Annotated in this window: 53 protein-coding genes and 1 pseudogene; 36 read left to right on the forward strand and 18 right to left on the reverse strand. The window is 70.0% G+C overall.

The features are described 5' to 3' along the window. Positions 1-177: 177 nt before the first annotated feature. Positions 178-1,272 carry a helix-turn-helix transcriptional regulator gene (locus BM109_RS20215; protein ID WP_093346215.1) on the reverse strand — a complete coding sequence of 365 codons (1,095 nt, stop codon included), beginning with the start codon at positions 1,270-1,272 and terminating at the stop codon, positions 178-180. Between the two features lie 60 nt (positions 1,273-1,332). On the opposite strand from BM109_RS20215, the gene BM109_RS40800 reads away from it, so the two are divergent. Genes BM109_RS40800 through BM109_RS20235 form a run of 5 tightly spaced genes read left to right on the forward strand, consistent with a single transcriptional unit; the run spans position 1,333 to position 6,350 of the window. After that, positions 1,333-2,322, forward strand: a complete 990-nt coding sequence (locus tag BM109_RS40800; protein WP_143129209.1) for a Bug family tripartite tricarboxylate transporter substrate binding protein — start codon at positions 1,333-1,335, stop codon at positions 2,320-2,322. 13 nt (positions 2,323-2,335) lie between these two features. Beyond that, a complete protein-coding gene (locus tag BM109_RS20225) occupies positions 2,336-3,037 on the forward strand; it encodes an aspartate/glutamate racemase family protein (protein ID WP_093346217.1) in 702 nt (233 codons plus the stop codon). Positions 3,038-3,084: 47 nt separating this feature from the next. After that, the gene (locus BM109_RS41260; RefSeq protein WP_177239407.1) at positions 3,085-3,483 is read left to right on the forward strand and encodes a Rid family hydrolase; all 399 of its coding nucleotides are present in this window, start codon (positions 3,085-3,087) and stop codon (positions 3,481-3,483) included. Then, entirely contained in the window at positions 3,480-5,816 is a 2,337-nt protein-coding gene (locus BM109_RS20230) for a penicillin acylase family protein (RefSeq protein ID WP_177239408.1), read from the forward strand. The genes BM109_RS41260 and BM109_RS20230 overlap by 4 nt, the downstream gene beginning before the upstream one ends. A gap of 51 nt (positions 5,817-5,867) precedes the next feature. After that, a complete protein-coding gene (locus tag BM109_RS20235) occupies positions 5,868-6,350 on the forward strand; it encodes a MarR family winged helix-turn-helix transcriptional regulator (protein ID WP_093346223.1) in 483 nt (160 codons plus the stop codon). On the opposite strand, the gene BM109_RS20240 is transcribed toward BM109_RS20235, so the two are convergent. Next, the gene (locus tag BM109_RS20240; RefSeq protein WP_093346226.1) at positions 6,347-7,327 is read right to left on the reverse strand and encodes a LysR family transcriptional regulator; all 981 of its coding nucleotides are present in this window, start codon (positions 7,325-7,327) and stop codon (positions 6,347-6,349) included. The two genes, BM109_RS20235 and BM109_RS20240, sit on opposite strands and share 4 nt — an antisense overlap. 91 nt (positions 7,328-7,418) lie before the next feature. Between BM109_RS20240 and BM109_RS20245 the strand changes: the two genes are divergently transcribed. Then, positions 7,419-8,915: a M81 family metallopeptidase gene (locus BM109_RS20245; RefSeq protein ID WP_093346228.1), complete on the forward strand. Its 1,497-nt coding sequence runs from the start codon at positions 7,419-7,421 to the stop codon at positions 8,913-8,915. 12 nt (positions 8,916-8,927) lie between these two features. After that, a complete protein-coding gene (locus tag BM109_RS20250) occupies positions 8,928-9,875 on the forward strand; it encodes a LysR family transcriptional regulator (RefSeq protein ID WP_093346231.1) in 948 nt (315 codons plus the stop codon). Here BM109_RS20250 and BM109_RS20255 read toward each other — a convergent pair. Further along, positions 9,862-10,836, reverse strand: a complete 975-nt coding sequence (locus BM109_RS20255) for a tripartite tricarboxylate transporter substrate-binding protein (protein WP_093346233.1) — start codon at positions 10,834-10,836, stop codon at positions 9,862-9,864. The genes BM109_RS20250 and BM109_RS20255 overlap by 14 nt on opposite strands. Positions 10,837-11,005: 169 nt before the next feature. Beyond that, on the reverse strand, positions 11,006-11,458 hold the full coding sequence (locus tag BM109_RS20260; RefSeq protein WP_093346236.1) for a PaaI family thioesterase: 453 nt from the start codon (positions 11,456-11,458) through the stop codon (positions 11,006-11,008). A 55-nt stretch (positions 11,459-11,513) separates the two neighbouring features. Here BM109_RS20260 and BM109_RS20265 point away from each other — a divergent pair, with 55 nt between their 5' ends. From BM109_RS20265 to BM109_RS20295, 7 genes are all read left to right on the forward strand, one after another. After that, entirely contained in the window at positions 11,514-11,984 is a 471-nt protein-coding gene (locus BM109_RS20265) for a hypothetical protein (RefSeq protein ID WP_093346238.1), read from the forward strand. A 429-nt stretch (positions 11,985-12,413) separates the two neighbouring features. Next, the gene (locus tag BM109_RS20270; RefSeq protein WP_093346241.1) at positions 12,414-13,637 is read left to right on the forward strand and encodes a CaiB/BaiF CoA transferase family protein; all 1,224 of its coding nucleotides are present in this window, start codon (positions 12,414-12,416) and stop codon (positions 13,635-13,637) included. Positions 13,638-13,640: 3 nt separating this feature from the next. Next, entirely contained in the window at positions 13,641-14,807 is a 1,167-nt protein-coding gene (locus tag BM109_RS20275) for an acyl-CoA dehydrogenase family protein (RefSeq protein WP_093346243.1), read from the forward strand. Between the two features lie 30 nt (positions 14,808-14,837). Continuing rightward, complete coding sequence (locus BM109_RS20280) at positions 14,838-15,299, forward strand: MaoC family dehydratase (protein WP_093346246.1); 462 nt, start codon at positions 14,838-14,840, stop codon at positions 15,297-15,299. A 1-nt stretch (position 15,300) separates the two neighbouring features. After that, positions 15,301-16,134 carry a crotonase/enoyl-CoA hydratase family protein gene (locus BM109_RS20285; RefSeq protein WP_093346249.1) on the forward strand — a complete coding sequence of 278 codons (834 nt, stop codon included), beginning with the start codon at positions 15,301-15,303 and terminating at the stop codon, positions 16,132-16,134. Between the two features lie 2 nt (positions 16,135-16,136). Beyond that, entirely contained in the window at positions 16,137-17,126 is a 990-nt protein-coding gene (locus tag BM109_RS20290) for a Bug family tripartite tricarboxylate transporter substrate binding protein (protein WP_093346251.1), read from the forward strand. Between the two features lie 54 nt (positions 17,127-17,180). Continuing rightward, positions 17,181-18,152: a Bug family tripartite tricarboxylate transporter substrate binding protein gene (locus tag BM109_RS20295; RefSeq protein WP_093346254.1), complete on the forward strand. Its 972-nt coding sequence runs from the start codon at positions 17,181-17,183 to the stop codon at positions 18,150-18,152. On the opposite strand, the gene BM109_RS20300 is transcribed toward BM109_RS20295, so the two are convergent. Beyond that, positions 18,140-19,048, reverse strand: a complete 909-nt coding sequence (locus tag BM109_RS20300) for a LysR family transcriptional regulator (protein ID WP_093346256.1) — start codon at positions 19,046-19,048, stop codon at positions 18,140-18,142. The genes BM109_RS20295 and BM109_RS20300 overlap by 13 nt on opposite strands. Before the next feature lie 104 nt (positions 19,049-19,152). On the opposite strand from BM109_RS20300, the gene BM109_RS20305 reads away from it, so the two are divergent. From BM109_RS20305 to BM109_RS20315, 3 genes are read left to right on the forward strand one after another with little or no spacing between them, the layout of a single operon-like run. Next, positions 19,153-20,313 (forward strand): acyl-CoA dehydrogenase family protein, encoded by a 1,161-nt coding sequence (locus BM109_RS20305; RefSeq protein ID WP_093346259.1) that lies wholly within the window; start codon positions 19,153-19,155, stop codon positions 20,311-20,313. A gap of 12 nt (positions 20,314-20,325) precedes the next feature. Beyond that, positions 20,326-21,345, forward strand: a complete 1,020-nt coding sequence (locus tag BM109_RS20310) for an acyl-CoA dehydrogenase family protein (protein ID WP_093346261.1) — start codon at positions 20,326-20,328, stop codon at positions 21,343-21,345. Between the two features lie 25 nt (positions 21,346-21,370). Further along, the gene (locus BM109_RS20315) at positions 21,371-22,564 is read left to right on the forward strand and encodes a CaiB/BaiF CoA transferase family protein (RefSeq protein WP_093346264.1); all 1,194 of its coding nucleotides are present in this window, start codon (positions 21,371-21,373) and stop codon (positions 22,562-22,564) included. Here the strand turns inward: BM109_RS20315 and BM109_RS20320 are convergent. The 3 genes from BM109_RS20320 to BM109_RS20330 form a co-directional block, all read right to left on the reverse strand. Then, entirely contained in the window at positions 22,549-23,388 is an 840-nt protein-coding gene (locus tag BM109_RS20320) for an enoyl-CoA hydratase/isomerase family protein (protein WP_093346267.1), read from the reverse strand. The two genes, BM109_RS20315 and BM109_RS20320, sit on opposite strands and share 16 nt — an antisense overlap. Continuing rightward, on the reverse strand, positions 23,375-24,358 hold the full coding sequence (locus tag BM109_RS20325; protein WP_093346269.1) for a tripartite tricarboxylate transporter substrate binding protein: 984 nt from the start codon (positions 24,356-24,358) through the stop codon (positions 23,375-23,377). The genes BM109_RS20320 and BM109_RS20325 overlap by 14 nt, the downstream gene beginning before the upstream one ends. A gap of 118 nt (positions 24,359-24,476) precedes the next feature. Next, on the reverse strand, positions 24,477-25,451 hold the full coding sequence (locus tag BM109_RS20330) for a LysR family transcriptional regulator (protein WP_177239409.1): 975 nt from the start codon (positions 25,449-25,451) through the stop codon (positions 24,477-24,479). A gap of 141 nt (positions 25,452-25,592) precedes the next feature. Here BM109_RS20330 and BM109_RS20335 point away from each other — a divergent pair, with 141 nt between their 5' ends. From BM109_RS20335 to BM109_RS20370, 8 genes are all read left to right on the forward strand, one after another. Then, positions 25,593-26,177 (forward strand): DUF2889 domain-containing protein, encoded by a 585-nt coding sequence (locus tag BM109_RS20335; RefSeq protein ID WP_093346274.1) that lies wholly within the window; start codon positions 25,593-25,595, stop codon positions 26,175-26,177. Between the two features lie 100 nt (positions 26,178-26,277). Next, complete coding sequence (locus BM109_RS20340; protein WP_093346277.1) at positions 26,278-27,195, forward strand: SDR family NAD(P)-dependent oxidoreductase; 918 nt, start codon at positions 26,278-26,280, stop codon at positions 27,193-27,195. 8 nt (positions 27,196-27,203) lie between these two features. Beyond that, positions 27,204-28,079: a MaoC/PaaZ C-terminal domain-containing protein gene (locus BM109_RS20345; RefSeq protein WP_093346279.1), complete on the forward strand. Its 876-nt coding sequence runs from the start codon at positions 27,204-27,206 to the stop codon at positions 28,077-28,079. After that, positions 28,076-29,548, forward strand: a complete 1,473-nt coding sequence (locus tag BM109_RS20350) for a 3-oxoacyl-[acyl-carrier-protein] synthase III C-terminal domain-containing protein (protein WP_093346282.1) — start codon at positions 28,076-28,078, stop codon at positions 29,546-29,548. The genes BM109_RS20345 and BM109_RS20350 overlap by 4 nt, the downstream gene beginning before the upstream one ends. After that, positions 29,529-30,734: an acetyl-CoA acetyltransferase gene (locus BM109_RS20355; protein WP_093346284.1), complete on the forward strand. Its 1,206-nt coding sequence runs from the start codon at positions 29,529-29,531 to the stop codon at positions 30,732-30,734. The genes BM109_RS20350 and BM109_RS20355 overlap by 20 nt, the downstream gene beginning before the upstream one ends. Positions 30,735-30,776: 42 nt before the next feature. Next, the gene (locus BM109_RS20360; protein WP_093346287.1) at positions 30,777-31,928 is read left to right on the forward strand and encodes an acyl-CoA dehydrogenase family protein; all 1,152 of its coding nucleotides are present in this window, start codon (positions 30,777-30,779) and stop codon (positions 31,926-31,928) included. Continuing rightward, positions 31,925-33,142 (forward strand): CaiB/BaiF CoA transferase family protein, encoded by a 1,218-nt coding sequence (locus tag BM109_RS20365; protein ID WP_093346289.1) that lies wholly within the window; start codon positions 31,925-31,927, stop codon positions 33,140-33,142. Before BM109_RS20360 ends, BM109_RS20365 begins: the two co-directional genes overlap by 4 nt. Positions 33,143-33,172: 30 nt before the next feature. Further along, a complete protein-coding gene (locus BM109_RS20370; protein ID WP_093346292.1) occupies positions 33,173-34,150 on the forward strand; it encodes a Bug family tripartite tricarboxylate transporter substrate binding protein in 978 nt (325 codons plus the stop codon). A gap of 18 nt (positions 34,151-34,168) precedes the next feature. Here BM109_RS20370 and BM109_RS20375 read toward each other — a convergent pair whose 3' ends face one another. The 4 genes from BM109_RS20375 to BM109_RS20390 all read right to left on the reverse strand — a co-directional run bounded on the left by BM109_RS20375 (position 34,169) and on the right by BM109_RS20390 (position 39,291). Beyond that, on the reverse strand, positions 34,169-36,610 hold the full coding sequence (locus BM109_RS20375; protein WP_093346295.1) for a TonB-dependent siderophore receptor: 2,442 nt from the start codon (positions 36,608-36,610) through the stop codon (positions 34,169-34,171). Positions 36,611-36,690: 80 nt separating this feature from the next. Then, positions 36,691-37,725 carry a FecR family protein gene (locus BM109_RS20380; RefSeq protein WP_093346297.1) on the reverse strand — a complete coding sequence of 345 codons (1,035 nt, stop codon included), beginning with the start codon at positions 37,723-37,725 and terminating at the stop codon, positions 36,691-36,693. Between the two features lie 2 nt (positions 37,726-37,727). Continuing rightward, entirely contained in the window at positions 37,728-38,204 is a 477-nt protein-coding gene (locus BM109_RS20385) for an RNA polymerase sigma factor (RefSeq protein ID WP_057590003.1), read from the reverse strand. 109 nt (positions 38,205-38,313) lie between these two features. Beyond that, positions 38,314-39,291 (reverse strand): LysR family transcriptional regulator, encoded by a 978-nt coding sequence (locus tag BM109_RS20390; RefSeq protein ID WP_093346300.1) that lies wholly within the window; start codon positions 39,289-39,291, stop codon positions 38,314-38,316. 69 nt (positions 39,292-39,360) lie between these two features. Here BM109_RS20390 and BM109_RS20395 point away from each other — a divergent pair, with 69 nt between their 5' ends. The 7 genes from BM109_RS20395 to BM109_RS20425 all read left to right on the forward strand — a co-directional run bounded on the left by BM109_RS20395 (position 39,361) and on the right by BM109_RS20425 (position 45,621). After that, positions 39,361-39,945, forward strand: a complete 585-nt coding sequence (locus tag BM109_RS20395) for a hypothetical protein (protein ID WP_093346302.1) — start codon at positions 39,361-39,363, stop codon at positions 39,943-39,945. Between the two features lie 2 nt (positions 39,946-39,947). Next, positions 39,948-41,549: an FAD-dependent monooxygenase gene (locus BM109_RS20400; protein WP_093346305.1), complete on the forward strand. Its 1,602-nt coding sequence runs from the start codon at positions 39,948-39,950 to the stop codon at positions 41,547-41,549. A gap of 4 nt (positions 41,550-41,553) precedes the next feature. Next, positions 41,554-41,970 (forward strand): VOC family protein, encoded by a 417-nt coding sequence (locus BM109_RS20405; RefSeq protein ID WP_093346307.1) that lies wholly within the window; start codon positions 41,554-41,556, stop codon positions 41,968-41,970. Next, a complete protein-coding gene (locus tag BM109_RS20410) occupies positions 41,967-42,758 on the forward strand; it encodes an alpha/beta fold hydrolase (protein ID WP_143129210.1) in 792 nt (263 codons plus the stop codon). The genes BM109_RS20405 and BM109_RS20410 overlap by 4 nt, the downstream gene beginning before the upstream one ends. Next, positions 42,755-43,573, forward strand: coding sequence for an ABC transporter ATP-binding protein (locus BM109_RS20415; protein WP_093346312.1), 819 nt, complete (start codon positions 42,755-42,757; stop codon positions 43,571-43,573). Before BM109_RS20410 ends, BM109_RS20415 begins: the two co-directional genes overlap by 4 nt. A 16-nt stretch (positions 43,574-43,589) precedes the next feature. Then, on the forward strand, positions 43,590-44,456 hold the full coding sequence (locus tag BM109_RS20420; protein WP_177239410.1) for an ABC transporter permease: 867 nt from the start codon (positions 43,590-43,592) through the stop codon (positions 44,454-44,456). Positions 44,457-44,523: 67 nt separating this feature from the next. Beyond that, positions 44,524-45,621 carry an ABC transporter substrate-binding protein gene (locus tag BM109_RS20425; protein WP_177239411.1) on the forward strand — a complete coding sequence of 366 codons (1,098 nt, stop codon included), beginning with the start codon at positions 44,524-44,526 and terminating at the stop codon, positions 45,619-45,621. Between the two features lie 10 nt (positions 45,622-45,631). On the opposite strand, the gene BM109_RS20430 is transcribed toward BM109_RS20425, so the two are convergent. The 3 genes from BM109_RS20430 to BM109_RS20440 are packed head-to-tail and all read right to left on the reverse strand — an operon-like array spanning position 45,632 to position 47,979. Next, positions 45,632-46,216, reverse strand: coding sequence for an arsenate-mycothiol transferase ArsC (locus tag BM109_RS20430; RefSeq protein WP_256222676.1), 585 nt, complete (start codon positions 46,214-46,216; stop codon positions 45,632-45,634). A 38-nt stretch (positions 46,217-46,254) separates the two neighbouring features. Next, positions 46,255-46,980, reverse strand: coding sequence for an HAD-IA family hydrolase (locus BM109_RS20435; protein ID WP_093346323.1), 726 nt, complete (start codon positions 46,978-46,980; stop codon positions 46,255-46,257). A gap of 57 nt (positions 46,981-47,037) precedes the next feature. Next, positions 47,038-47,979 (reverse strand): LysR family transcriptional regulator, encoded by a 942-nt coding sequence (locus BM109_RS20440; RefSeq protein ID WP_093346325.1) that lies wholly within the window; start codon positions 47,977-47,979, stop codon positions 47,038-47,040. A 307-nt stretch (positions 47,980-48,286) separates the two neighbouring features. Here BM109_RS20440 and BM109_RS41630 point away from each other — a divergent pair, with 307 nt between their 5' ends. Beyond that, a complete protein-coding gene (locus BM109_RS41630; protein WP_256222678.1) occupies positions 48,287-49,204 on the forward strand; it encodes a class I SAM-dependent methyltransferase in 918 nt (305 codons plus the stop codon). A gap of 75 nt (positions 49,205-49,279) precedes the next feature. On the opposite strand, the pseudogene BM109_RS41810 reads toward BM109_RS41630, so the two are convergent. Next, a pseudogene (locus BM109_RS41810) lies at positions 49,280-49,516 on the reverse strand (hypothetical protein); the annotation flags it as partial. Between the two features lie 35 nt (positions 49,517-49,551). After that, positions 49,552-50,748 (reverse strand): FAD-dependent monooxygenase, encoded by a 1,197-nt coding sequence (locus BM109_RS20455; protein ID WP_093346332.1) that lies wholly within the window; start codon positions 50,746-50,748, stop codon positions 49,552-49,554. Between the two features lie 129 nt (positions 50,749-50,877). Between BM109_RS20455 and BM109_RS20460 the strand changes: the two genes are divergently transcribed. Continuing rightward, positions 50,878-51,714 carry an AraC family transcriptional regulator gene (locus BM109_RS20460; RefSeq protein WP_093346334.1) on the forward strand — a complete coding sequence of 279 codons (837 nt, stop codon included), beginning with the start codon at positions 50,878-50,880 and terminating at the stop codon, positions 51,712-51,714. A gap of 40 nt (positions 51,715-51,754) precedes the next feature. Here BM109_RS20460 and BM109_RS20465 read toward each other — a convergent pair whose 3' ends face one another. Then, positions 51,755-52,696, reverse strand: a complete 942-nt coding sequence (locus tag BM109_RS20465) for a LysR substrate-binding domain-containing protein (protein WP_093346336.1) — start codon at positions 52,694-52,696, stop codon at positions 51,755-51,757. 95 nt (positions 52,697-52,791) lie between these two features. Here BM109_RS20465 and BM109_RS20470 point away from each other — a divergent pair, with 95 nt between their 5' ends. Both BM109_RS20470 and BM109_RS20475 read left to right on the forward strand, forming a co-directional pair. Continuing rightward, positions 52,792-53,784 (forward strand): Bug family tripartite tricarboxylate transporter substrate binding protein, encoded by a 993-nt coding sequence (locus tag BM109_RS20470; protein ID WP_093346338.1) that lies wholly within the window; start codon positions 52,792-52,794, stop codon positions 53,782-53,784. Continuing rightward, complete coding sequence (locus tag BM109_RS20475) at positions 53,784-55,226, forward strand: N-acyl-D-amino-acid deacylase family protein (protein WP_093346341.1); 1,443 nt, start codon at positions 53,784-53,786, stop codon at positions 55,224-55,226. The genes BM109_RS20470 and BM109_RS20475 overlap by 1 nt, the downstream gene beginning before the upstream one ends. Positions 55,227-55,230 lie beyond the last annotated feature (4 nt).

Raw genomic sequence — 55,230 nt, forward strand, 5'->3', positions numbered from 1 at the left:
GCTCCAATTGGGCACCTGTCGCTTGGGTCTGGCTCGCTGAAGCACGTATCCTCGCTACTAGGCTGGCCGCGTAGATCATTTCAAATACACCCTCTGAGAGCGAACAGGCGCGAGTCGCGTTCGATCGCGTGAGGCCATCACCCGATGTGGGTCTCCCGTCGGCGCGCTTGAAAGCGTTCAGTGCCTGCGCGGCGCCGCGTCGGCCGTTGGCGCATGCCGCAGCCGGTAGTCGCGCGGCGCCATGCCATGCTGGCGCCGGAACGCCGCGCTGAAGCGGCCGTGGCACTCCCACCCAGCTTCGGCCGCCACCGCCTGCACGCCGAGTTGCGTGTCGCGCAGTAGCCGTGCCGCGAGCGCGAGCCGCTCGTCGACCAGCAGGCCATGCACTGACAGCCCCGAAGCCGCGCGCACCTGTGCCTGGAGCCGCGCCGTGCGCAGGCCGACGCGCTGCGCGAGCTCGTCGACCGACCAGGCGCGTGCCGGCGCCTCGCCGACCAGCGCGCGCAGTCGGCGCACCGTGGCCTCGGCGTCGTCGGCGCCTTCCTCGGCGCCCGAGCGCGCGGGGCGCAGCAACTGGTGAAGGTCGAGCAGCACGCAGGTCAGCAGTTCGGTCGCGCGCGCATGGAACAGCGGCACGAAGGCCGGCTGATCGGCGGGCTCGTCGCGGATGCGCGCGAGGCAGTCGCGCACGCGCGGCGTGAGCGCCGCGTTGCACAGCACGCGGCCGTCGTCGCGGTCCACGAGTTCGGCCATTTGCCGCGCCGGCAGTTGCACGCCCAGCGCCTGCAGCCAGCGCGGCAGCAGCGCGCGGCGCAGCCGGAACTGCACGAAGTTGTTGCGGCAGGCGCCCGGGATGTGGATCAGGTAGCCGCCGTCGCGGTTGGGCGTGCGCAGCAGCGCGCGGTCGACGCGGAAATCGAGCGCGCGGCCCTGCGCGCTGCCGATCTGGCCCGTGACGTGGCCGGCCAGGAAGAAGGTGACCAGCAGCTCGTCGCCGGGCGGCAGTTGCACGTGCAGGTCGTCGTTGAGGCGGAAGTCGAAGTACAGCGCGCTCGCGCCTTCCCAGGGCGTGGTGCGCAGCCGCAGGATGCGGCCGCCGTCGCGCGGCCAGCGCACCTCGCGGCTCGCGCCGTCGTGCAGGCCCGCGAGCGCGAGCGGTCTTTCGACCGGCAGCCGGACCAGGGCCGCGTTGAAGTCGTCCTCGGGCAGCGCGCCCGGGGGCATGGCCGGGAGCAGCGACGGGATCGGCACAGTCTGCGAGCGGATCGGCATAGAAAACCCTGCCCTGCGGCGTTAGCGTTGCAACACTTTGATGGAGCGCGGAGTTTAGGTATGAATGTGCGACGTGTCTGCCGGTTTCTGGGGCTTGCGGCGGCCTCCCTGGCACTGGTGCTGCCGGCGTTGTCGGCGGCCCAGGCCGCCTGGCCCGCGCGGCCGATCCGGCTGGTGGTGCCCTTCGTGGCGGGTGGCGGCGCCGATGTGACGGCGCGGCTCATCGCAGCGAAGTTGCAGGAGCGGCTCGGCCAGCAGATCGTGGTCGACAACAAGCCCGGCGGCAACACGCTGATCGGCGCGCAGGAGCTGATGAAGGCCCAGCCCGACGGCTACACGCTGCTGTGGTCGATCGACCAGACCTTCGTGCTCAACCCCTCGCTCTACAACCGCCTGCCCTACGACCCGCGCAAGGACTTCGCGCCGGTGGCACTCGCGATCACCTCGCCCAACGCGGTGATCGTGCGCGCCGGCGTGCCGGGCGCGGTGGCCGACGTGCACGAGCTCGTGAAGCGCGCCCGGGCCGAGCCCGGCAAGGTCAACATCGGCGCGGCGGCGATCCTGTCACAGATGGCGCTCGAGGAGTTCAACCGCAGCGCCGGCATCCAGAGCACGCGCGTGCCCTACAAGGGCAGCGCCGAAGTCGCGCAGGCCACGGTCGCGGGCGACATCGACGCGGCCTTCGACGGCATCGCGCCCTATGTGCAGTTCGCGAAGGCGGGCCGCGCGAAGATCCTGGCCTTCGCGTCGTCGCGGCGCTTCTCGGGCCAGCCCGAGGTGCCCACGCTCGAGGAGCTGGGCTACAAGGGCGTGGACTTCTCGGTCTGGTTCGGCATCGTCGGGCCCAGGGGCCTGCCGCCCGAGATCGTGGCGCGCGTGAGCGAAGGCGTGGACTGGGCGCTGCACCAGCCCGATGTGGTCGAGAAGCTGCTGGTGTTCGGCTTCGAGCCCGCGGCCCAGACCGGGCCGCAGGCGCTCGCGACGCGCATCGACGCCGACCTGGCGCGCTATGCGCCGGTGATCCGCCGGCTCGGCTTCAAGCTCGACTGAGGGCCTTCCCATCATGAAAGTCGCGGGCCTGATCGGAGGCGTCGCGTGGCCCTCCACGCTCGGCTACTACAAGCTGCTCAATGAAGGCGTGCAGCGCGAACTCGGCGGCCTGCACTCGGCGCGCTGCGTGATCGTGAGCCTGGACTTCGCCTGCATCCATGCGGCCATGGCGGCGGGTCGGCCGGCCGATGCGCGCGCGCAGATGGAGACGGCCGCGCGGCAGGCGCGCGCCGCGGGCGCCGAGCTGATCGCGATCCTCGCGAACACCGGCCACTTCGCGGCCGACGAGGTGAAGGCCGCGGCCGGCGTGCCGCTGGTGCACGTGGCACGCGAGACCGGCGATGCCGTCGCCGCCGAGCGACCGGGCCTGCGCCGCCTGGGCGTGCTGGCCACCAGCTTCGCGCTCGACGCGCCCTTCTTCGGCCGCCTGCTCGGCGAGGGCGCGGGCTTCGAACTGGTGCTGCCCGACGCGGCCCAGCGCCGCACCCTCGATGCCGCGATCTTCGGGCCGCTGGCGCGCGGCGAGGCCGGTCGCGACGAGGGCCTGATGGTCTCGACCTTGTGCAACGCGCTGGTGGCGCGCGGCGCCGAGGGCGTGGTGCTGGGCTGCTCCGAACTGAGCTACGCCAGGCCCTGGCTGCGCTGCCGCGCGCCGATCTTCGATGCGACCGAGATCCATGCGCGCGCCATCGTGCGCGAGATGCTGCGCACCTGATTTTTTCCTTCCCTCCGTTCATTCATCGCCAGAAAGAGAGACACCGCATGCAGACCGCCGAGTTCCCGCTGCCCTTCGTCAATGCACCGTACAGCCGCGCGCTGTTCGACGACGACTGGATCTTCGTCTCGGGCACCATCGGCATGGACTACGACACGCAGCAGCTCGCCGAGAGCGCCGAGGACCAGACCCGGCTGATGATGCGCAACATCGAGCGCTACCTCGCGGCCTGCGGCGGACGGCTCGACCAGATCGTCAACTACACCTTGATCATCGCGGGCGCCGAGCATCTGGGCGCGGTGGTGCGCACGTTGTCCGAAGTGCTGCCGACCAAGCCCACCGGCACCGCGATGCTGGCCGGCATCGCGGTGCCCAAGGCCTGGGTCGAGATGCAGGTGATCGCGCGCAAGAGCCACGGCGCCGGCGCCGGTGGAGGCGCGCGGTGAAGGCGACGCTGCTGCGCGCGCTGGCGTGCGGTGCGGTGGTGGCAGGCGCGATCGCGGCCTGCGGCGGCGACGGGGGCGGCGGTGGCTTTCTGCCCGGCCCCGTTGGCGGCAATCCTCCCGCAACGCCGGACAAGTACAGCGCGGAGGTTCGCTGGACGCAGTACGGCCTGCCGCACGTGAAGGCCGCCGACTACGCGGGGCTCGGCTATGGCTACGGTTATGCGGTGGCGCGCGACCATCTGTGCCTGCTGGCCGACCGCGTGGTCACGCTGCGCGGCGAGCGGTCGGAACGCTTCGGGCCCGACGGGGCATCGCTGGTCGCGTTCCTGCAGACCTCGAACTTGAACAGCGACCTGTTCTACCGCGTGCAACTGTCCGACGAGGAGGTCGATGCCGCATGGCGCGATCTCTCGGCCGATGCGCGCGGCCTCGCCGAGGGCTATGCGGCCGGTTTCAACCGCCGGCTGCGCGACCTCGGCGCCGAGGCCGCCACCACCGCCTGCCAGGGCGCGGCGCCGCCGCAGATGCGGGCCAGCGACGTGGTGCGTGCCACCATGCAGGTCAACTCGCTGTGGAAGGCGCTGGCCGTGGCGCCCTATGCCGCGGGCTCGACCTGGGACCAGCTGGGCGCGCCCGCCGTCGCCAGGGCCGCCGAAGACCGTCCGCCCGCGCAGCGCATGGCGAGCAATGCCTGGGCTTTCGGCGCCGAGGCCACGGGCACCGGTGCATCGATCATGGTCGCGAACCCGCACACGCTGTGGCAGGGCCATTGGCTGCTGATGCACCAGATGCACCTGAGCATCCCCGGCGAGATCGACGTGATGGGCGCCGACTTCCTCGGCCTGCCGCTGCCGCTCTCGGGCTTCACGCAGCACCTGGCGTGGAGCATCGAGGCGCCGTCGACCGTGACCTATCCATTGCTGATCGCGCTCGACGTGCGCGCCGGCGACAAGCCCTCGTACACGGTCGACGGCCAGCGCCGCGAACTGAGCACGAAGCGCGTGGCGCTGCGCGTGCGCCAGGCCGATGGCAGCGTGGCCACGCAGCAGCACGAGCTGCCCGTGTCGCACCTCGGGCCGCTGTACCGGCTGCCGGCCGATGGCGACCGCGCCGCGGGCTGGTATGCGATCACCGACCCCAGCATCGCGAATGCGCGCGCGCTCGACCAGATGCTCGCGGTCGCGAAGGCGCGCGACATCGCGGGCTTCGAGCAGGCGGTGGCCAGCAACCGCGGCATCACCGCCCACCTGATCGCGGGCGACAGCCAGGGCCGCGCGATGTACATCGAGTCGGGCCCGCTGCTGGACATCGACGATACGGCGCTGCGCGGCTGTGCCACCGTGGCGCCGCCCGACGACATGACGGTGCCGGTCGCGCTCGATGGCCGTCGCGGCGCCTGCGCCGTGCGCGATGCGCAGGGCCGGCCGAAGCTCGCGCCCGCGAGCCGCATTCCCGCGCTCGCCACGCGCGGCATCGTGCAGAACGCGAACGACAGCTACAGCCTGTCGCTGATGGGGCAGCAGCTCGACGGCTATTCGCTGCTGCTCGGCAGCCCGAAGGCACCGCCCGGCATGCGCACGCTGATGTCGCAGCGCCAGATCCAGGAGGGCCTGCGCGACGGCCGCATTGACAGCGCCGAGGCGCTCGGCATGGTGTTCGACAACCGCAACTACCTGGCGGAAACCACGCTCGACGCGGTGCTCGCGGCCTGCGCGGGCGCGAAGGGCGATGCGCAGGTGCAGGCGGGCTGCGCCATCCTCTCGGCCTGGGACCGGCGTCACGACGTGGACAGCCGCGGCGCGCTGCTGTTCCATGAGCTGGGTCCGCGGCTCGCATCGGTGCCGGGCCTCTACGCCGAGCCCTACGACAGCGCGCGGCCCTACCGCGTGCGGCCGGTCTCCACCGCGCCGGCCGTGAGCGCGGCCATCGTCGCCGCGGTGGGCGACACGGTGCAGGCGCTCGCCGGGCTGGGCCTACGCGGCGACGAGCGCTGGGGCGACATGCTCGCGCGCCCCACGCCGCAAGGCCGCGTGCCGCTGCACGGCGGTTCGGGCGAGCAGGGCGTGCTCAACGCGCTCGACGGCGCGCCGCTCGGTCGCGAGGGCTTCGGCGACATCATTGCGGGCACCTCCTACGTGCACCTCGTGACCTGGGACCACGGCCGGCTGGTGGCCAGGCTGATGATGGCGGCCGGCCAGTCCACCGATCCGGCTTCGCCGCACCACGACGACCAGCTGCCACTGTTCTCGCGCAAGCAGCTCGTGACGCCGCCGTTCACCGAGGCGGAGATCGCGGCCGATCCGAAGCTCGAGCGGCTGGTGTTGCGCGAGTGAGGCGTCGTTAGACTGGCGGGCCGTCGTCTCTTCGTTCCGATCGCCCAGCCCATGGCAGCCCCCCGCCCCGAGAACATCTTCGATCTGCTGCAGGTGGCGCAAGCCGGCCTCAAGGAAGCACGCGCCGACGACGGCGCGCTGCTGCTGATGCATTTCGCGTTCCGCGGCCTGGTCGCGAAAGCCGATCTGTTCCTGGCCGGCCATGGCCTGTCGCGCGTCCATCACCGCATGCTCTATGCGATCGCGCGCACCGACGGCATCGCGGTCGGCCAGCTGATCGCGCTGCTGGGCGTGTCGAAGCAGGCGATGCATCGGCCGCTCAAGCATCTGCAGGAACAGGGACTGGTGCTGGCCGAGCGCAGCCCGCACGAGCATCGCAGCAAGCTGTTGCGGCTCACGCGCGAGGGCGCGCGCATCGAGCGCCAGGCTTCCGCGCACGAGGCGGCGGCGATGGAGCGCGCGCTGAAGTCGGTCGGCGAAAGCGAGCGCCAGGCCTGGCGCACGGTCATGCTCGAGCTGGCGCGGCAGATCTAGGCCGCCGAGATGCCCGCACTCCCGAAGTAGGCATCGCGCTGCTGGCGAAAACGCGCCGCCTCGTCGAGTAGCCATGCCAGCACGGTCGGCGTGGCGGGATGGGAAGGGCTGCCGATGAAGCGGTACGTCGCATTGGAAAGCACCCGCTGGCGGAACGCGAGCACCAGCCGTCCCGACGTGAGGTAGTGCAGCACGAGCGCCAGCCGCCCCATGGCGATGCCTTGGCCTCCCAGTGCCGCCTGCACCGCCAACAGCGACAGGTTGAACTGCGTCCCCTGCCGCAGCGCCGAGGGCGCCAGGTCCACGCCCACGGCGCCGAGCCACTGCGCCCACTCCTCCGTCGGCTCGCCGCCTTCCCCCGGGTCCGCGGCATGCAGCAGCTGAGAGCCCTTGAGCTTGCTCGCCTTGCGCAACTCGGGATGGGCCTGCATGAAGCTCGGCGCGGCGACCGGCACCAGCCATTCGTCGAGCAGGTCGACCGCTTTCGCATCCTCGCTGCCCGCGGCACCCAGCCGCACCGCCGCGGCGATGCCTTCGCGCGACATGCGCGAGGGATCGACGCGGTCGGACTCTCCGACCACCCGGAACGCCATGTCCGGATTGGCGCGGTAGAGGCTGCCCAGCCGCAGCGTGAGCCACAACATGGCGAGCGACGGCGAGCAGCTGATGTTGACCGGCTCGCCCACATGCGCGAGCTGCAACCGGTGCACGGTGCTCGCCAGGTTGCGGAACGACTCGCGCGTTGCCGCGTAGAGCTGCTCCCCCTGCGGCGTCAGCGCCAGTCCCGCGGGCGTGCGCAGCAGCAGCACGTGTCCGAGCCGGTCCTCCAGTCGCTTGACCTGCTGGCTCACTGCGCCCTGCGAGACGTGCAGTTCCGCGGCCGCCTTGGTGAAGCTGCAACAGCGCGCGGCTGCGTCGAAGCAGCGCAGCCACGCCAGCAGCGAGGGGGACAGCGAGGGCGTGGTGCCAGGGCTCATTAGTTTCATTGAGGCAGGAGCACTATAAATCCGTTGCTGGTTGCTGGCTCGACGCAAAGAATTGCCTCAACAAAACTGATGTGGAGTCGATATGCGCGTACTGGTGGCCGGGTTCAAGCACGAGACGAACACCTTTGCCTCGAACCGCGCCGATTGGGCCGCCTTCGAGCGTGGCGAGAGCTTTCCGAAACCCACGCGCGGCGACGCGATGCTGGAGATGATCTCGAAGGTGGACGTCTCCGCCAGCGGCTTTGCCAGCGTCGCGAAGCGCCATGGCTGGACGCTGGTTCCGAGCCTGTGGGCTGGCGCCGTTCCCTCGTCATACATCACCGACGATGCCTTCGAGCGCATCTGCGACACCATCCTGCGCGACGTGAAGACGCTCGCATACGACGCCATCTACCTCGAGCTGCATGGCGCCGCCATGAGCGAGTCGTTCGACGATGCCGAGGGCGAATTGCTCGCGCGCATCCGACAGGCCGTCGGCAAGAACGTGCCGCTCGTGGCGAGCCTGGACCTGCATGCCAATGTCACCCGCGCGATGCTCGCGCATGCCGATGCGCTGGTGGCGTTCCGCACCTATCCGCACATCGACTATGTGAAGACGGGCGAGCGTGCGGCCGATCTGCTCGATCGATTGACGCGCCATGGCGGGCGCGAGCCTTGGCATTGCGAACGCCTTCCCTTCCTCATCTCGGTGAGCATGCAAAGCACTTCGGCCGAACCCGCCCGAGGCTGCTATGAACTGCTCGAGGACATCGACCGGCGGCTGGGCACGGTCTCCAGCTTCTGCATGGCTTTCCCGGCCTCGGACTTCGAGGAATGCGGGCCGACCGTCTGGTCCCATGGCGAGCGCGCGCGCGAGGCCGTGGGCCTGCTCCATGCGCATGTCGGCGAGCCCGGCCAGTGGCGGTTGAAGGCACTGGACGCCAAGGAGGCCGTGGATGCCGCCTTGCAGCGCGCCGACCGGAGCCCGCGCACCGTGGTGGTCGCGGACCTGCAGGACAACCCCGGCGTCGGCGGCACCGCGTCCACCACCGGGATGCTGCATGCGCTGCTCGCGGCCGGCGCGGGGCGCCGCTTTCCGGGCCGGGTGGCGCTGGGCGTGCTCTACGACCCCGCGGCGGCAATGCTGGCGCATCGTGCCGGCATCGGCCAGACGATCGACTGCCCCCTCGGGGAGTCGCTGGCCACGCCCATCGGCCAGAGCGAGCCGCCGCTGCAGGGCAGGTTCGAGGTCCGTTCGCTTTCCGATGGCGCCGTCACCTTCAAGGGCCCGAAGATGACCGGGTTCCAGGCCGTGCTCGGTCCCACCGCCTGCCTGGAGATCGAGGGCGTGCTCATCGTGGTCTCCAGCGGGCGCATCGGCACGCAGGATCGCGAGCTCTTTCGCATGGTCGACATCGCACCGGAGGCGATGAAGATCGTCGTCGTCAAGAGTTCGCACCACTTCCGCGCGGACTTCGAGCCGCTGACCGAGCAGCCCGAAACCGATGTCGTGATCGCGCACGCGAAGGGAATGTTCCCCTCCGATCCCGGGGCGCTGACGTGGAAGAAGCTGTCCCCGGCCACGCGCACGCGGCCCTGAGGGAGCGCGGCCATGTTTCGCCTCGGCCTGCACCACCTCGAGACGCTGTTCTGGATCGACCGGCTCGGCTCGTTCGCGGCCGCGGCGGAACGCCTGAACACTACCCAGTCGGGCATCTCGAGCCGTGTGCGTGAGCTGGAAGCGCGGCTGAAGACACGCGTCTTCCAGAAGGAAGGCCGTCGCATGCTGCTCACGCTGCGAGGCCGGGACCTGGTGCGGCGCTGCGAGCCCTTGCTGCAACAGGTGAACGGCGTGCTGCTGTCGGTGACCGACGAGGCCTACGCGACCGGCACCGTGCGGCTCGGCCTCGACGAGATGGCCGCGGCGCCGCGCGTGTTCGGCTTCGTGCACGACGTCGCCGCGGACATGCCGCATCTGAACTGGGACCTGATCGTCGATGCCGGCGCGGCGCTGCGACAGAAGATCGCCGATGGCGTGCTCGACATGGGCATCGTCAGCGGCCCCCTCGATGCGCAGGAACTGGTCGCTCAGCCGATCGGCCGGACCGGGCTGGCCTGGATGGCGAGCGCCACCTACTTCGCCGCAAGGCAGGACCGGGTGTCGCTGCACGATGGCCCGATCTGGGCCTTGCCGCGTCCCTCGCACCACCATCTGTTGACGGCCGGCATGCTGCGCGAGGCCGGCCTGCCCCCCTCGGGCATCAATGCCTGCAACCACGTGCAGGCGATCATCGACATCGTTCGGGCGGGGGCCGGCATCGGCATGCTGCCCGAGCATCTGGTGGGCGAGGACCTGGCACGTGGCGTCCTGCGGCGCCTGGACATCGAGGCCGCGCCTCACGCGCTGGAGCTCCACGTCGTGCGCCGCCGCGACGAGGCCGACCCGATCGTGCTGCGCGTGTTCGAGCGCGCGTCTCGAAGGCTGCGCTCCGCCTCGCCGGATGCTGTTGCGGTGGCAGCGAACGCGAGTCCGCGCGTGCACGTCCTCAGTCGACCTTGACGCCAACGCGCTGGATCACCTGCTCGTTGCGGACCACCTCGGCCTTCATGAAATCGACCATCTGCGCGGGCGTCATGCGCCGCAGCTGAATCCCCTGCATCTGCAGCGCCTTCTTCATCTCGGGCTGTGCCAGCGCGGCTTCGATCTCCCGGCGCCGCGCCGCCGCGCTGTCCGCCGGAATGCCAGCGGGGCTGACGATCGCGAGCCAGGCATCGACATCGAACTTCGGAAACCCGCTTTCCGCGAGCGTCGGCACCTGCGGTGCGATCTCCGTGCGCGTGGGCGTGTTCACCGCGATGGCCTTGAGCTTGCCCGCGGCGATGTGCGGCGCCGCGCCCTGCGCGGAGACGAACGCGATGTCCAGGATGCCGGCGAGCAGGTCGTTCGTGATCTGTGCCGAGCCCTTGTAGAAGATGCGATTGGTGGCGATGCCCGCCTGTTCCTTGAAGACCTCGCTGGCGATCTGGTACACGCTGCCGGTCACCAGCCCCTCCGCCAGGGTCGTGGAGCGGGATTTCGCGAGCTTCACCAGCTCCGCCGCCGTCGATGCTTCGACGTTCCTCGACGCGACCAGCATCATGGGCAGGCTGCCGATCATCGTGATCGGCTCGAAGTCGGCGATCGCATCGAAAGGAGCGTTCTTGAAGATGCCGGGAATGATCGTGTGGTTGGAGCTGACGACGCCGAGCACCAGTCCGTCCTTCGGCGCGCGCGCGAGCTGCTGCGTGCCGACCAGCGAGCCCGCGCCGGCGATGTTCTCGACGACGACGCCACGGCCGCTCTGGCGCCCCAGTGACACCGACAACGCGCGTGCCAGCGCATCGGCCGCGGAGCCGGGCGGCGTGGGCACGATCAGCTTGAGGGGCGCGGAGGCGTCGGCGGCGAAGCCGTTGCCGGCAGCGCCGGCGAGCAGTGAAGTCAGACCGACCAGGAAGCGGCGGCGGTGGGAGGCGGACGGCATGGCACTGGGTTCCTTGACACGCGATGGCGGTTCGAAGCGATGGGATCTCTCCCATCGGCCAGGTCCAGCTTACAGCGGACCTCGCGCGGCGAACGCGCGAGTCTTCGATGCGATTGCATCGTGAATTCCGATGGATCGCGGGGCGTGTCGTGCCGCCTGGCCGTCGCGTTCAGCCCTTCACCATCAGCGTGGCCGAGGCCATCGCATGCAGCTTGCCGTCCGCACCGCGCAGCTCGGCATTGCAGATGCCCAGCGAGCGCGTGCGCTCGACCAGCGTGGCGCTGGCCAAGTACTCCGTGTTCGGCGCCAGCGGCCGCAGGTACTTCACGCTGAGGTCGACGGTGGAATAGGCCGTGCCTGCGTCGAGCGACGAATACAGCGCGAGCGCCGCGGCGCCGTCGAGGCAGGTGGCCGCGAAACCGCCGTGCACCATGCCCGCGGGATTGAGATGCCGCTCGTCGGGCGTGACGCGCATGCTGACCTTGCCGGCCTCGATCGCCGAGAGCTGCATCGGCATGGTGTGGGCGATGCCCGAGCGCTCGATGCGCCCGTCCATCATGGCTTGCAGGACGTCGAGGCCCTTGGCGGGCGAGGAAGGGGTCGATGCGGGTTGATTTGTCATGTCAACATTATTGACCTAAAGTCGCGGCTTCGCGAACAAGCTCAAAGACGTTGCGGTGCAATCCACGGTCTGGACAGGTCTTCTGCTGCTCAATGCCGCCTGGTTCGCGCTGGGCGCGCGCTTCTTCTGCCTCGACTCGCTGCGCGCGCGCTTCTTCTGCCTCGACTCGCTGCGCGCCGCGCGGCTGCTCGTGGCGAAGACGGACCGTGCATCGTCGCTGCTGCCCGCGATCGCCGGCGCCGTGCGTTTTCTCGGCGCGATGAACCTGGCCTGGCTGGTGTTCTGCCTCGTGCTGCTGGCGGGACACGGCCTGTTCGAGACGCCGGCGCAACGCGCGTCGATGGCCGCCGTGCTCGCGCTGGTGCATGCGGGGCAGTTCGCGGTCAATGCCCACATGGTGGGCCAGCATCGCCGCGGCCGGCCCGGCAGCTGGGTGGTGCTGCGCGGGCCGATGCGGCTGATCTTCTTCGTCGACCTGGCGTTCGCGGTGGCGGATGCGGCGTTCGTGGTCTGGGTGCTCGGCTGAGCGGCCTGCGTGTGCGCCGCCGGCCGCACAGGTAGAGCCTGCTGCCCACACCTATCGCGACGCCGCTCAGCGCGCTTGGCGCCGCGGTCGTCGATGCCCTGGTGCCACGAGGACGTTGTGTTGGGCGCTCGCTTTCTCGCACAAGCTGTGCGAGAAACTCCGGTGTCGTGCAGGCCTCGTGGAACTGGCGCATGCGCCAGAGGCTGGCGACGGAAGAGCCAGCCGTGCCGGGAAACGTGGCTTCGCATCCCGCGCAACCCGATACACCGAACGTATCGCCCGACACAGACACGGTATTTCACGCCCGCCCTCCATCTCCCTAGCATCGTCCCAACGACGAAAAGGGGATTCCATGGAGACCAGCCCGGCGCCTGCGCGCACCCGCGCTTCCTTGCGCACCGATGAACGAACCGCCCCGGAGGCCGGCCGATGAGCGGCCCGCTCGAGGGGGTGCGCATCGTCGACATGACGTCGGTGCTGATGGGGCCGTACGCGACCCAGATCCTCGGCGACCTCGGCGCGGACGTGATCAAGATCGAGCCGCCCGGCGGCGACACGGTGCGCGGCATCGGCCCCGCGCGCCATGCCGGCATGGGCGGCATCTTCCTGCATGCCAACCGCAGCAAGCGCAGCGTGGTGCTCGACCTCAAGCAGCCCGCCGGCCGCGAGGCGCTGCTGCGGCTCGCGGCCGAGGCCGACGTGCTGATCTACAACGTGCGGCCGCAGGCCATGGCGCGGCTCGGGCTCGGCCATGCCGAGGTCGCGGCGGTCAACCCGCGGATCCTGTACGTGGGCGTGTACGGCTACGGGCAGGACGGGCCCTATGCGGCCAAGCCGGCCTACGACGACCTGATCCAGGGCGCGGTGGCGATCCCCACGCTGGGCGTGCGCGCGGGCGCGCCGGTGCCGCGCTACGTGCCGAGCGCAATGGTCGACCGCATCGTCGGCATGAGCGCCGCCAACGCGGTGTCGGCCGGGCTGTTCCACCGCGAGCGCACGGGCCGCGGGCAGGCCATCGACGTGCCGATGTTCGAGACCATGGCGCAGTTCGTGCTCGGCGACCACATGGGCGGTCAGACCTTCGAGCCGCCGCTGGGCCCGGCCGGCTACGCACGCCTGCTCAACGAGCAGCGCCGGCCCTACGCCACGCGCGACGGCCACCTGTGCGTGCTGATCTACAACGACAAGCAGTGGAAGACCTTCTTCGGCCTGATCGGCCGCGCGCAGGCGATGGAGGACGACCCGCGCTTCAGCTCGATCGGTGCGCGCACCGAGCACATCGGCGAGCTCTACCAGCTCGTGGGCGAGGCGATGCGCACGCGCACCTCGGCCGAATGGACGGCGCTGCTCGAGGCCGCCGACATCCCGGTGATGCCGATGCACACGCTGGAATCGCTGATGGACGACCCGCACCTGGCGGCCGTGGGTTTCTTCGAGACGGTGGAACACCCGAGCGAGGGGCGCATGCGCTCGATGGCGATCCCGACGCGCTGGTCGGGCTCGCCGCCTTCGGTGTCGCGTCACGCGCCGCGGCTCGGCGAGCACAGCGCCGAGGTGCTGGCCGAGGCCGGCTACAGCGCGGCGCAGATCGCGGCGATGGCGGCGCAGGGCGCGACCCTGCTGCCGGCCGAAACCTGCACCGAAGCGGGCTGAGCCATGGCGCTGGAACTCTCCCCCGGGCATCGCGAGATCCGCGAGGCGATCCTCAGGACCTGCGCGCGCTTCGATGCCGACTACTGGCTCGAGAAGGACCGCGTGGGTGGCTTCCCCGTCGAGCTGCACCGCGCGCTCGCGCAGGAAGGCTGGCTGGGCATCTGCATTCCGCAGGCCTACGGCGGCTCGGGCCTGGGCATCGCGGAGGCCGCGGTGATGATGCAGGCGATCGCGGAGTCGGGCGCGGGCATGAGCGGCGCCTCGGCCGTGCACATGAACATCTTCGGGCTGAACCCGGTGGTCGCCTTCGGCACCGAGGCGCAGAAGCAGCGCATGCTGCCGCCGCTGATCGCGGGCGAGGAGCGCGCCTGCTTCGCGGTGACCGAGCCCGACACCGGGCTCAACACCACGCAGCTGAAGACGCGCGCGCAGCGCGAGGGCGACCACTACCGCGTGCACGGCACCAAGACCTTCATCTCCACCGCGAGCAGCGTCGAGAAGATGCTGCTGCTGGCGCGCACCACGCCGCTCGAGCAGGTCAAGAGCCGCAGCGAGGGCCTGAGCCTGTTCTACACCACCATCGACCGCGCCTGCGTCGAGACCCGCGAGATCGACAAGATGGGCCGCAAGGCGGTGGACACCAACCAGGTCTTCATCGACGGGCTGCGGGTGCCGGTGGAGGACCGCATCGGCGAGGAGGGCCGCGGCTTCCACTACATCCTGCACGGCATGAATGCCGAACGCATCCTGGTCGGCGCCGAAGCGGTGGGGCTGGGCCGCGCGGCGCTGGCGCGCGCCACGCAGTACGCGCGCGAGCGCATCGTGTTCGACCGGCCCATCGGCCAGAACCAGGCGATCCAGCATCCGCTGGCCCAGTGCTGGATGGCGCTGGAGGCGGCCAACCTCATGGTGTTCCATGCGGCCGAGCGTTTCGACCGCGGCGAGCCCTGCGGCGCCGAGGCCAACGCCGCCAAGTACCTGGCGGCCGAGGCCGGCTACAAGGCCTGCGAGACCGCGGTGATGACGCACGGCGGCTATGGCTACGCGAAGGAATACCACGTCGAACGCTACCTGCGCGAATCGCTGATCCCGCGCATCGCGCCGATCAGCCCGCAGCTGATCCTGTGCTTCATCGCCGAGAAGGTGCTCGGCCTGCCCAAATCGTACTGATCCTCGTACTGATCCGAACGGAGTGCCTCCTTGATCCAGCTGAACACCGGCTTTCATTTCGACGACCTGCCCCTCGGCACGCGCTTCCGCTCGCGCGCGCGCACCGTGACCGAGGCCGACCTCGTGAGCTTCATCAACCTGAGCTGGCTCCACGAGGAACTGTTCACCGACACCAGCGACCGCACGCACATGGCGATCCCGGGCCGGGTGGTGCCGGGCGCGCTGGTCTACGCCTTCGCCGAGGGCCTGATCACGCCGTCGATGCAGGGCACGGGGCTCGCGTTCCTGCATGCCGAACTCGACATCGCGGCGCCGACCTTCGTGGGCGACACCATTCATGTCGAATGCGAGGTGATAGAGCAGCGGGCCACCTCCAAGTCCGGCCGCGGCCTGGTGCGCACGCGCAACGTCGTGCACAACCAGCACGGCAAGGCCGTATTGAGCTACACGCCGCTGCGCATGATGCGCATGCGCGACGGCGGGAAGGACTGAGATGCAGGACTTCCTCCAGGTCGAACGCGAGGGCGCGATCGCCATCGTGACCATGAACCGACCGCAGACGCGCAACGCGCTGTCCGACCCCGATGCCATCGAGGCCCTGCTCGCGCTGTGCGAGGCCGTGAACCGCGACCTGTCGGTGCGCGTGCTGGTGCTGACCGGTGCGGGCCCTGCCTTCTCTTCGGGCGGCAACCTGAAGACCCTGCGCGACAGCGTGGGCAGCGGCCTCGGCGAGCCGGCGCACAGCCGCTATGCCTACCGCGACGGCATCCAGCGCCTGCCGCTGGCGCTGTGCAATCTCGAGGTGCCGACCATCGCCGCCGTCAACGGCCCGGCCCATGGCGCGGGCAACGACCTGGCCTGCATGTGCGACATCCGCATCGCGTCGCGCCATGCCGTGTTCGCCGAGAGCTTCGTCAAGCTCGGCCTGATCCCGGGCGATGGTGGCGCCTGGCTGCTGCCGCGCGCCATCGGCATGTCGCGCGCCTGCGAGATGGCCTTCACCGGCGAGGCCATCGATGCCGCGCAGGCGCTGCAATGGGGGCTGGTGTCCGAGGTGGTCGAGCCCGAGGCGCTGCTGCCCACGGCGCTCGGGCTCGCGCGCCGCATCGCCGCCAACCCGCCGCATGCCTTGCGCATGACCAAACGGCTGCTGCGCGAGGCGCAGCAGTCGCGGCTCGACACCGTGCTCGAGATGTCGGCCGGCTTCCAGGCCCTGGCCCATCACACGGCGGCGCACGAGTCCGCGCTCGACGCCTTCGTCGCGGCGGCCGAGGCCCGTTCCGCCGCGCGCGCATCCGCATCCGCATCCATCGAACCGGGGAAATGACCATGCCCATGCAACGACGCCACCTGCTGCACACCGCTGGCGCGCTCGCCATCTCGCCGCTGATGCAGGCCGCGCGCGCGGCCGGCGAGCCCAACGCCTGGCCGCAGAAGCCGATCCGGCTCGTGCTGCCCTATGCGGCCGGCGGGCCCACCGACGTGGTGGCGCGCGCCATCGGCTTTCGGCTGGCGCAGCTGCTCGGGCAGCCGGTGGTGGTCGACAACCGCACCGGCGCCAGCGGCAACATCGCGACCGAGTTCGTCGCGCGCTCGGCACCCGACGGCTACACCGTGCTCTATCACTCCTCGGGCCTGGCGATCAGCCCCGCGCTGCACCGGCGCCTGCCCTACGACACCTTGCGCGACCTCGTTCCCGTGGCGCTGCCGGCGCTGATCCCGACCGTGCTGATGGCCAGCCCGAAGCTGCCGGTCGGCAACGTCGAGGAGTTCGTGCGCTACATGCGCGCCAACCCGGGGCGGCTCAGCTACGGCTCGGGCGGGCAGGGCAATGTCACGCACCTGGGCGTGGCGCTGTTCCTGCAGGCGCTGCAGCTCGACGCGGTGCACGTGCCCTACAAGGGCACGGCGCCGGCCATGGCCGATCTGATGAGCGGGCAGACGCAGTTCCTGCTCGATGCCGTGAACTCGTCACTGCCCTTCATCCGCGATGGCCGGGTGCGCGCGCTGGCGGTGGCCGGCAAGTCGCGCGTGGCGGTGCTGCCGGGCGTGCCCGCGCTCGGCGAATCGCTGATCCCGGGCTTCGATGCACCGACCTGGCATGGCCTGCTGGTGCCGACGGGCACGCCGCCGGCCGTCGTGCAGGCGCTCAACGAGGCGGTCAACCGCGCGGTGGCCGATCCGGCGCTGCGCGGCCAGTTCGAACCGCAGGGCGTGCTGCTGCAGGCCTCCACGCCGGCCCAGTTCGGCAGCTACCTGCGCGCGGAACTGCAGCGCTGGGCCGGGGCCGTGCAGGCCGCGCGCATCGAGCCCGAGTGAACACGGGCACCATGCCCCTGATACCCGCGACAACAACGACAAGGACTTCGAGACATGACCATCCCCCGCTTCCTCCCGCGCTGGCTGCTGGCGCTGCTGCTCGGCTGCGCCGCCACCCTGGCCGCGGCCGACTATCCCGACAAGCCCGTGAAGCTGATCGTCTCGCTGCCGCCGGGCAGCGGCGCCGACACCACCGCGCGCTTTCTCGCGCGGCACCTGAGCGAGAAGTTCGGCCAGCCCTTCCTGGTCGACAACCGCCCCGGTGCCGACAGCTTCATCGCCGCGCGCGCCGTGGCGGCCTCGCCGCCCGACGGCTACACCCTGTTCGTGGCCAGCAACTCGCCGATGGTGACCAACGTGGCCGTGTTCCGGCAATTGCCCTACGACGCGGTGAAGGACTTCCAGCCGCTCGCGCGCATCGCACGCTTCCCGATGGTGCTGGTGGTGCCGGCCAATTCGCCCTTCAAGACCCTGCAGGACCTGGTGGCCGCGGCGCGCCAGGCACCGGGCAAGCTCAACTTCGGCAGCGGCACCGCCACCTACCGGGTCGCGCTCGAACTGCTGCACGAACGCAACCAGATCAAGGCCACGGCCGTGCCCTACAGGGGCACCTCGGCCGCCATGACCGACCTGGCCGGCGGCAACATCGACTACACGATGGCCGAGGTCAGCGCCGTGATGCCGCTGGTGCGCGGCGGCCGGGTGCGCGCGCTCGCGGTCGCGGCCGGCGAACGCATCAAGGAACTGCCCGAGGTGCCGACCGTGAGCGAGAGCGGCACCGCCGGCTACGAGTCCTATGCCTGGACCGGGGTGTTCTTCCCGGCCAACGTGCCGCCGCCGGTGCTCGCGCGCATGTCGCAGGCGATCAAGGAACTGATGGAGGGCGACGACGCCAAGGCCTTCATCGCGGCGCAGGGCGGCACCGTGTTCTACGGCGCGCCGCAGCCCTTCGCCGAGTTCCAGCGTGCCGAGATCGAACGCGCCCGGCGCGTCGTGCGCAGCGCCAACATCGGCTACGAAGATTGAGCCAGCGGCTGGACGGCAGCATGCGCGACCGCAATGAAATTGCGCGCGGCCGGCGTGAGCGCGTCGGCCAGCGTCGCCATCGCGATGCCCACGGTGTACTTCGAGGGCATGTCGGTCAGCGGCAGCAGGCGCACGCCGTTGCTGGCGTAGCGCTGCACCACGGCCGGCACCAGCGCCACGCCGAGCCCGCTCTCCACCAGGCCGAGGATGGTCTGGACCTGCACCGCCTCCTGCGCGATGCGCGGCCGCACGCCGGCATCCTGGAACACCTGCATCGTCAGCACGTGCATGGCGGGAACGAGGGTGCGCGAGTAGGCGATGAAGGGCTCGGCCGCGAGATCGGCGATGGCGACCTTGCCGCGCTGCGCGAGCGCCGAGTCGGCGCTCACCGCGAGCACCAGGTGATCGAGCTGCAGCACCGTGAGCAGCGCGGTGGTGGGCGACAGCACCGGGTGGCGCACCAGCGCGATGTCGAGCGAATGGTCCTCGATGCGGCGCAGCAGCTCGGTGGTGGTCGATTCCTCGATCACCAGGTCGACGCGCGGGTACTGGCGATGGAAGCCGCGAACGATCTGCGGCATCAGCGAGTAGGTGGCCGAGCCGACGAAGCCGATGCGCAGCAGCCCCTGCTCGCCGGCCATGCCTTCGCGCGCGGCGCGGCGGATCTCGTCGGCATAGAACAGCGCGCGCTTGGCGTTCTGCAGCACGGCCTCGCCCGCGGGCGTGAGCTGCAGCCCGGTCGACAGGCGCTCGAACAGCAGCACGCCGAGCTCTTCCTCGAGCTTCTTGATCGATGTCGACAGCGGCGGTTGCGCCATGTGCAGCCGTTCGGCCGCGCGATGGAAGTTGAGCGTTTCGGACAGGACGAGGACCTGCCGCAGCTGGCGAAGCTCCATGGATGTGAATGTCTCGGTGATGGCGGCAGCCCGCCGATTATGTCGACCGCGCGCGCTCCGCGCAGCGGGGCAAAACCCCATGCCATCTCGAGGAGGGCGTCCCGATGAACCCGTTGCAATCCTTCGCGCTCGCCGCGATCCCGGCCGAGGACGAGGCGCTGCGCGCCCCGGTGCGCGACTTCCTGCGCTCGGCGCTGCAGGGCGTGCCCGATGCCGTGCGCGCGCGCTCGTGGATGGGCTTCGATGCCGACTTCAGCCGTGCCCTCGGCGCGCGCGGCTGGATCGGCCTCACGCTGCCGACGGCCTATGGCGGCGGCGGGCGCAGCAGCTTCGCGCGCTTCGTGCTGCTCGAGGAACTGCTCGCGGCCGGCGCGCCGGTCTCGGCCCACTGGATCGCCGACCGCCAGACCGCGCCGCTGATCCTGCGCTACGGCACGCCCGCGCAGCGCGCCTTCTTCATTCCGCGCATCGTGCGCGGCGAGCTCTTCATGAGCATCGGCATGAGCGAGCCCGACACCGGCTCCGACCTCGCGGGCGTGCGTTCGCGCGCGGTGCCCACGGCTGGTGGCGGCTGGCGCCTGAACGGGCGCAAGATCTGGACGACCAATGCGCACCGGGCCCACTACCTGTGCGCGCTGGTGCGAACCTCGGGCGCGCCCGAGGACCGGCACCGGGGCCTGTCGCAGCTGCTGATCGACCTCTCGCTGCCGGGCATCACGGTGCGGCCGATCCGCGACCTCAGCGGCGATGGCCATTTCTGCGAGGTGCTGTTCGAGGACGTCGAGCTGCCGGCCGATGCGCTGGTCGGCGAGGAAGGCGCGGGCTGGCAGCAGGTGACGGCCGAGCTGGCCTTCGAACGCAGCGGACCCGAGCGCATCCATTCGAGCCTGGTGCTGGCCGAGGCCTGGCTGGCGGAGCTGCGCCGCGCGCCGAGGGTGCCGGACGGCGCGCTGGCCGTGGCCGGGCGCATCGCCGGACGCATGGCGGTGCTGCGCGCGATGTCGCTGAGCGTGGCGCGGCAGCTGGGGCAGGGCCTCGATCCGGCCTTCGAGGCCGCGCTCGTGAAAGACCTGGGCACCGAGTTCGAGCAGGCCCTGCCGGGCTGGATCGAGGAGGCCTTCGATGCGCCCGGGCATCCCGCGCCCTCCGATGGGTTGCGGCAGACGCTGGCCTATGTGACGCAACTGGCGCCGAGCTTCTCGCTGCGCGGCGGCACGCGCCAGATCATGCGCGGCATCATCGCGCGCGGCCTGGGCGTTCGGTAGGAGGAGAACGAGATGAACGACGACATGCTGCTCGACGACTTCGAGCGTCCGCTGGCCGACCTGTGCACCGACGACACGCTGCGCGCCATCGAGGCGGGGGCTTCCGCCGAGGCGCTGTGGCGGGCCATCGACGGCCTCGGCTTCACCGACGCACTGCTGCCCGAGGCGCGGGGCGGCGCGGGCCTGTCGCTGCGCGAGCTGTTCGCGCCGGCCTTCGCCGCGGGCCGCGCGGGGCTCGCGCTGCCGTTCGCCGAGACCGCCGTGGCGCGCGCCCTGCTGGCCGCGGCCGGCCAGCGCGAAGCGGGCGACGACGGGCCGATCGTCATCGCACCGGCGGCGGCGCACGAAGGCGATGCCATCGTCTGCCGCGACGTGCCCGGCGGTGCGCTGGCGCAATGGGTGCTGGTCGGCTGGCAAGACCACTGGCTGCTGCTGCCGCGCGAACGCGCCGTGATGCAGCCCGGTGCCTGGCGCCCGCTGGTTTCGGCCACCCTGCACTGGGACACGCCCGCGCTCGCCGTGGCGCGCTTCGAGAGGGGCGATGCCGATGCCACGGCGCTGTGCAATGCGCTGCATGCCGCGGGCATGGCGGGCGCGATGGCGCGCGTGCTGGAACTCACCACGGCCTATGCGCAGGACCGCCGGCAGTTCGGCCGCCCGATCGCGCAGTTCCAGGCCATCCAGCAGGAGCTCGCGGTGCTGGCCGAGCAGGCGCATTCGGCCACGCTGGCCGCGCGCCTGGGCTGCAGTGCCGAGGGCTGGCAGCCCGATGCGTTGCTGGCCGCCGTCGCCAAGCTGCGCGCCTGCGAGGCCGCGCGCGGTGTCGCGGCCATCGCGCATGCCGTGTTCGGCGCCATCGGCATCACCGAGGAGCATGTGCTGGGCTTCTACACGCGGCGCCTGCACGAATGGCGCCAGGCACCGGGCACCGAGGCGCAGTGCGCGCGCCTGCTCGGCGAAGCCGTGCTGGCACGGCCCGAGGGCTTGCTCGATGCCGTCCGGCTGCGGCTGGCGGCAGCGGTGCACGACTGAACCATCCAACGACCCGAAAGCGCGAATGACCGAACCGACTTCTCCCCCGACCCGCCAGGGTCCGCTCGCCGGCGTGAAGGTGATCGAACTCGCGGGCATCGGCCCGGGCCCGATGGGCGCGATGCTGCTCGCCGACATGGGCGCCGAGGTGCTGCGCATCGATCGGCAGACGCCGGCCGACCTCGGCGTGAAGCGGCCGCTGCAATACAACCTGCTGATGCGCAACCGCCGCTCGATCGCGCTCGATCTCAAGAACCCCGAGGCGGTGGCGCTGGTGCTCGAGCTGATCGAAGGCGCCGATGCGCTGATCGAGGGCTTCCGCCCCGGCGTCACCGAACGGCTGGGCCTCGGGCCCGAGGCCTGCCTGGCGCGCAACCCGCGCCTGGTCTACGGCCGCATCACGGGCTGGGGCCAGGACGGGCCGCTGGCGCAGGCCGCGGGGCACGACCTCAACTACATCGCGCTGACCGGCGTGCTGCATGCCATCGGCCGCAAGGACCAGCCCCCGTCGATCCCGCTGGCGGTGGTCGGCGACTTCGGCGGCGGCGCGCTCTATCTGGCGATGGGCGTGCTGGCCGGCATCATCGAGGCGCGGAGTTCCGGTCGCGGCCAGGTGGTCGATGCCGCGGTGGTCGACGGCGTGTCTCACATGGCCACGGCCTTCTTCGGCATGCGCGCGGCCGGCCAGTGGCGCGACGAGCGCGGCAGCAACGTGCTCGATTCGGGCGCGCCCTTCTACGAGGTCTACGAATGCGCCGACGGCCTGTGGATCTCGATCGGCCCGATCGAGGCGCGCTTCCATGCCGAGCTGCTGCAGCGGCTGGGCATCGCGCCCGAGGCCGTCGGCACGCAGCTCGATCCGCGCGACTGGCCGCGCGCGCGCGGCGTCTTCGCCGCGGCCTTTCGCACGCGCACGCGCCAGGCCTGGTGCGAGCTGCTCGAGGGCAGCGACGTCTGCTTCGCGCCGGTGCTGTCCTTCGGCGAGGCGCCCGCGCATCCGCACCTGCAGGCGCGCGGCAGCTTCGTCGAGATCGAGGGCGTGACGCAACCGGCACCGGCGCCGCGCTTCAGCCGCACGCCCTCGGGCCGGCCCACCGCGCCGCAAGCGCCGAGCGACGACGGCCTCGAAGGCTGGCTCGCGCCGGCGCGCATCGAGGCCTGGCGCCGTGCGGGCGTGATGGGCGTGATGGGCGCCGCGCCCGCTCAGCCCCAGTCGTAGAGCGGTGGCTGGCGGTTCGCGAAGCGCGCCGCGGCCTCGGCATGGAAGGCCGTGGTCAGCGCCACCGCCTGCTGGTGCGCCTCGATCTCGCCCATGGTCTGGTAGTCGACATCGAAGCTGCGGTTGAGCGAGCTCTTGATCATGCCGAGTGCCTCGCGCGGACCCCGTGCCAGCCGCGCGGCCAGCGCATGCGCTGCGGGCAGCAGGTCTTCCGGCGCATGCACCGCGTGCACCATGCCCATGGCCCGGGCCTCCTCGGCGCCGAAGCGGCGCGCCGTCATCGCGAGCTCCTTCGCGCGCGCCAGGCCGAGCAGCCGCGGCAGCATGTAGAAGGCGCCGAAGTCGGGCACCGCGCCGATGCGCGCGAAGGCGCAGCAGAAATCGGCGCGCGTGGAGGCGAGCACGAAGTCGGCCATCAGCGACAGCGACAGGCCCGCGCCGTAGGCGGCGCCGTCGACCGCCGCGATCACCGGCACGTCGAGCGAGCGTAGCCGGTCGAGCCAGCCGCGGTGCACCGCCAGCAGGCGCTGGCGCGTGGCGGCCGCCACGCCGGGTTCGCTGGCGCGCGACAGCATGGCCTTCACGTCGCCGCCGGCGCAGAAGCTGCCGCCCGAGCCGGTGAGGATCAGCACGCGCACTGCGGGCGTGCGCTCGACCAGCTCGAGCACCTCGATGTAGTCGGCGCGCAGTTCGAGCGACATCACGTTGCGCACCGCGGGCCGCTGGTGCGAGAGCTCGGCGATGCCGTCGCGCACGCGCAGGCACGATTCGCGCAGCGTGCGCTCCAGGGGCGCCGCGCCCTCGGGGGTGTCAGCGGATCTCATCGCCGACCAGCTTCGCGAGTTCGCGGTAGCGCACCGCCTCGTCGGCGATCAGCTGCGTGAATTCCTTGCGGCCGGTGCCCACCACCTCGCCGCCGCTCTGCTGCGCGAGCTGCGCGCGCACGGCCGGGTCGGCCATCACCTTGCGCATCATCTCCTCGAGCTTGCGCGCCACCGGCGCCGGCGTCTTGGCATGGATCGCGAAGCCGATGAAGGTGTAGAGCGTGTAGCCCGGATAGCCGGCCTCTTGCACCGTGGCCACCGCGGGCAGCAGCGGATGGCGCGTGGCGCCCGCCACGGCCAGCGCACGCACCTTGCCCGCGTTCACCAGCGGCGCGGCGCCCGCGATGTCCATCAGCGCGAGGTCGACCGCGCCGCCGACCACGTCGGTCACCGCCTGCGAGGCGCCCTTGTAGGGCACGTGGTTGAACGCGATGCCGGCGCGCTGGCCGAGGTCGAGCGCGCCCAGGCGGTAGGTGTTGCCGTAGGTGCCGAGGCTGACGCCGCCCTTGTCGCGCCGCGCGGCGGCGACCACGTCGGCCAGGCTCTTGTAGCGCGAGTCGGGCGAGGTGATGAGCACGGCCACGTGGCGCGTCATGTTGAGCACCGGCAGCAGGTCCTCGGGGCGGTAGGGCAGGTTCTTCACGAACAGCGGATTGATCACGGTCGCGCTCGGACTCACCAGCACCACCGTGTAGCCGTCGGCCGGCGCGCTCAGCGCGGCCTGCGTGCCGAGCGTGAGGTCGGCGCCGGGCTTGTTCTCCACCACCGCGGGCTGGCCCGCGACCTCGCGGAAGTGCTCGGCGAAGGTGCGGGTCATGGTGTCGCCGCTGCTGCCGGGACCGATGGGCACGATGAAGCGGATCGGCCGCGACGGATAGTCGGCGGCCTGCGCGCGGGCCGGCGGCGTCGCCGTCAGCAGCGAGGCGCAGGCGAAGGCGGCCGCGATCCACGCGATCCTGGCGTTGGGCATGGTCTTGTCTCCTGTGGTTCTTGTCGCGTTCCACGATAGCGACAGGACCCCGCGCAAGCCATGCGGAATGGGGCAATCAGCTATGCGCGATCCGGGCACCGGGCCGCGCCGGGCGTACTCAGGCCGGCTGCGTCTCGCGCGCCTGCAGCAGCCGCAGCACGCGCTCGTGGTGGTCGCGCAGCACCGACACCACGCAGCGCTCGACCGCGAGGCTCGCGCGGTTGATGCGGTGCTTGGCGCCGGTGGCGCAGAAGGTGTGCAGCGTCAGCGCGGGGCTCACGATGCGCGCGCTGGCGAGGTCGCGCTCGTCCTTCGACAGGTAGTCGACCACGCGGTGCACCTGGATGATGGCGTAGCGCCCGCTGTGGCGCACCACGTCGCGGATCATCGCGCCCGAGTTGATCTCGAGGTCGGCGCGCAGGTCGAGATCCATGCCCTTGGCCATTTCGCGCACCACGGCCTCGACCGGGTTCGGCGTCGGCGGTATGACGAGCGGAATGCCGCTGAGCGCCGACAGCGGCAGCGTGGGCTGGCGCATCAGCGGCGAGTCGCGGCGGCCCAGCAGCACCAGGTCGGAGGAGAACAGCAGCTGAGCCTGCGCGGGCGGCTCGGCATGGCAGCTGTTGAACACGCCCACGTCGAGCTTGCCGGCGGCCAGCCGGTCCATCACGTCGCGGCTGTAGCTCTCGTGGATCACCAGCCGGATCTTCGGGAACTGCTCGGTGATGTGGTTCACCAGCGTCGACACCGGCCCTTCGGCGGCCCAGCGCGGCAGCGCGATCTCGACCGTGCCCGAGGGCTGTTCGTTGGTGGAGGAGGCGAGCTCGAGGAAGCCGGTGGCGCCGTCGAGCAGGCCGTGCGCCACGGGCAGCAACGAGGAGCCGAGCTCGGTCAGCAGCACGCCGCGGCCGGTGCGGTTGAAGAGCCGGCCGCCCACCAGCTCCTCGAGCTCGAGCACGCGCCGGCTCAGCATGGACTGCGAGCATCCGCGCAGCAGGGCGGCTTGCGAGAAGCTGCCCGATTCGGCCGTGGCGACGAAGGCCGAGACGTTTTCGATCTTCAGATCGTCGGCCGCGCGAACCAGCAACTTCACTTTCTGTCTCCTCCCGGCAGCAGGACTTGCGGCCTGCAATTTTCACATAGCAGGCATGCGCGGTGCAGGGCTGCGGCACCGCTTCGCGGGTTCTAGAGTCCGGGTATTTACCCTAGAGCGGCGGTTCGCGTCGCATGCGCGATGACGACTTCCGACGCCTCCATCTCCTCGCCCGCGCGGCGCCTGCTCCACACGCGCGAAGTGCTCTGCCAGGGCTACGAGCGCGACGACGGCCTGTGGGACATCGAGGCGCGCATGAGCGACGTCAAGACCCATCCGATGCACCACGACGACGGCCGCGTGCGCCTGCCCGCGGGCCGCTTCATGCACCGCATGGGCCTGTGCCTCACGGTGGACGAGGGCCTGTGCATCGTCGCGGCGCGTGCCTGGACCGAGCATGCGCCCAATGTCGAGTGCATGGACATCGGAGCGTCCTACGAGGCGCTGGTCGGCCTCTCGATCGGGCCCGGCTTCACCTCGCGCGTGAAGGAGCGCTTCGGCGGCGCGGCCGGCTGCACGCACCTGACCGAGCTGCTCGGTCCCGTGGCCACCACCGCGTTCCAGACGCTGTTCCCGGTGTTCGAGCAGCGGCGCCGCGCGCGCCTGCTGAGCGACCCCGAAGGCGCGGCGCGCACGCGGCCGCCGCTGCTCGACAGCTGCTTCGCGCTGCGCGCCGAGGGCGAGGTCGCGCGCGGGCGCTGGCCGGCCTTCGCCAAACCTGCATAGCTGCCATCCGCATCGCGTGGGTACGCCGCGCGGCCTCGCTGCCTACATTGAACGCATCCCGTTCGTTGTTGAACCGGATCGAACATTCACAGGAGACGAAATGGCAGGAGTTCTGGAAGGAAAGGTCGTGCTCGTGACCGGCGCGGGCCGGGGCGTGGGACGCGAGATCGCGCTGCTGGCGGCGCGGCAGGGTGCGAGCGTGGTGGTCAACGACCTCGGCGGCGCGTCCGACGGCGAAGGCGAGGGCACGATCGATCCCGCCTCGGAGGTGGTGAACCTGATCCGCGCCGAGGGCGGCAAGGCGGTGGCCAACGGCGACAGCGTGTCGAATGCCGACGCCGCGGCACGCATGGTGCAGGCCGCGATCGACAACTTCGGCCGGCTCGACGGCGTGGTCAACAACGCGGGCATCCTGCGCGACCGCATGTTCCACAAGATGAGCACGCTCGACTGGCAGCAGGTGATCGACGTGCACCTGCAGGGCACCTACCACGTGAGCCGCGCGGCCGCGATGCTGTTCCGCGAGCAGCAGTCGGGCGCCTACGTGCACATGACCTCGGCCGCGGGGCTGGTCGGCAACATCGGCCAGGCCAACTACTCGGCCGCCAAGCTCGGCATCGTCGGCATCTCGCGCTCGATCGCGCTCGAGATGGCGCGCTGCCACGTGCGCTCCAACTGCGTCTCGCCCTGGGCCTGGAGCCGCCTGATCGGCACCCTGCCCGCGGAGACCGAGGAGCAGAAGCGCCGGCTCGAGCGCTTCAAGCAGATGACGGCCGACAAGATCGCGCCGATGGTCGTGTACCTGCTGTCGGACCTCGCCGCGGCGGTGAGCGGCCAGATCTTCGGCGTGCGCAAGAACGAGATCATGCTGTTCAGCCAGCCGCGGCCGCTGCGCACCGTGCACCGCTCGGAGGGCTGGACCGTCGAGAGCATCGCCGAGCACGCCATGCCCGCGATGCAATCGAGTCTGGTGCCGATGGAAAGCGCGCGCGAGGCCTTCGCATGGACGCCGGTGTGAGTCGCGCGATGGCCTTCGATCCCGACAAGCTGCTGCAGCGCCGCTTCGCGCCGGTGGCGCAGAGCTATACCGCCAAGGACTCGATCCTCTACGCGCTGGGCCTGGGCTTCGGCCGCGACCCGCTCGATGCGCGCGAGCTGCCTTTCGTCTACGAGGAACGGCAGCAGGCCGTGCCGACCCAGGCCGCCGTGCTCGGCTACCCGGGCTTCTGGATGAAGGAGCCCGACACCGGCATCGACTGGCGCAAGGTGCTGCATGCCAGCCAGTCGGTGCAACTGCACCGGCCGCTCGCGCCGGCCGCCACCGTGATCGGGCGCACGCGCGTCAAGGCGATCCTCGACAAGGGGCCCGAGGTGGGGGCGCTGTTCTTCGTCGAGCGCACGCTCGAGGACAGCGACGGGGAATTGCTGGCCACGGTGGAGCAGGCCGTGATGGCGCGCGGCAACGGTGGCTTCGGCGGCGCGAGCGGCCCCTCGCCCACGGCCGCCAAGGTGCCCGACACGCCGCCCGACCATGTGTGCGACCTGCCGACCTCGCCCTCGCAGGCGCTGCTGTACCGGCTCTCGGGCGACCTGAATCCGCTGCATGCCGATCCCGAGGTGGCGCGCATCGGCGGTTTCGAGCGGCCGATCCTGCACGGCCTGTGCACCTACGGCATCGCCTGCCATGCGCTGCTGCGCACGCTGTGCGGCTACGTGCCGCAGCGGCTGCGGCGCATCGACACGCGCTTCACCTCGCCGGTGTATCCGGGCGAGACGATTCGCGTCGAGATCTGGGGCTCGCAGGGCGAGGTGCGTTTTCGCGCGACCGCGCTCGAGCGCCAGGTCATGGTGCTGAACAATGGCCTGGCCGTGATCGACGCTGCCGCGGGAGGCCCGCGATGAACGGCATCGTGGCCTTCGGTGCCTACGTTCCGCGGCTGCGCCTGCAGCGCGAGGCCGTGGTGCGCGCCAACGCCTGGTTCGACGGATCGCTGGCGGCGCACCGCGCGGGCGAACGCGCCATGTGCAACTTCGACGAGGACGCGGTCACGATGGCGGTGGAGGCCGCGCGCGACTGCCTCGGTGCGCTCGATGCGGCGAAGGTCGACGACCTGCAGCTGGCCTCGACCTCGCTGCCCTATGCGAGCCGCCTGAACGCGAGCATCGTCGCGCAGGCGCTGAACCTCGGCGAGGAGGTCGGCGCGATCGACGTCACCGGTTCGCAGCGCGGCGCCACCTCGGCGCTGATGCAGGCCCTGCGCGGCGGCGCGGGCCGCCGCACCCTGGTGGTCGCGAGCGACCGGCGCAAGGCCAAGGTGGCCAGCGCGCAGGAACTGCTGTACGGCGATGCGGCCGCGGCGGTGCTGGTCGGCGACGGCGAGGTCATCGCGCAGCCGCTCGCCCTGGTGAGCCGCACGGTCGACATGGCCGACCACTACCGCGGTGCCGGCGCCGCCACCGACACCTACTGGGAGGAGCGCTGGATCCGCGAGGAAGGCCATCTGCGGCAGGTGCCGCCGGCCATCGCGGATGCGCTCGCGCAGGCCGGGCTGACCGCGGCGCAGGTCGACCGGCTGTGCATCGCGCTGCCGCACAAGGGCGTGCCGCAGCGCCTGGCCAGGCTCGCGGGCATCGCCCCCGAGCGCCTGCACGACACGCTCGCCGCGAGCGTCGGCAACGCCGGCGCGGCCCATCCGCTGCTGATGCTCGCGCATGCGCTGGGCGAGGCGGCACCGGGCCAGGTGCTGGTGCTGGTGGCCTTCGGCCAGGGCGTGGACGTGCTGGTGCTGCGCACCACCGAGGCGCTGCGCGCGCGGTCGCCGCGCACCGGCGCGCAGGGCTGGCTGGCGCGCGGCAGCGCCGAGCACAACTACATGAAGTTCCTGGTCTTCAACGACCTGCTGCCGCTGGAGCGCGGCATGCGCGCCGAGAACGACAAGCTCACGCCGCTGAGCGTGGAGTACCGCCACCGCAAGACGGTGCACGGCTTCGTCGGCGGCCGCTGCGGCGCCTGCGGCACCGCGCAGTGGCCGCGCACCGACATCTGCGTCAACCCGGCCTGTGGCGCCACCGGCACCCAGCAGGACCTGCCGTTCGCCGACACGCCGGCGCGCGTCATGACCTACACCGCCGACCGGCTGGCCTATTCGCCGAGCCCGCCGGCCTGCTACGGCATGGTGCAGTTCGAGGGCGGAGGCCGGCTGATGATGGATTTCACCGACGTGGACGAGCAGCAGCTCGCCGTCGGCCTGCCGATGCGCATGAGCTTCCGCATCAAGGCCGTCGACACCGCCCGCGGCTACGTCCGCTATTTCTGGAAGGCGGCCGTCGCAGGTCCGCAGGAGAACACGCATGGCAACGGGAATTCGTGACAAGGTCGTCATCCTCGGCATGGGCTGCTCGCGCTTCGGCGAGCGCTGGGACTGCAGCGCCGAGAACCTCGCGGTGGAGGCCTTCACCGAATGCCTGGCCGACGCGGGCATCGGCAAGGAGCAGCTGCAGGCCGCCTGGCTCGGCATGGGCATCGAGACCCAGCACCTGGGCAGCGGCGGCGTGCCGCTGGGCGTGACCTTGAGGCTGCCGAACATCCCGGTGTCGCGCGTGGAGAACTTCTGCGCCTCGGGCTCGGAGGCACTGCGCGGCGCGGCCTATGCGGTGGCGTCGGGCGCCTGCGACTTCGCGCTGGCCTTCGGCATCGAGAAGCTCAAGGACACCGGCTACGGCGGCCTGCCGCAGCGCCCGCGCGGCCCGTTCAACGACATGGTGTGGCCCAACATCAGCGCGCCCGGCTCGTTCGCGCAGCTGGCCAGCGCCTACCGCGCCAAGCACCGCATCGACGCGAAGGACCTCAAGCGCGCGATCGCCCACGTGTCGGTGAAGAGCCATGCCAACGCGGGCCGCAATCCCAAGGCCCACCTGCGCAACCCGATCACCATGGACGACGTCATCCACTCGCCGATGATCGCCGAGCCGCTGGGCCTGTACGACTGCTGCGGCGTGTCCGACGGCGCGGCCTGCGCCATCCTGACCACGCCCGACATCGCGCGCGGCCTGGGCAAGAAGGACCTGGTGGCGCTGAAGGCGCTGCAGCTCGCGGTCTCCAGCGGCAGCGAGGCCTCGTTCGACGACTGGGACGGCAGCTACTTCCAGACCACGCGCGTGGCCTCGGCGCGCGCCTACGAGGAAGCCGGCATCCGCCGCCCGCGCGAGCAGATCGACCTGCTCGAGGTGCACGACTGCTTCTCCATCACCGAGCTGGTGACCATGGAGGACATGCACATCTCGCCCGAGGGCCGCGCCTCGCACGACGTGCTCGACGGCTTCTACGACGCCGATGGCACCATGCCTTGCCAGATCGACGGCGGCCTCAAGTGCTTCGGCCATCCGATCGGCGCGACGGGCCTGCGCATGGCCTACGAGATGTACCTGCAGATGCAGGGCCGCGCCGGCGCCCGCCAGCGCAGCGACGACCCGTCGCTCGGCGTGATCCACAACCTGGGCGGCTTCCCCTGGCAGAACGTGTGCAGCGTGTCGGTGCTGGGCAAGTACGGCGCCTGACGCGGCGCCGGACGAAAAACACGAAGGAGACATACCGTGCTGATGGACGAATACCGATCGCCCTGGCGAACGCCCGAGGTCGAGCAGTTCCAGGAAACCGCGCGCCGCTTCTGGACGGCCGAGCTGATTCCCCACGTGGAACGCTGGGAGGCCCAGGGCCACATCGACCGCGGCGTGTGGAAGCGGCTGGGGGAGATGGGCTTCCTGCTGGCCGACCTGCCCTCCGGCTACGGCGGCGGCGATGGCGACTACGCGCACCTGGCCGCGCTGGTGGAGACCAGCGCCGCGTGCGGCTTCGGCCCGGGCTTCGGCCCGCACTACATCGTGGGCCACTACCTGCACCACTACGGCAGCGAGGCGCAGAAGCGGCGCTGGCTGCCGGGCATGGCCAGCGGCGACATCGTGGCCTCGATCGGCATGTCCGAGCCCGGCGCAGGCTCGGACCTGCAGGGCATCCGCACGCGGGCGCGGCGCGATGGCGACCACTACGTGATCGACGGCTCGAAGACCTTCAACACCAACGGCCACCATGCCGACCTGGTGATGCTGGCGGTGAAGACCGACACGGCGCTGGGCGCGAAGGGCGTGTCGCTGCTGATGGTCGAGACGCGCGATCTCGCGGGCTTTCGCCGCGGCGCGCCGCTCGACAAGATCGGCCTGAAGGCGCAGGACACGGTGGAGCTGTTCTTCGACCAGGTGCGGGTGCCGGTGTCGAGCCTGCTGGGCACGGCCGAGGGGCAGGGCTTCGCGCAGATGATGTCGCAGCTGCCCTACGAGCGCATGCTGATCGGCATCCGGGCCGTCTGCAACATGGAGCGCGCGCTCGAGCTCACGCTGGCGCACGTGCACCAGCGCCGGGCCTTCGGGCAGCCGCTGTTCAAGCTGCAGAACACGCGCTTCGAGCTGGCCGAGATGAAGACCGAGGCCACGCTGGCGCGGCTGTTCGTCGACCAGTGCATCGGCTGGCAGCAGGAGGGGCGGCTCGATGCGGCCACCGCCGCGATGGCGAAGTGGTGGGGCACGCAGAAGGAGTGCGAGACCATCGACCGCTGCCTGCAGCTGTTCGGCGGCTACGGCTTCATGCGCGAGTACCCGATCGGGCGCATGTTCGTCGATTCGCGCGGCCAGAAGATCTACGGCGGCGCCAACGAGGTGATGAAGGAGATCATCGCCCGCCAGCTGGTGCCCCGATGAGCGCCGAGAACCACACCGGGAGCGGCCCGCTCGCGGGCCTGCGGGTGCTCGACATCGCGACCGTGCTGGCCGGCCCCTTCGCCGCCACCCTGCTGGCGGACTACGGCGCCGACGTGCTCAAGCTCGAGCTGCCCGGCAAGGGCGACGGCATGCGCGCCTTCCCGCCCTTCAAGGACGGCAAGAGCATCTGGTGGAAGGCGGCGCAACGCGGCAAGCGCTTCGGCACGCTCGACCTGCGCCGGCCCCAGGGGCTCGCGCTCTTCAAGCAGCTGCTGCCGCAGTTCGACGTGCTGATCGAGAACTTCCGCCCCGGCACGCTCGACCGCTGGGGCCTGGGCAAGGAGGTGCTGTGGGCGCTGAAGCCGAACCTCGTGATCCTGCGCGTCACCGGCTTCGGCCAGACCGGGCCCTATTCGGAGCGCCCCGGCTTCGCGCGCATCTTCGAGGCCATGGGCGGGCTGACCACGGTCACCGGCCACGCGGACGGCGAGCCGATGCATGCGGGCGTGCCGCTCGGCGACTCGATCGGCGGGCTGTTCGGCGCCATCGGCATCCTGACCGCGCTGTGGCCGCGCGCGCGCGACCCCTCGCTGCCGGGCGAGGAGATCGACCTGTCGCTGACCGAGTGCATCACGCGGCTGCTGGACTTCATGCCCGGCGTCTACGAACAGCTCGGCACCGTGCCCACGCGCAGCGGCAACCGCAGCCCCTATTCGGCGCCCTCGGCCGTCTACCGCACGCGCGACGACCGCTGGGTGTCGATGGCGGGATCGATCAACTCGATGTTCGCGAACAACTGCTGCGCCATCGGCCGGCCCGAGCTGATCGACGACCCGCGCTTCGCCGACAACGCCAGCCGCGTGGTGCACGAGCAGGAGCTCAACCGCATCTTCATCGACTGGTGCGCGGCGCGCGATCTCGAGGAGGTGCTGGCCGCCTTCGCGCAGGCCGGCGGCACGCTGGCGCCGATCTACGGCATCGACCAGGTGGTGAGCGATCCGCAGGTGCGCGCGCGGCGCTCGATCGTGCCGGTGCCCGACCGCGACTTCGGCAGCCTCCAGATGCCGGCGGTGGTGCCGCGCTTCGCCGGCAGCCCGAGCGTGCCGCGCCACGCGGGCGCGGCGCTCGGGCAGGACAACGCGCAGGTGTACCGCGAGCTGCTCGGCCTGCCCGACGACACGCTCGCGCAGTTGCGCGCCGACGGCGTGATCTGACCCCCTCACGAGAACGAACGGAGACAGGACATGAAATCACTCGCGCGCCTGCGGGCGCTGCTCGGAGGGCTGCTGGCCGCGCTGTGCGCCGGCACCGCGGCCTGGGCCGCCCCCTACCCGGAACACCCCGTGCGCCTCGTCGTGCCGTACCCGGCGGGCGGCGCCACCGACGGCGCGATCCGGGTGCTGGCCGAGCGGCTCGGTGCCGCCTGGGGCCAGCCCGTCATCGTGGACAACCGGGCCGGCGCCTCGGGCCGGCTGGGCCTCGCGCTGGTGGCCAAGAGTCCGCACAGCTACAACTTCGTGGCCGCCACCAACTCGACCATCAGCGACGAGCTGACGCGCGGCGGCGATGGCTCCTTCCTGCTGGCGCGCGACCTCGTGCCCGTGGTCACCATCTTCACGACGCCGGTCGCGCTGCTGGTGCACACCGGCACGGGCGTCGACAGCATGGCGCAGTACATCGCGCTGGCGCAGCGGCGCCCGGGCGCCGTGAGCTTCGGCTCCAGCGGCGAGGGCACCAGCACCCACTTCTACGGCGAGCTGCTCAAGCGCGAGAGCCGCATCGACATCACGCACATTCCCTTCGCGGGCGAGGGGCCCAACCTCACCGAGCTGCTCGGCGGGCACATCCAGAGCGCCTTCCTCAGCGCCTCGGGCGCGAAGAAGGCGCAGCAGACCGGCAAGACCAGGATCCTCGCGATCACCACGCCCGGCGGCTCGATGCTGCTGCCCGGCGTTCCCAGCTTCACGCAGCTGGGCATCGCGGGGCTCGACCGCGATTCGTGGGTCGGCCTGTTCGCGCCGCTGGGCACGCCGCAGGCGGTGCGCGACGAGGTGGCGCGCGAGGTCCGCAAGGCCTTCGCCGTGCCCGAGGTGCGCGAGCGCTACGTGCAGCTCGGCCTGATCGCCGAGGGCGGAACGCCGCAGGAGCTCGAGCAGCGCGTGCAGGCCGACCGGGCCTACTGGACGCGCGTGGTGCAGGAGACGGGCATCAAGCTCAAGTAGCGCCGCACCCGCACGGGCCTACCAGCGATACGTCGCCGTCGCCAGCACCTTGCGCGGCTCGCCGTAGTAGCAGCTGCCCGAGCTGCAGTTCGCGACGTAGTTGCGGTTGCCGAGGTTGCGCAGGTTCAGCGCGAGGCTCCAGCGTTCGAAGTCGTAGCCCAGCAGCGCGTCGAACACGGTGTACGAGGGCACGGGCACCGGCGTGCTCTGCTGGTAGCCGCGGTTCGAGCCCATGAAGCGCGCGCCCAGGCCGAGCTTCACGCCGTTGGCGAAGCGGTAGTCGGCCCACACCGAGAGCTGGTTGCGCGACACCGCCTGCATCTGCTTGCCGATCTCGCTGGGCGTGCTGCTGGCCGTGACCTCGGCCTTGGGCGTGTAGGTGTAGGCGGCCGTCACGTTCATGCGCGGCAGCGGCTCGAACGAGGCCTCGAGCTCGAGGCCGCGCACCAGGATCTCGCCGGTCTGGCGCGGCGTGTAGTCGGCGTCGTAGGTGATGTAGTTCTGGCGCCGCAGGTCGAACACGGCGGCGCTGTACTTGTCCTTGCGGCCCACCGGCTGGTAGCGCACGCCCACCTCGTACTGGCGGCCGGTCTCGGGCTTCAGCGGCTGGTTGGTCTGCGGGTCGACCGTGACCGTGGGCGAGAACGACTCCGAATAGCTGAAGTAGGGCGCCCAGCCGCTCGGATGCAGGTAGACCAGGCCCGCGCGGCTGGTGAACTTGTGGTCGTCGATGCGCGTGGTCGAGCCGTCGATGTGGCTGAACGACACGGCGCGCGCGCTGTCGTAGCGGCCGCCCAGCGTGGCCACCCAGTCGCCCCACTTGATCTGGTCCTGCAGGTAGAAGCCGGTCTGCGACAGCGTGGTGCGGGCATCGAACCACGGGTCGGCGGTGGTGGTGAGGCCGGTGCTCACCGGCAGGTAGCCGTCGATGTCGCTCACGGTGCCGCTGTTGGAGGTGCGCTGGTCGTTGCGCGAGCGCTGGTAGTCGAGGCCGACCAGCAGCGTGTGCTGCCAGTCGCCCCAGTGCAGCTTCGCCTGCAGCTGGTTGTCGATCGAGGCGATGCGCGCGGCCTCCTTGCTCGCGAACGGGAAGCGGCTCAGCACGCGGTAGTTGGCGGGGCTGTCCGGGTTGTCGGCATCCACGGTGACGAAGCTGGGCTGGTTGTAGACCTGCCCGTAGTCGACCTTGATCGAGCCGTAGCGCGCGTTCTGGCGAAAGCTCAGCGTGTCGTTCAGGCGATGCTCGAGCAGGTAGCCGACCATCCACTGGTCCTGGTTGAAGCGGTCGAAGTTCGGGTCGCCGACGTAGGTCTTGCGCGAGAACTGGCCGTTGGGGTTGGGCAGCAAGGTGCCGACCTCGGGAAAGCTGCCGTACGAACTGCCGTCGCGGATGCGCAGGTAGTGCGACAGCAGGGTCAGCGAGGTGTCGCCCGACGGCTTCCAGGTCAGCGAGGGCGCGATGAAGCTGCGGTCGTTCGGCAGGCCGCTGGCCGGCAGGCTGGCATCGCGCAGCAGGCCCGTGAGGCGGTAGAGCAGCTTGCCTTCGGCATCGAGCGGGCCCGAGAAATCGCCCGCGATCTGGCGTCGCGCGTTGTCGCCGAACTGCAGCTGCAGCTCGCGCAGCGGCTGCGCGGTGGGGCGCTTGCTGACCACGTTGATCATGCCGCCCGGGCCGTTCTGGCCGTAGAGCACCGAGCTCGGGCCGCGCAGCACTTCCACGCGCTCGGTGCCGTAGCTCTCGGTCTGCCAGATCGCCCAGCCGTTGTTGTTGCGCAGCTGCAGGCCGTCGAGGTAATAGCCGGGCGCCTGCGCGTCGAAGCCGCGCAGGATGGTCCAGTCGAAGCGCGAGTCGGCGCCCCAGGGCGAGACGTTGATGCCCGGCGTGTAGGCCAGCGATTCCTTGAGCCGGGTGGCGCCCGTGGCCTCGATGAAGTCGGCGGTGACGACCGAGATCGATTGCGGCGTCTCGATGATCGGCGTGTCGGTCTTGCTGCCGGCCGTGGCGCGCCGCGCGATGTAGCCGGGAACATGGCCGGTGGCGGTCTCCTCGGTGCCTGCCGTGACCACGATCGGCGGCAGCGCGCCGGTGTCGCCGGCCGAGGCGCGCACCACGGTGAAGGCCGCGTCGCCGTTGCGCACGTAGCCCAGGCCGCTGCCCGCGAGCACGCGCTCGAGCGCCTGCTGCAGCGTGACGGCGCCGCGCACCGCGGGCGCGGTGCGGCCCTCGAGCAGCGAGCTCTCGCCGCCGATGGCGATGCCGTACTGGCGCGACAGCACGCCCAGGCTCTGGGCCAGCGGCTGGGCCGGCAGCGCGAGCTGCAAGGTGGCGGACGGTGCTGCCGGCACGCCCTGCGCGTGCACGGGGCCGCCCATCGCGAGCAGCGCCGAGGCGATGGCGCAGGCGAGGGCCGCGGCCTGGAGGGAGTCGATGCGGGGGCGCCGCGGGGTCTGCTGGTTCATGTACGAAGGTCCTGGAGCTGGTTTGCTACAGAAGACCAGCGAGACGCCGCGTACCCCCCAAAAATAATCAAAACTTTTTTTCAGGGCCGCCGCGCCGTGCCGGCGGCGTGGCCCACGATCCGCGTGGTGCCGTCGGCCAGGCGCTGCGTGCGCACCGGCAGCATCACCGGCAGCGCGCCCACGAAGGCCTGCGGATCGCGCAGCCGGTAGCTGCCGGTCACGCGCAGCTCGCGCAGCGCGGGGTCGTCGGCCAGCTGCAGCGGCTGGCGCAGGTAGTCGTTCCAGCGCGCCACGGCCTCGGGCAGGCGCGTGTTGCGGAAGACCAGCCAGCCCTGCCGCCAGTCGGCCACCTCGCCGACGTCGACGCTGCTGCGCGGGCCCAGCCCGCGCGCATCGGCCTCGATGGCCTCGCCGGCCTGCAGCACGGTGCTGGGGGCGGCCGCCTCGTCCTGCCCGGCCGCCCAGACCGCGACCCGGCCCTCGGCCACCGCGAGGCGCATGCGGCCCTCGCGCACCGACACCGTGAACACCGTGCCGAGCACGCGCACGCGGCCCCAGTCGGTGCTCACGGTGAAGGGGCGCTCGGCATCGCGCGCGACCGCGAAGCGCGCCTCGCCGCGCGCCAGGTGCACCGTGCGGCGATCGCGGTAGAGCAGGACATGCAGCGCCGTGTTGGCTGCGAGGTCGAGCGTGCTGCCGTCGGGCAGCGCATGGGCCAGGGTCTGCGCCTGGCCGGTGCTCGGCATCGCCTCGTAGACCGGCTGCTGCCAGTACCAGCGCCCGCCGGCACCGGCCAGCGCCGCCAGGCCGGCCACGCCCAGCAGGCCGATCGTGCGGCGCCGCGCGCGCCGTTCCTGCGCGGCGCTCGGCGGCATCGGCAACTGGCCGCGCAGCGCGCCGTCGTCGACCGCGTTCCAGATGCGGTGCGCGGTCGCCGCGGCGTCGGCGTTGGCGGGCGACAGCGCGCGCCAGCGGCTCAGCTCGGCCTGCGCGGCGTCGGCGGCCTCGGGGCTGCCGCGATGGATGCGACCGATCAGCGTCAGCGCATGCTCGACCAGCGCGCGCGGCGCGCGCCGTTCGTCGGCGCCGAGCAGGGGCTGTGCGCGCGCGGCCATGGTCAGTCCGTTCCCCCGCCGTAGCCCGCGCAGTCGAGCAGGGCGCGCGTCATGTGGTGCTCGACCGCCTTCTCGCTGATCTCCATGTGGGCCGCGGTCTGCGCATAGCTGAGGCCGTGGATGCGAACGAGCAGGAAGGCATGGCGGCGCTTGCGTGGCATGGCCTCGAGCAGCGCGACCAGCCGCTGCAGCTGCTGCCGGGCCGCCACGTGGCGTTCCACCGAGGGCGCGCTGTCGGGCGCGACCAGCGCCAGCGTGTCGAGCATGCGCAGCTCGGCGGCGCGGCGCGCGGCCTGGGTGGCGAGCAGGTTGCGGCCGGTCTGGTAGAGCAGCGCGCGCGGTTCGAGCACCAGGCCGCCCGCGTCCTGGTGGCCGAGCACGCGCGCATAGGCTTCCTGCACGAGGTCGGCGGCGGTGTCGCCATCGCCGGCCTTGCGGGTGAAATAGCGCAGCAATTCTCTGTGGTAGCGCTCGAGCACGGTACACCTCAGCCGGTGTGGAAACAGGGAACTCCCGTCTTGGCTGAGATGTGGCGGCGGCTGATCCGTGGCGCGGGAGAGGGAGCGGAAATTATAGGGAGGGGATGTTTCAGCCCGCCTTGCGCTGCATCTTGCGCGCCGTCTCCACCACCACCGCGCGCAGCGACTGCACCATCGGCTGCCCTTCCAGTTCCTTCAGCGTGAAGAAGCTCACCGGCGGCAGGTTCCAGCTCAGCCGATAGGGCAGCGCGGCCCAGTGGCCGGCCTGTTCCATCTCGGCCACCACGTCGCGCGCGAGGATGGCGATGGCATTGGGCTCGGTGCGCAGCACCGTCTCCATGCTGCGGATGGCGGTGGTCTCGAGCATCGGCACCGGCGGCTGCACGCCGGCGCCGACGAAGATCGCGTTGTAGGTGCGGCGCATCGGTGTGTTCGGCGGCGGCAGGATCCAGTCGAGCTGCGCGAGCCGGGCCCAGTCGAGCGGCCCGCGCGAGAGCCGCTTCGCGCTCTTGGCCGACACCACCAGGCAGGGCTTCTGCTGGTGGATCGCTTCCTGCACCAGGCCGGTGGCGTCGCCATCGTACGAACGGCCGATCGCGCAGTCGAGCTCGCGCGCGAGCAGGCCGGCCACCAGTTCGTCAGTCGTGCCCTCGCGCGTCATCACCGCCATGCGCGGCGTGCGGTCGAGCAGGTGCGCGAGCGCGGCCGACAGCAGCTGCTGCGGCACCTGCTGCGTGAGGCCCAGGCGCAGCCGGCCGCCGCGGCCCGCCTCGAGCGAGGTCAGCACGCGCGTGGTGGCCTCGAGCTCGGCGAGCCAGCGTCGCGCGTAGTGCAGCACCGCCTCGCCGGCCGCGGTCGGCACCAGGCCACGGCTGCTGCGCTCGAACAGGCGGTTGCCGAAGATGTCCTCGGTTTCGCGGAGCGCCTTGGTGATCGCGGGCTGGCTCAGCCGCATCTCGGTCGCCACGCGCCCCAGCGTGCGGTGCCGGTCGATGGCCTGCAGCAGCGAGAGCTGGCGCAGCTTGAGGCGCGAGAGCAGCGCGTGCTGCAGGTCGGCGGCGGGGTCGCGGGCGGTCGGGGAGGCCATAACCGTCAGGTTATCGCCCGATCAGAATTTAGTCCACTTTGGTGAATCGCGAGGCCTAGACTTTTCTCCATGCCCGCAGCCACCGCCACGACGCTCATGGCCACCTTGGCCGATCTCCTCGACGCGCTCGACGCAGCGCGCGATGCCGACGAGGCGCTGCGCCGGATCGATCGCTGCCGGCGCGAGCTCGTGCCCGGCAGCATCTTCAGCATCCAGCAGAACGTGACGACCGAGGACGACCCGGCCGGCGAGATCCGGCTGCGCCGCTTCTATTCGTCGGAGGCGCACCGCTACCCGGTCAATGGCGCCAAGCGCAAGACGCACACGCGCTGGACCGACCGCCTGTTCCGCCAGGGCCGCGTGTTCGTGGGCGAGGGCGCGCAGGTGCTGGCGCGCCACTTCGACGACTTCGAGCAGATGCGGCCGGCGGGCCTGTGCAGCGTGGTCAACGTGCCGCTGCTGCAAGGCGCGCTGTGCTTCGCCACCTTCAACGTGTTCGGCATCCGCGAGCGCTGGCAGCCCGAGGAGGTGCTCGGCATCCGCCTGCTGGCGCTGGCCGCCGCGCGCTGGGTGCCGGTCGCGCCCGGCCTCGCCTACCGCTTCGCCGCCGACGCGGTGCCGATCGATTTCCCCGCTCTCCCCCTGAAGGCCTGACCATGCAATCCAAGAACCTCGTCGTGATCATCGGTGGTGGCCCCGTGGGCCTGTCGATGGCGATCCTGCTGCAGCGCTTCGGCGTCGACTTCGTGCTGCTCGAGCGCAGCCCGACCACCACCGACCATCCGAAGGCGCGCGGCACCTACACGCGCACGATGGAGATCTTTCGCCAGTGGGGCATCGACGGCCTGATGAAGCGCCATGCGCTGCCCGACGGCGCCGACTTCTTCGCCTTCTGCGAATCGATGACCGGCCACGAATGGGGCCGCACCAACCCCGAGCCGAACCTGGGCCATTCGCCGTGCTGGAAGATCATCCAGTCGCAGGACACGGTGGAGCAGGAGCTGCTCGCCCATGCCCGAAAGAGCGAGGTCGGCCGCTTCCTGTTCGGCCACGAGTTCCTGCACTACGCCGAGAGCGCTGACGGCATCGCCGTGACCGGCCGCCGGCTCGACACCGGCGAGACGCTGACCTGGCAGGCCCGGTACCTGATCGCGGCCGACGGCGCCGCGAGTTCGGTGCGGCGCCAGGCCGACATCGAGATGCGCGGGCCGGCCACGCTGGCCGTGATGGCCAACGAGTTCTGGCAGGCCGATCTCTCGCAGGTGCGCGACTCGGCCACCTGCGCCGGCTGGCGCGTCTACGCCAAAGACTCGCCATACCCGATCACCACCGTGCTCAACACCAACGGAAAGGACCGCTGGCTCAACCTGCTGCCGGTGGGCCGCGAGACCGACGAGCGCACCGGCGCGCGCAGCGACGCCGAGGTGGTGCAGCTCGCGCGCACCGTCTCGGGCGTGCCCAACCTCGAGGTGAAGGTCATCAACCGCTCGGTGTGGCGCATGAGCCGCCAGGTGGCAGCGAACTTCCGGCGCGGCCGCGTGCTGCTGGTCGGCGATTCGGCGCACCGCTTTCCGCCCAATGGCGGCTATGGCATGAACTCCGGCATCCAGGACGCGCACAACCTGGCCTGGAAGCTGGCCTTCGTGCTGAGCGGCCGCGCCAGCGCGCGGCTGCTCGACAGCTACGAGAGCGAGCGCCGGCCGATCGCCGAATCGAACGCCGACTTCAGCCTGCACAACGCGATGCGCTTCAACCATTGCGACGAGGCGTTGCGCTCGGGCAACCGCGAGCGCATCGAGTTCTGGATCCGCGACAGCGACAACCACATCCACAGCATCGGCCAGTCGCTCGGCTTCTGCTACGAGGACGGCGCCGTGATCCCCGACGGTACCGGCCGCCACGTGATGCGCGCGCGCTGGTACGAGCCGGCCGACAAGCCCGGCATGCGCTTTCCGCACCTGTGGCTGGACCTCGCGCGGCGCCACACCACGCTCGACTGGTTCGACCGCGAGTTCGTGCTCGTGGCCGGCCCGCGCGCCGATGCCTGGATGGAGGCAGCGCGCCAGGTGTCGGGCCGCAACGGCCGCGTGGTGCAGGCGCGCCAGCTCGAGGACGCGCACGAGAAGGATGGCCTGCTGCTGGGCCAGCACGGCGCGGTGCTGGTACGGCCCGACGGCCACGTCGCCTTCCGCATGCCGTGGACGCCGACGGACCCGGCCGCCGAGCTGTCGGCCGTGCTGTCGAAGCTGCTGGACTGAAGCCATGCCCGTCACCGCACTGCACCACTTCACGATCCGCTGCACGCCCGCGGAACTACCGCCGCTGCTGGATTTCTACACGCGCGTGCTGCGCCTGGAAGCCGGGGCGCGGCCCGAGATTCCCGCGCCGGGCGCCTGGCTCTATGCCGAGGGCCAGCCCATCGTGCACCTGTTCGCCCACCTCGCGACGGCCGATGCGCCGCCGCAACCGCCCACGGGCCATGTCGACCACATCTCGTTCCGTGCCCACGGGCTGCGCGAGATGCGCGCCCACCTGCGCGCGCTCGACGTGTCCTTCGCCGAGGCGCCGATCCCGGGCTGGGACATCCACCAGCTCTTTCTGCACGACCCGCGCGGACTGAAGATCGAGATGACCTTCTGGCTGGACCGCGAGGAAGAACCGTGGGAGGACGCGGCATGACCGAGTTCGTGCAGGCCGGCGAGGTCCGCATCGCCTTCGACCGCGCGGGCCAGGGCCCGGCGCTGTTGCTGATGCATGGCGCGGAAGCCTCGCGACAGATGTTCGCCGCGCTGGTGCCGCATCTGGCGAAGCAGTTCACCGTGATCGCCTACGACCAGCGCGACTGTGGCGAGACCGAGGCGCCCGAGCGCGCGGCTACGCTCGCGGACCTCGCGAACGATGCGCAGCAGCTCGTGAAGGCGCTGGGCCTCAAGCGCGCGCATGTGTTCGGCTCCTCTTTCGGCGGCCGCGTGGCGCAGGCGCTGGCGCTGCTGCATCCGCGCGCGGTCGACCGGCTCGTGCTCGGCAGCACCTGGCCGCTGCCGCGCCCCTACGAGGAGCTGTGCCCCGATGCACGCCGCCTGGCCGAGCTGCGCCGCGGCCTGCCGGGCACGGCCGAGGAACTCGCGAGCTGGTTCTTTCCCGAGGCCTTTCTCGCGCAGCGCCCCGAGCTGCGCCGCGTGTTCGCGGCCGCGCGACCCGAGACCGCGCGCTCGGCGCGGCGCATGGCAACCGTCGCCACCACCTTGCCGCAGGGCGTGGCCGACATCGTCGCGCCGACCCTGGTGCTCGCCGGCGAGCTCGACCGCGTGGTGCCGCCGACCGTGACGCTCGCGATGGCCGGCCGCATCCGCGGCGCCGATGCCGTGCTGCTGCCGGCCATCGGCCATGTGACCGCGATGCAGGCGCCCGAAGTGCTCGCGCGCCACATGGTCCGTTTCCTGAACCCCGAAGGAGTCCACGCATGAATGCCGTCCTGGAACCCGAGATCGCCTCCGCGGCGCCCGCCGGCAAGGAGGACTACATCCGCGTCGAGGGCCTGTCGAAGACCTTCGGCGGCGGCAGCGAGGGCGTGCTCGCACTGAAGCAGATCGACTTCGGCATCCGCCAGGGCTCCTTCGTCACCATCGTCGGACCGAGCGGCTGCGGCAAGAGCACGCTGCTGCGCATCCTGGCCGGCCTGCTCGACTACGAGGTCGGCACCGTGCTGCTCGACGGCCAGCCGATCCGCGGCACGCGGCGCGACGTGGGCGTGGTGTTCCAGAGCTCGATCCTGCTGCCCTGGCGCAGCATCCTCGAGAACGTGATGCTGCCGGCCGAGGTGCTGGGCCTCGACAAGGCGAAGGCGCGCGAGCGCGCGATGCAGCTGCTCGCGATGGTGCGGCTCGAGGGCTTCGAGCACAAGCTGCCGCGCCAGCTCAGCGGCGGCATGCAGCAGCGCGCTTCCATCGCGCGGGCGCTGCTGCACGACCCCAAGATCCTGCTGATGGACGAGCCCTTCGGCGCGCTCGACGCGATGACGCGCGAGCGCATGAACCTCGAGCTGCAGCGCATCTGGATGGAGAGCGGCAAGACCGTGGTGCTGATCACGCACTCCATTCCCGAGGCCGTGTTCCTCGGCGACCGCTGTTTCGTGATGTCGCCGCGCCCCGGCATGCTCGAGCGCGTGCTGCCCATCGACCTGCCGCGCCCGCGCGGCATGGAGGCGATGTCGCATCCGGCCTTCGCGGCCGCGGCCGCCTCGATCCGCGAGCGCTTCTCGCATGCTGCCTCCTTCGATTGACAGAAAGGCCGACGCCATGACCACCGCCCTGTTGAGTTCCGAGGCCGCACCGCTAAAGGCGAAGCCGCCGCGAGCGCGCCGCATCAACCCGCTGGCCTCGCCGCGCGTGCAGTCGATCCTCCTGCTGATCACGCTGCTCGGTTCGTGGGAAGGGGCCGTGCGGTTGTTCAAGGTGCCCAGGCACCTGGTGCCGCCGGTCAGCGACATCGCGATCGCGCTGTGGCGCGGCCTCGCCACCGGGCCGTTCGCGAAGGACGGCTTCTGGTACCACGGCGGCATCACGCTGGCCGAGATCCTGCTGGGCTTCTTCGTCGGCGGCGGCATCGGTCTCGCGATCGGCATCGTGGTCTCGCAGATGCCGCGGCTCGAGCGCCTGCTCGAGCCCTACGTGGCCGCGCTGCAGAGTGTGCCCAAGGTGGCGGTGGCGCCGATCATCGTGGTCTGGCTGGGCTTCGGCATCAGCTCCAAGGTGATGATCATCTGCCTCTTGACCTTCTTCCCGGTGCTGGTGACCAGCATCGCGGGCTTCAAGGCCGTGGACCCGGACCGCATCGACCTGCTGCGCTCGCTGTCGGCCACGCCGTGGCAGATCTTCCGCAAGGCCAAGTTCCCGAGCGCGCTGCCCTACATCTTCGCGGGCCTCAACATGGCCGCGGCCTTCAGCGTGGTCGGCGCCGTGGTGGGCGAGTTCGTCGGTGCCCAGGCCGGGCTCGGCGTGCTGATCCTGCAGATGGAAGCCCAGGCCGACAGCGGCGGCAGCTTCGCCGTCTGCGTCGTGCTCTCGGTGATCGGCATCGCGCTGACCAGTGCCCTGCGCCGCGTGCAGCAGCGCGTGCTGCACTGGATGCCGGCCGATGCCTCGCAGCGCACGGTCAACGTCTGATCCCTTCCTTCCCCTTTTTCTCTTGCCATCTCTAAACGTCCGGCGCGACGCCGGTGAGGAGCGAACCATGTGGACACGACGCGATTTCGGCCTGGGCCTCGGCGCCCTGGGATTGACGGGCAGCCTGCCGGCGCTGGCGCAGAAGCTGCGCGTGATGAAGGTGGCGAACACCGCTGGCGTCAACGATCCGCAGCAGTGCTTCGTGACCGCGGGCCAGCATCCGCGGCTGAACTTCTACAAGCCCGAGGGCGTGGACGTCGAGTACGTCAACATGTCGAGCATGACGCAGGCGCTGCAGAGCCTGCGCGCCGGCCACGTCGACTACGGCCCGGCCGTGCCCGGCATCCTGCTGCCCGCGATGGCCAAGGACCCGGGGCTCGACCTCGTGAGCGTCTACAAGTGGCTGCCGCGCAATGCCAACGTCGTCGTTGTCAAGCCCGGCAGCCCGATCCGCTCGGTGGCCGACCTCGCGGGCAAGCGCATCGGCGTGCGCAGCCAGGGCGACACCGGCATCGTCGTCACCCGCACCATGCTGGCCGAGCTGGGCCTGAAGGACGACCGGTGCGAGTACATCGCCATCGGCGACGGCGCGCCGGCCGGCGCGGCGATCGACAACGACCGCGTCGATGCGATGGTGGCCTTCGACACCGCGGCCGCGCGCGTCGAGCTCGTCGGGACGAAGCTGCGCTATGTGCCGCTCACGCCGAAGTTCGCGCAGTTCGGCTCGGGCTGGCTGTGCGTGCCGCGCGAGCTGTTGATGAAGGAGCGCAAGGCCCTGGTGGGCCTGTTCCGCGGCATGGCCAAGTCCACCCTGTTCGCGCACCACAACCTCGAGGCCGGCATCGACCTGCACTGGGCCGTGTATCCCGAGAGCCGGCCCAAGGGGCGCAGCGAGGACGAGGCGCGCAAGGAGCTGGCCTTCATCCTCAAGGACCGTCGCAACAGCTGGATGCGCCGGCCCGACGATCCCGATCAGCGCATCGGTGCCTCGTCGCTGGCCGAGTGGAAGTCCAACATCGAGATGGCCGTGGACGGCAGCAAGAACCCGAAGCTGGCCGACGAACTCGGCGACCCGAACCGGCTGTTCACCAACGAGCTGATCGACGAGGTCAATGCCTTCGACAGGCAGGCGGTGGTGGAGATGGCGAAGTCGTTCAGGCTGTAGTCGACCCGGCTCAAGCCATGTAGCCGAGATCGCGGATGTCGGCGCGCACCGACTCGCGGTCGGAGCCGTACAGCGGCAGGCTGGCCAGCAGCTCGAGCCGCCGCCGCATCGAATAGAGCGTCTGCAGCGCCTTGTGCGCCGCCTCCTCGGGATCGGCGATGGCGGCCGTATCGGGATAGGCCCACAGCGCGGTATGGGGCTGGCCGGGCCAGGCCGGCTGCAGGCGGTCGATGTCGGCATCGAGCGCGATCACGAACTCGGCCTCGAAGCCGCGCGCGGGCACGAACTCGTTCCAGCCACGCGGCTTGATCTCGGGTAAGGGAATACCCGCGGTGCGCAGCGCCGACACGGCCGCCGGATCCACCGCTGCGCCAATGCGCAAAGGCTGACCGCAGGAGCGTGCGTGGAAGCGTTTCTCGGCGATGTGGGTGAGACAGGCCTGCGCCATGACGCTGCGCAGCGTGTTTCGTCGGGAGACGAAGAGCACGTTGATTTTTCTGTGCATGACCACGGAATGTAGCGCGGGCTTGGCTGGCTTGCTCGGAGCGCGATTCGATGGTCGCTTGTGCGGCGGACCGTGCCGGGTCTTGTCCATCGCGCGGCCTCGGCGCCTCGGTGGGCGCGCCAGTCGAGCTAAGACGTTGCTTTGCAACGCGAACTGGTAGGACGCACCCCATTGAGCAGGCCGGCGCAGGCGTCCACCAAGTCGTCGAAATGATGCAGCAAGGTATCTGGCGCGAGTTCGGCCGCCGGAATTTCGGTGTAGCCGAAGTCGACAAGAATCAACGGTGTCCCGGCCGCTCGGGCGGCGCCGGCATCGGCGTCCGCGTCGCCGACCATGACGGTGCGAGCGAGATCGCCGCGCACTGCCGCCACAGCTTCGATCAAGTGGGCCGCGTTGGGCTTCATCGCGGAGACGGCATCCATCCCCACCACGCCGTCGAACAATCCCACCATGTCGAGCTTGGTCAACAAGCTGCGCGACAGATCGGTGGGCTTGTTCGTGCAGACGACAAGCTTGGCGCCAGCTGCCTTCAAGGTCTTCAGGGCGTCGATCACGCCCGGAAACGGACGGCTCTCATCTGCAACATGAGCGCCGTAGTGGCTGATGAATCGACCAAACAGTGCAGCCGCGCGGGCAGACGGATCCTCCGCACCGGCCTCGGCAAGACCCCACTGCAGCGGCCAACGGGCGCCGCGACTGATGAAGGGCCGCGCCTGGTCGTAGGCCAAGGGCTTGAAGCCCTCCGGGATCAGGACCGCGTTCACGGCACCGATCAGGTCGGGAGCCGATTCGACAAGGGTTCCGTCGAGGTCGAAAGCGATGGTCGATCCGTGAAGGGCGGCGAGGTTGGTCACTGTCAGGCTCCTCTTCCGGCTAAGTCAACTGGAAACAGAGCTTGGTTGTAAAGTTCTTCAAGTCAGAAGCGCGCGGTGCGCGGCCAGAGAACGACGAGTAAGCGGGCCAAACGTCACCTCATTGGAGACGGAGGCAACGCATTGCCGTAAGCAGCGATGAGCAGGATCCGCATCATCCCTTGGATGCCACGCCTGTACGACCTTTTCCGATGGTACGACGACAGGTAGCTTAAAGATCTCAAGCCCTAGTGCCTTCACTACGGTGCGAGCCAATGGCTCGGGCACGCAAGCAATCATTGTTGATCGCGCCGTGGCCAGTAGCGCACCGTACGCACTCGGTACGGTCAGGATGGGATGACGGGCGAAACCTGCCTCTTCAAGGACGACGTCAATCGATTCTGATACGCGCCCGCGTTGGGCGATGGCTACATGCTTGTGCGATGCGAACTTCTTCGGTGTCATACGCGACGACAGCAAGGGGTGGCCAGCCTTGACGACGCCGACGACGTGCTGTTCGTAGAGCAAGGATGTTTGAATCTCAGGCCCGCGGTCGATGAGCACCCCTACATCTAGATCGATGCGCCCGTCGCGTAGAGCTGATGCATCGCTCTCACTCTCGGGGACAAAACGAAGCCTGATGAGTGGCATGCTCTTGTGCATTGCTTCGAGCAAGGCCGCGCCGTAGACGATTCCCATGCCCTCCGGAGCCCGAATCGTGAACTCTCGCTCGATCTCGGCCAATGGCACACCGCTCCCAGGCCGCATCAGGTCCTTGGCCTCTGCCACAAGCCGCCTTACCGATTCGCGCATCGCGCTGGCACGCGGCGTCGGTACCAGCTTCCGGCCGGCGCGAACGAGGATCGGATCGTCCAGTGCAACCCGAATTCTTGCCAGTGTGTGACTCATCGCCGGCGCGCTCAAATGCATCCTTTCAGCAGCGCCATTGACGCTCTGTGTACTTAGCAATGCGTCCAATGCTGCGAGTAGATTCAAATCCATGAATTCGTTTCATGCAGATATGCTGTTCAAACAATGCACTTTACACAGTTATTGGCGTCATCGAAACTCGCGCTGCCTGTGATCGAAGTTGGACCGCAACACTCCTTGACCAACGCTAAAAAATACGGGATTGGAACATGGTCATTCGGGCGTGAACGTCTCTCATCAGACGATCCCGATGTTCGGCTGCCCTTTCCCACCTGAACCCCGGTTCGGGATAGCGGCCCGATCTCCTTCACAGACACCAGCCCATGAAACGCAAGGGTGCTTGCGTCTATCTGCATGTCTTCCAGCCTTGGAGAATCCGTTGAGTCCATTGATTGCCAGCCGTACTTCGCTTGCCACCTCGCTCATGCGAGCAGTTCATTCGCGCGTCGACCCTGCGCCACTTTTTAACGATACGTGGGGAGACCGCCTTGTTCCGGCGTCGGCAAAAGCAGCCTTGCGACAGCGCGTAATTGATCGCATGGGGACACGTATCTCGGTGGAAGTCGAAGCCGGCAATGAAGCTCTCGATCTTGGTCTTCGAACTAATGCTGCCTATGCGGACGTGATCCTTCGTTCCCGATACACGGAAGACGTACTCAAGCGCGCGGTTGCGCGCGGCGTTCTTCAATACGTCATCATCGGCGCCGGGTTCGATAGCTTCATCTGCCGTCGTCCGGCATGGGCGGAGGGCATAACCGTCATAGAAGTGGATCATCCCGCGACACAGCGCCTGAAGCGCGCACGTTTGGAAGCATGTGGCGTTACCCTTCCCCGTTCGGTGGAGTTCGTTGAAGCTGACTTGTCCATGGACGCATTGGGGACCGCTCTGGCTCGATCCTCTTTTCAAGCCGACCGCCTCACTTTTTTCTCCTGGTTGGGCGTGACGATGTATCTGACTCGGGAAGCAAACCTCAGCAGCCTTCGGTCGATCGCCACATGTGCGCCTGCGGGAAGCGAATTGGTCTTCACTTATGTTGATGAAGCCATTTTTCGTCCAGATTACCCTGTCGACGAATCGCTTCGCAGGCTTGCAAGTTCGGTGTCCGCTTCGGGAGAGGCGTTTCTATCCGGGTTTGACCCCTGCACTATTGGCGATCTTCTGCTCGATGCGAGGCTATTTCCAATCGAGGATCTCGATGGGAATCAAGTTGCTGCTCGCTACGATGCCGCGGGGCAGAACGCGTTTCGCACAGCCGCCGCAGCGCACATCGTCCACGTACGCGGAATGGGGTCGTGATACGTCAAGAGCCGGTTGAAGAAATAGGCCGAACCAGTCTTCCATGTGCCAGGTGGTAGTCACGCGACCGTCCTTGATTGCATGGAACTCGTGCAGGCGGAAGCTCACGTGCTTCCCGGTCGCCGCGACTCCGAAGATGGAGCCATGATGCGTCCCGCTCATCTCCGAACGGAACCGATCTCGCCGGGCTCCTGCATCATGTCGTAGAGGCTGATCTTCAATTCCGGGGACGCCTGTGCAAGGCCGCGGATGATGGTCTTGAGGCCTTCTGGTCCCGCGACCTGTCCGCTCGCCCAAAAGATGTCTTTCCATTCCGGGGCGAAGGCTCGAAACTCCGGTGTGACTAGTCAATAGACCGGAAGCGCAAAGTCCTCTTCGACCTTTCGTGCCTGCGCCGCAGCGCTCGGCTTCAACAGCGCCTGGATCCGCGCGCTGCCGAAGAACCGTTGCAAGATGCGAGCGATGGCGATCCCGAACGGCGTCTTCACGTGCATCAGTCGAATGAGCCGAGGGCTCAACTCCCGCTGTGAACGCTCGGCGTACGGTCGAAGGATGCGTTCATAGGTATGGAAGGCTTCGGCGTGGGTCGAGCGTTGCTTGATCTCCCCAGCCAGGACGTAGGCTCCAACGAGCGCCAGGGCCGTGCCCTTGCCCGTGAACGGCGTTGGGCAATGCGCCGCGTCGCCCAGCAAGACCAGCCGGCCTTTCGACCAGACCGAAGCTTGTACCTGGCTCATCGGCCCAAAGTAGAAGTCCTGTACCGTGTCCAGCTCATCGACGATGCGATCGGCGACGGTGCCTCGGCCTTCCAGAGCTGCGCGAAGCATGTCCCGCCGAGACCGCGACGACGGCCTTTGCGAGTCCGGCGCACCGACCGGAAAGGTGAGCAGCACCGTGGTCTGCGTCGGCCCTCCAGGCCTGAGGTTGATCATTGTTCCGCCGACACCGTTGACGGAGCAGGCCCACAGATCGTCTTCCGGACGCCGGGGAATCTTGAAGAACGCCATGTAGGCGCCGAGATAGCGCAATCGCGTCTCCTGCGCGAGGACCAGATCCCTTGTCGACGAGCTCAGTCCGTCCGCGCAGATCACCAGCTCGAACACCTCCGTCGAGCCATCGACGAAGGTCACCCGCGCACCATCTCCAATTTCTTCGATGGCGCTGACGTATGTGCCGAAGCGGTAGTCGCAGGCGCCGCGGGTTGCATCGAAAAGAACACGTGCGAAGTCGCCGCGGAGGATTTCGAAATCGCTGGTCAAGCTGCCGAAGCCCCCTTTGGGAAAGACAGCCACCACCTTGCCGGCCTCGTCCAGCCACTTCTGCCCGCACTCCTGCGTGTTGCGAGCCTCGATCTGCGCCGTCAAGCCCATGCGCTCGATGACCTGCTGTCCGGCACCCTTCACGTCCACGTTCTGCCCACCATCCCTGAACCCACCGGCCTTTTCGACGACGACCACGGAGAAACCGTGCTGGCTCAGCCACCAGGCACACGCCGGACCGGCGATCCCGCCGCCACATATCAAGATTTTCTTCCTCGGGTTCATGGTGACTGTTCTCTTGGTTGCGATAACAACCAGCACGTTATGTGGACCGTCACCTGGCCACAAGGATCCGACATGCCATGATCTATTGAATTCTTGCCACTCGGGTCTAGCGCCCTTCAGAGTTCCCCGATGCCTGTTTTCAACGATGCTTCTTCAGTCGATTGGGAGGATCCCGACCTCGTTCCACGACCGGTGATCACGATCGGAGCCACGGGCGTGGACATGTCGGCGGCAGCAGCCGAGGACGACTCGCATCGGGTCGACAGCCGCAAGGAAGCGAACTTCCACCACCATCGAAAAGGCCAGTTCCTGCTTTGGATGCGCGGCGTGCTCACCTGCGAGGTCGCCGGCGGCTTGTGGCTTGTGCCACCTGGAAGCGCCATCTGGGTACCCGGCGGTGTGGAGCATCGAATGGAGGTGGCCGGCACGGTCGAGTGCTATGTCGTCTACGTCGATCCCGCGGTGGGCGGCGAGTTGCCGCGAGACTGCTGCACCTTGTCGACGACACCGCTGCTGCGTGAGTTGGTGATCCGGTCAGCGGCATTGCCCATGCGTTACGAGGAGGGAGGCATGGCATCGAGGGTGACGACGCTCCTGCTCGACGAAATGGCCTTGGCGCAGCCCGGTCGGGTTCATCTTCCTCTGCCGACGGACAAGCGACTTCGCAAACTGGTCGAGTGGATCATGGCGAATCCATCCGATCCCGGGAGCATCGTGTCCTGGGCGCACCGAATGGATATCGGTCCACGCACCCTCTCACGCCTGGTGTCCCGAGAAACCGGCATGAGTTTCGGACGCTGGCGCAGGCAGCTTCATATTCTGTTGGCCCTGCAATGGATGGCCAAGGGGGCGACGGTCCAGGATGTCGCGGATGGCCTCGGCTACCAGAATGCGAGCAACTTCGTGGTCATGTTTCGAAAAGTGCTTGGACAGACACCGGGACGCTACTTGCAATCGAACGATTGATGCCATGAAGCCGGTTGGTGATCTTCGGCGTCTCCCGATCTCACGTTCGTTCACCCGCATTCGCAAGCCCAGCGTCATTCCTCACCTCCAAAAGCCACTCACTGAACTGCGCAAGCGCCGGCAAGCTCGCACTGTGCTCCGGATAGCACAGCTGATACGACCGCCCCGTCGCCGACTCGATGTCCGACAGCGGCACCAACTGCCCCGCATCGAGCGCCGCACGAACCATGAAGGCCGGCAGCAGCGCCACCCCGATGCCCGCGATGGCCGCATGCAGCGACATCGACAACAGGTCATAGCTCGGCCCGGCATGCAGCTCGGGCAGTATCTCGTCGGCGCCCGCAGCCTGCCGCAGCCACAGAGCCCACGCACCGGGCAGCGAGCTGTTGTGGATCAGCGTGAGTTCGGGCGGCGCCTGCCGCAACACGGTGGCGAAATCGTCGCCGCTCCAGCGCGCCGCCAGGCCAGGACTGGCATAGGGCCGCACGGTCAGGTCGAGGACGGGAACCGCATGCAGGCCCGGCACCGGCGCGCCCACCACCATGATGGCCGCGTCGATCCGGCTCGCGGTGAAATCGACCGGCCCGAGATAGGTCGAGAGGTCGAGCGTGATGTGCGGATGCGCGTTCACGAAACCCGACAGCCGCGGCGCGAGCCAGTAGTTGCAGAACGAGGAAGGGGCGGAGAGCTGCAGGCGGCCGCCGCGGCCCTGGTGCAGCGCGATGTCGGTGGTGGCGCGCTCGAGCCGCAGCAGCAGGGGCCGGACCTCGGCCAGGTAGGCTTGCCCCGCGGGCGTGGCCACCAGCGATTCGCGCCGGCGCTCCAGCAGTTGCGCGCCGAGCCGCTGCTCGAGGCCGATGACTTGGCGGCTGATGGCGCCCTGCGTGAGATTGAGCGCCTTGGCGGCGCGCGTGAAGCTGCCCAGCCTTTCACTGGCTTCCAGGCATTGCAGCGCGATGGTGGAGGGGAGGCGAAGCGGCATCAGCTTTTTGCATGCGAGCAGGAGTTATTTTCGATTGTGGCGCTCGCCGTGGGCGTCGATCCTCGGGCATCGTGCTTTCTGGAAGGATGCAAGCCATGTTGGAGACCGGGATCGATCGCGGCCGGCGCCGCGCGCTGCTGTCGGCGGCCGCGCTGGCGGCCGGTTCTTGGCGCATCGCGCGCGCCGCCGCTTACCCCGAGCGGCCGCTGCGCTTCGTCGTGCCCGGCGGCGCGGGTGGCGCGCCCGACCTGCTGTGCCGCGTGATGGGCGCGGCGCTGGCCAAGGGGCTCGGGCAGGCGGTGGTGATCGAGAACCGGCCGGGCGCGGGCGGCATCGTCGGCATCTCCGAGGTGGCGCGCGCGGCGCCCGACGGCTACACGATCGGCTATGCCAACGTGGGCACGCTCGCGATCAACAAGTCGCTTTACGCGAGGCTGCCCTACGACCCCGACCGCCAGCTCGCGCCGGTCGCGATGACCGGCTTCGTGCAGAACGCGCTGGTGGTGCGCAACGAGCTGCCGGTGAAGACCGTGGCGGAACTGGTGGCCCACCTGCGCGCGCATCCCGGCAAGCTGACCCTGGCCTCGGCCGGCAACGGCACCACCAGCCACCTGGGCGGCGAGCTGTTCAAGAGCATGACGGGCACCTTCATGCTCCACGTGCCCTACCGCGGCAGCCTGGCGGCGATCCAGGACCTGATCGGCGGCGGGGTCGACGTGATGTTCGACAACCTGTCGTCGATCAGCCCCTTCATCGCCTCGGGCCGGGTGCGCGCGCTGGCGGTCACGGGGGCTCATCGCTCGCCGCTCTTTCCGGCGCTGCCGACGGTGCAGGAGGCCGGCGTGCCGGGATACGAAAGCGTGGCCTGGGGCGGCGTGGTGGTGCCGGCGGGCACGCCCGCCGAGGTGGTGGCGCGGCTCAATGCCGAGTTCAACGCGATGATGAACGACGCCGAGGTGCGCGAGCGGCTCGCGCGGCTGTCGCTCGAGACCGCGAGCGGGCCGCCCGAGCGGCTGTTCGAGCTGGCGCGGCGCGAGACGCCGGTGTGGGCCGCGGTGATCCGGCGCGCGAACGCCCGCGTCGACTGATGCAGCCGCTCGACCTGGTCATCGAGGGCGGCGACGTCATCGATGGCAGCGCGGCGCCGCGCGTGCGGCAGGACGTGGGCGTGCGCGATGGCGTGATCGAGCGCCTGGGCGACCTGCGCGCCGTGCCCGCGCACCGGCGCATCGATGCCCGTGGCCGCATCGTCGCGCCGGGCTTCATCGATGCGCATGCGCACGACGACCGGCTGCTGCTCGAGCCGCCCGCCGACCGCCATCCGAAGCTGATGCAGGGCGTGACCACCGTGGTGGCCGGCAACTGCGGCTGGAGCCTGGCGCCGCTGCGCATTCCCTTCGAGCGGGTGCCGCCGCCGCTGCGCGAATTCATCGGGCGCGACGACCGCCGCTTTGCGCGCTTCGGCGACTACCTCGATGCGGTGCGCGAGATCGGTCCCGCGACCAATGCCGCGTTCCTGGTCGGCCACACCACGCTGCGCGCGCAGCATGTGCAGGACCTGGATCGCGCCGCCACGCCCGCCGAGACCGCGGCCATGGCGCGCGAGGTCGAGGAGGCGCTCGAGGCGGGCGCGATCGGCCTGTCGACCGGCGTCTTCTATGCACCGGCACGCGCCGCCACGGCGCACGAGATGACGGCGGTGGGCGCGCCGCTGCGCGCGCACGGCGGCCTGATCGCGATGCACATCCGCGACGAGTCCGATGCGATCGACGAAGCGCTGCACGAGGCCCTCGGCGTGGGCCGTGCGCTTGGCGTGCCGCTCGTGATCTCGCACCACAAGCTCACGGGCCTGTCGAACCACGGGCGTTCCGCGTCCACGCTGCGCCTGCTCGCGCGGGCCGCAAAGGGGCAGCCGGTGTGCATCGACTGCTACCCCTATGCCGCTTCTTCCACCCTGCTGATTCCCGCGCGCGTGAGCCAGTCGGCGCGCGTGCGCATCACCTGGTCCGAGCCGATGCCGCAGTACACCGGGCGCGAGCTCGCGGACATCGCCGCCGAGATGGGCCTGGGCCTCGAGCAGGCCGCGCAGCGCCTCTGCCCGGCCGGCGCGGTCTACTTCTCGATGGACGAGGCCGATGTGCAGCGCATCCTCGCGGCGCCCGGCACCATGGTCGGATCGGACGGCCTGCCGAACGACGTGCAGCCGCACCCGCGGTTGTGGGGCGCCTTTCCGCGCGTGCTGGGCCACTATGCACGTGACCTCAAGCTGTTCGCGCTCGAGACCGCGGTGCACAAGATGACCGGCCTGCCGGCCGCGCGCTTCGGCCTCGCGGGCCGCGGCCGCATCGCGGCGAGCTGCGCGGCCGACCTCGTGGTCTTCGATGCCGCGCGCATCGCCGACCGCGCGAGCTACGACGATCCGCTGGCCGCGCCCGCCGGCATCGACGCCGTGCTGGTCAACGGCCGCGTGGCCGTCGCGCACGGCGTGCTGATGGACGCGCACGCGGGCATGGTGCTGCGCCGCGGCTGAAGCG

The sequence above is a fragment of the Variovorax sp. PDC80 genome (assembly GCF_900115375.1).
In the GTDB taxonomy this organism is placed as follows: Bacteria; Pseudomonadota; Gammaproteobacteria; order Burkholderiales; family Burkholderiaceae_C; genus Variovorax.

Excerpts from the sequence above, each read along its gene's own strand:
- BM109_RS20215 (WP_093346215.1), bottom strand. The coding sequence starts at position 1,272 with ATGCCGATCCGCTCGCAGACTGTGCCGATCCCGTCGCTGCTCCCGGCC.
- BM109_RS40800 (WP_143129209.1), top strand. The coding sequence starts at position 1,333 with ATGAATGTGCGACGTGTCTGCCGGTTTCTGGGGCTTGCGGCGGCCTCC.
- BM109_RS20225 (WP_093346217.1), top strand. The coding sequence starts at position 2,336 with ATGAAAGTCGCGGGCCTGATCGGAGGCGTCGCGTGGCCCTCCACGCTC.
- BM109_RS41260 (WP_177239407.1), top strand. The coding sequence starts at position 3,085 with ATGCAGACCGCCGAGTTCCCGCTGCCCTTCGTCAATGCACCGTACAGC.
- BM109_RS20235 (WP_093346223.1), top strand. The coding sequence starts at position 5,868 with ATGGCAGCCCCCCGCCCCGAGAACATCTTCGATCTGCTGCAGGTGGCG.
- BM109_RS20240 (WP_093346226.1), bottom strand. The coding sequence starts at position 7,327 with ATGAGCCCTGGCACCACGCCCTCGCTGTCCCCCTCGCTGCTGGCGTGG.
- BM109_RS20245 (WP_093346228.1), top strand. The coding sequence starts at position 7,419 with ATGCGCGTACTGGTGGCCGGGTTCAAGCACGAGACGAACACCTTTGCC.
- BM109_RS20250 (WP_093346231.1), top strand. The coding sequence starts at position 8,928 with ATGTTTCGCCTCGGCCTGCACCACCTCGAGACGCTGTTCTGGATCGAC.
- BM109_RS20255 (WP_093346233.1), bottom strand. The coding sequence starts at position 10,836 with ATGCCGTCCGCCTCCCACCGCCGCCGCTTCCTGGTCGGTCTGACTTCA.
- BM109_RS20260 (WP_093346236.1), bottom strand. The coding sequence starts at position 11,458 with ATGACAAATCAACCCGCATCGACCCCTTCCTCGCCCGCCAAGGGCCTC.
- BM109_RS20270 (WP_093346241.1), top strand. The coding sequence starts at position 12,414 with ATGAGCGGCCCGCTCGAGGGGGTGCGCATCGTCGACATGACGTCGGTG.
- BM109_RS20275 (WP_093346243.1), top strand. The coding sequence starts at position 13,641 with ATGGCGCTGGAACTCTCCCCCGGGCATCGCGAGATCCGCGAGGCGATC.
- BM109_RS20285 (WP_093346249.1), top strand. The coding sequence starts at position 15,301 with ATGCAGGACTTCCTCCAGGTCGAACGCGAGGGCGCGATCGCCATCGTG.
- BM109_RS20290 (WP_093346251.1), top strand. The coding sequence starts at position 16,137 with ATGCCCATGCAACGACGCCACCTGCTGCACACCGCTGGCGCGCTCGCC.
- BM109_RS20295 (WP_093346254.1), top strand. The coding sequence starts at position 17,181 with ATGACCATCCCCCGCTTCCTCCCGCGCTGGCTGCTGGCGCTGCTGCTC.
- BM109_RS20300 (WP_093346256.1), bottom strand. The coding sequence starts at position 19,048 with ATGGAGCTTCGCCAGCTGCGGCAGGTCCTCGTCCTGTCCGAAACGCTC.
- BM109_RS20305 (WP_093346259.1), top strand. The coding sequence starts at position 19,153 with ATGAACCCGTTGCAATCCTTCGCGCTCGCCGCGATCCCGGCCGAGGAC.
- BM109_RS20310 (WP_093346261.1), top strand. The coding sequence starts at position 20,326 with ATGAACGACGACATGCTGCTCGACGACTTCGAGCGTCCGCTGGCCGAC.
- BM109_RS20315 (WP_093346264.1), top strand. The coding sequence starts at position 21,371 with ATGACCGAACCGACTTCTCCCCCGACCCGCCAGGGTCCGCTCGCCGGC.
- BM109_RS20320 (WP_093346267.1), bottom strand. The coding sequence starts at position 23,388 with ATGAGATCCGCTGACACCCCCGAGGGCGCGGCGCCCCTGGAGCGCACG.
- BM109_RS20325 (WP_093346269.1), bottom strand. The coding sequence starts at position 24,358 with ATGCCCAACGCCAGGATCGCGTGGATCGCGGCCGCCTTCGCCTGCGCC.
- BM109_RS20335 (WP_093346274.1), top strand. The coding sequence starts at position 25,593 with ATGACGACTTCCGACGCCTCCATCTCCTCGCCCGCGCGGCGCCTGCTC.
- BM109_RS20340 (WP_093346277.1), top strand. The coding sequence starts at position 26,278 with ATGGCAGGAGTTCTGGAAGGAAAGGTCGTGCTCGTGACCGGCGCGGGC.
- BM109_RS20345 (WP_093346279.1), top strand. The coding sequence starts at position 27,204 with ATGGCCTTCGATCCCGACAAGCTGCTGCAGCGCCGCTTCGCGCCGGTG.
- BM109_RS20350 (WP_093346282.1), top strand. The coding sequence starts at position 28,076 with ATGAACGGCATCGTGGCCTTCGGTGCCTACGTTCCGCGGCTGCGCCTG.
- BM109_RS20355 (WP_093346284.1), top strand. The coding sequence starts at position 29,529 with ATGGCAACGGGAATTCGTGACAAGGTCGTCATCCTCGGCATGGGCTGC.
- BM109_RS20360 (WP_093346287.1), top strand. The coding sequence starts at position 30,777 with ATGGACGAATACCGATCGCCCTGGCGAACGCCCGAGGTCGAGCAGTTC.
- BM109_RS20365 (WP_093346289.1), top strand. The coding sequence starts at position 31,925 with ATGAGCGCCGAGAACCACACCGGGAGCGGCCCGCTCGCGGGCCTGCGG.
- BM109_RS20370 (WP_093346292.1), top strand. The coding sequence starts at position 33,173 with ATGAAATCACTCGCGCGCCTGCGGGCGCTGCTCGGAGGGCTGCTGGCC.
- BM109_RS20375 (WP_093346295.1), bottom strand. The coding sequence starts at position 36,610 with ATGAACCAGCAGACCCCGCGGCGCCCCCGCATCGACTCCCTCCAGGCC.
- BM109_RS20380 (WP_093346297.1), bottom strand. The coding sequence starts at position 37,725 with ATGGCCGCGCGCGCACAGCCCCTGCTCGGCGCCGACGAACGGCGCGCG.
- BM109_RS20390 (WP_093346300.1), bottom strand. The coding sequence starts at position 39,291 with ATGGCCTCCCCGACCGCCCGCGACCCCGCCGCCGACCTGCAGCACGCG.
- BM109_RS20395 (WP_093346302.1), top strand. The coding sequence starts at position 39,361 with ATGCCCGCAGCCACCGCCACGACGCTCATGGCCACCTTGGCCGATCTC.
- BM109_RS20400 (WP_093346305.1), top strand. The coding sequence starts at position 39,948 with ATGCAATCCAAGAACCTCGTCGTGATCATCGGTGGTGGCCCCGTGGGC.
- BM109_RS20405 (WP_093346307.1), top strand. The coding sequence starts at position 41,554 with ATGCCCGTCACCGCACTGCACCACTTCACGATCCGCTGCACGCCCGCG.
- BM109_RS20410 (WP_143129210.1), top strand. The coding sequence starts at position 41,967 with ATGACCGAGTTCGTGCAGGCCGGCGAGGTCCGCATCGCCTTCGACCGC.
- BM109_RS20415 (WP_093346312.1), top strand. The coding sequence starts at position 42,755 with ATGAATGCCGTCCTGGAACCCGAGATCGCCTCCGCGGCGCCCGCCGGC.
- BM109_RS20420 (WP_177239410.1), top strand. The coding sequence starts at position 43,590 with ATGACCACCGCCCTGTTGAGTTCCGAGGCCGCACCGCTAAAGGCGAAG.
- BM109_RS20425 (WP_177239411.1), top strand. The coding sequence starts at position 44,524 with ATGTGGACACGACGCGATTTCGGCCTGGGCCTCGGCGCCCTGGGATTG.
- BM109_RS20430 (WP_256222676.1), bottom strand. The coding sequence starts at position 46,216 with ATGGACAAGACCCGGCACGGTCCGCCGCACAAGCGACCATCGAATCGC.
- BM109_RS20440 (WP_093346325.1), bottom strand. The coding sequence starts at position 47,979 with ATGGATTTGAATCTACTCGCAGCATTGGACGCATTGCTAAGTACACAG.
- BM109_RS20455 (WP_093346332.1), bottom strand. The coding sequence starts at position 50,748 with ATGAACCCGAGGAAGAAAATCTTGATATGTGGCGGCGGGATCGCCGGT.
- BM109_RS20460 (WP_093346334.1), top strand. The coding sequence starts at position 50,878 with ATGCCTGTTTTCAACGATGCTTCTTCAGTCGATTGGGAGGATCCCGAC.
- BM109_RS20465 (WP_093346336.1), bottom strand. The coding sequence starts at position 52,696 with ATGCCGCTTCGCCTCCCCTCCACCATCGCGCTGCAATGCCTGGAAGCC.
- BM109_RS20470 (WP_093346338.1), top strand. The coding sequence starts at position 52,792 with ATGTTGGAGACCGGGATCGATCGCGGCCGGCGCCGCGCGCTGCTGTCG.
- BM109_RS20475 (WP_093346341.1), top strand. The coding sequence starts at position 53,784 with ATGCAGCCGCTCGACCTGGTCATCGAGGGCGGCGACGTCATCGATGGC.